A 56291-nucleotide genomic window follows, 5' to 3' on the forward strand; every position below is an offset into this window, starting at 1 on the left:
TTTGGTTAGCGGGTCGTAGGTGCTCTAACACCTGCGGCCCGCGCTTCTTACCGCTTACGAGCGATGGATGTTTGCCGACACGTGACATGAAACAGCAAACAACGCGAGCACGGTAGCAAATTACGTGTGTGCTTGCCTATGGAAGGATTCTCAAAAGTGCCGCGCTTTTTTTCGCGCGATTACACGTTATCGATGACCTGGCCCGCTGCGCGGGGTCGCGCGCAAGCGCGCTCCTACAAGAGGCGGGATGCAATAACCGGATGCATCGCTGTGGGCACCGGCCTGCGCCGGTGCGACGAAGTGCTTCGTCGTTCCGGTGCAGGCCGGAAGCCACCGCCTTGGTTTGCCAGCCATGCGACGACGCTGCATCGGCTTTTACGTAGGTACCGCATTCGCGACAATCTATCGCATCGCGCTGGGTTCCAGCGTTCGCTGGAACGACGTGGGGCGCGATCGGACGGTGACGATGATCTGGCCCACTGCGCGGGGTCGCGCGCAAGCGCGCTCCTACAAAGGGCGGGATGCGATATCCGGATGCGTCGCCGTGGGCACCGGCCTGCGCCGGTGCGACGGGTGTGGTGTGGCGGAGTGAGTTTTACATGCGCTCTGGGACGCGGATGCCCAGCAGGTCGAGGGCGTGGGCCAGCACATGGCGGGTCAGTGCTACCAGCGAGAGGCGGGAAGCGCGTACCTCGGCCGAATCCGCCGCCAGCACCGGGCATTCCGCATAGAAGCGGCTGAAGGCCTGGGCGAGGTCGTAGGCGTAGTCGGCCAGATCGTTCGGTGCGTAGCGACGTGCGGCGGATTGCACGGCTTCGGGGAAGCGCGAGCACAGCAGCACGAGCGTGCGTTCGGCCGGCTCCACGACATCGATGGCGCCCATCGCGAATCCTTCCACCTTGGCCTTCGCCAAGATCGAGGTCACACGCACGCAGGCGTATTGCATGTAGGGGCCGGTGCGACCTTCCGTGGCGACCATGCGCTCGGCGTCGAAGACATAACCGGAGGTGCGGTACGTGGAGAGGTCCGCGAACTTCACCGCCGCTACGCCAATGGCGTGGGCCAATTCGTCGCGGTCGGCGCGATCGTCGAGGCGACCGGCAGCGCGCTCAATGGCTTCGTCGAGCAGTTCGTGCAACTTGGCGACGCCGCCTTCGCGGGTCTTGTACGGCTTGCCATCGCGGCCGTTGACGGTGCCGAAGCCGACGTGGATCAGTTCGATGCCGTCGGCGTAACCGGCGTGGCGCGCCGCGCGGAACACTTGCTGGAAATGCAGCGCCTGGCGCTGGTCCACCACGTAGACGATGCGCTGCGGATGCAGGCGGTCGCGACGTTCGAGGATGGTGGCGAGGTCGGTGGTGGCATAGAGCGCGGCGCCATCGGACTTTTCGAGCAGCAGCGGCGGCATCGGCGAATCGTCGCTTTCTTCGGCGACTTCGACGATAAGCGCGCCTTCGCTACGCTTGGCGACGCCGCGCTGGGCGAGGTCCTCGACCATGCCCGGGATCAGCGGCTGCACCAGGCTTTCGCCGTTGAGTTCGTCGAAATGCGCGTCGAGCGTGCCGAAGTCCGCCGTCTGCGCATCGAGCGACACCCGACGGATGGTTTCCCACAGGCGCATGGCATCCGCGTCACCGGACTGGAGACGGGCCGTTGCGGCGCGAGCCACGGCCATGCGTTCGGCATCGGCCTTGCAGTCGGTGGCCACGCGCGGATAGATCGTTTGCAGGTCGCCCATGTCGAACGGCGGGTTCACCGTCCACTCGCCATCGGCAGCCAACTCGGGCCACTGGCGCGGCAGCTCGGAAATCAGCATGCCCATCTGCAGGCCCCAGTCGCCCAGGTGCACGTCGCCGATGACGCGATGGCCCTGCGCCAGCAGGATGCGGCGCAGGCTTTCGCCGAGCACAAGGGAGCGCAGGTGACCGACATGTAGCGGCTTGGCGACATTGGGGCCACCGAAGTCGATGACGATGGTTTCCTGGGCTTCGGTAGCGATGCCCGCCTGCGGGTCGGCCAACTGGCGGGTGGCCTGCGCGGCGAGCAGCGCCGGCGACAGGCGCATATTGATGAAGCCCGGCCCCGCGATGTCGACGCTCGCGAATTCCGCATGGGCGCGCAGCAGAGCCGCCACGGCGTCGGCGATCGCGCGCGGCGGGCGCTTCGCCGCACCGGCCAGGGCCATCGCGGCATTGCATTGCAGGTCGGCCAGGTCCGGTCGCTGCGCCGGCACGGCTCGCACCCCTCGGCCTTCCAGGCCAACGGCCTCGAAAGCGGCGACGAGCAGGTGCTCGACATGGGCGGCAAGGGTGTCGCTGGACCGGATCTGCATGGGTTCTCCCTGGATAGTCAAAACCGCCGTAACGACGGCGACCCGGGGATCATAGGGAAAACCTCTCACTCCATGAAGATCGATACGTTTTATGCAGGTCTGGCAATCGCCGCACCCCACCCCCATAATTGAGTGGACACTCACTTTACTGAGCCCTTCCGTGGCCCGCCCCCTCAGCCCCGAAAAACGCCTGGCCCTGCTCCAGTCCGCGGTGAACGCCGTGGCGGATCTGGGCGTGCTCGCCAGCACGGCAAGCATCGCGCGCGGCGCCGGCGTGGCCGAGGGCACGCTGTTCACGTATTTCGAGACCAAGGAAAACCTGCTCCAGGCGCTATACCTGCACCTGAAGCAAGGGCTCGCGGACACGATGACGCCCGACTATCCGCGCGAGGCGGATTACCAGGAACGCGCCCGGCACGTGTTCCAGCGCTACGTCGATTGGGGCCTGTCGCACGGCACGGAACGCACCGCGCTTGCCCGGCTTACGGCCTCGGGATTGATCCTCGAAGCGACCCGCCTCCAAGGGATGGAAGCCTTCGCGGACGTCGCGGGCATGATCCAACAGGCCATCGACGACGGCGTGTTCATCGACGCGCCTCTGGGCCTGCTTTCCTCGGTAATCGAGGACATCGCCGGCCGCACCATCGAATACGTCGAGCGCTTCCCCGCCGAGGCCGAGCGCCATCGCGAGCTGGGTTTCCGCATGGTCTGGGCGGCGGTAAAAGCCTGACACCACTCCGTGCATGCTTGAAACAGCGGGCCTGATTCCATCAAGACCGGCACGCTGTACCCGGCTAGATTCGCCCCCGGCTGGTTCCACCATATTGCAGTGATTGCTGGGGGTCACATGTTCGTTCGGCGTTTGGGACAGGCGATGGCCTGGGGCGTGGTGGGCATGGGTGCCCAGGCGGCGATGGCCGCCGTGCCGCATGCCGAGGGCGGCGATATCGCCGGCCATGTGGTGCTGGTGCCCAATCCGGGCCAGAGCGTCGCGCCGGGCGAGTTGGTCGACACCGTCGTTTACTTCGTACCCAAGGCCGGCATCCCGCATGTGAAGCCCGGCACCTATAACGTCAACTCGGTCGACATGGATTTCCGCCCCGGTGCCATGGCGGTGCCGGCGGGCAGCAAGATCACCTTCGCCAACCTCGACCAGGTGCTGCACAACGTCTATTCGTCCACACCCGGCTCGGTGTTCGACTACCAGTTCCAGAAGGTCGGCGACGTGGTCGAGCGGCGCTTCACCACGCCGGGTACGGTGCTGGTGAGCTGCAACGTGCACCATTTCATGGAATTCGACCTGCTCGTGCTGCCCACGCCTTACGTGGCCTCGGTGGCGGCCGATGGCAGTTTCACGATGCATCACGTGCCCGCCGGCGCAGGCACGCTTTACTTCTGGAATCCACGCGCCGTGCTCAAGAGCCAGGTGGTGGCGGCGCCCGCGCATGACATCACGCAACGACTCGTCGCGATCAAGCCCCGCGTGACCACCGAACTTCACCTGGGAGAGCAGCCGTGAAGCCTTCAACCGCCGCGTTGTTCAAGGGTTCGATCCTGATCGTCGCCTGCATGGTGCTCGCCGCGGCGGGCGTGGGCTGGACGGCGGACCATGCAGCACGCGCACGGGCACGCTTCGGCCTCAAGGCATCCAGTGAAGTGGTGCGGGACTTCTCGGAGCAATCGTGGGAGCTGCTGGACCTGCGCGGCCAACTGCTGGCAAACGATCAGGCCTTCGTCGATTACGTCAGCCAGTCGCTGGTGCCCGACGCCAAGCTCGGCGGCAGCGTGGACAAGTTGTCGATCAGTCGCCTGCTCACCGATCGCCGCCAGGGTGACGACATCCTCGCGCTGCTCGATCCGGAAGGCATGGAGGTGACCTCCGTAGGCGTCATCGGCAAGACAGCCGACGCGGTCCAGCACGATCCGCTCGTCGTCGCCGCGATCAGCCAGGGCAAGGTGATTCGGGGCATCTGGCTGGACAATGGCCGTATGTCCTGGGTGGTGATCCATCCGCTCATGCGTGGCCGCACGCCGCAGGGTTACCTGCTGACCGTGTCGCAGGTGACCGACACGTCGCTGACCAAGCTAGCCCGACTCGCACGTGGCGATGTCGCACTGGTCTCCGACATCGCGCCACGCACGCCGCTGTTCTACGCCAATGGTCTGGACGCTCGCTACGTCAATCTCGTCGGCAAGGCACGTGGCCGCCTGCTCGACATCAAGACGACGAACGGCCGTCCGGTGATCCTGCGCGACGAAAGCCTCGTGCTCCACGCATGGGTCACGCCCATCAATGCAGGCCAGGGACAGGCCGCATGGGTGGTGATGGATCCGCGCGCCAAGCTCGGACGAACCGTGGACGCCGAGACTTATCGCATTCTCTACGGCATCGCGGCGTTCGGTCTGTTCGGACTGCTCTGCGTCGTCTTTCAGTGGCATCGCACATGGCGACCGCTTGACCAGCTGACCGATGCCTTCGATCGTGGCCGGGGCGACATCGGCCGGGTACGCGGCGGCCCGCTGATGCGTGATGTGCGCGACCGCCTGGACCTGGCGAGCCGAAACCGCCGCTGACGCGCGTCAGCCCAGTGGCAACGGACGCGGCGGCACAACTTCCTTCATCACCAGCGTCGAGGTCAGGCGCAACACGCCGGGCAGCGTCGCCAGGCGACGATCCCACAGTGCCTGGAACGACGGCAGGTCGTGGGTGACCACATGCATCAAATAGTCCGGCTCGCCGAACAGCCGCTGCGCATGGACCACCTCGTCCACCTCGACCAGGGCTTCCTCGAAGGCACGCACGGTGCCTTCGCTCGTTTCCTTCAAGGTAACGAAGATCACCGCATAGAAACGAAGGCCCACGGCCACCGGATCCAGGTCGGCGCGGTAGCCACGGATCACGCCGTCGTCTTCCAGCGCCCGCAGGCGCCGATGGCACGGCGACAGGCTCAAGCCGACCCGTTCGGCCAGTTCGGTGACCGTCAGCCGGCCGTCCGATTGAAGCTCCGAAAGAATCTTCCTGTCGAACTTATCCATGCGCAAGAACCTCCCCGAACTGGGCGGATTGGCTATCAATAATAGGTAAATACTACCCGGCGCGGCGGCATAAGCTAGTCCTCACGAACCGGAGGTACGCCACCTCCAGCGCCCCTCCACCGGCCCCGGCCGACAGCCCCTGGCATCCCTCATGACGACCACCGCACTCATGGCCTTCTGGGCCGTGGCGATCCTTCTCATCCTCACGCCGGGCGCCGACTGGGCCTACGCCATCGCGGCGGGCATTCGCGGGCGCGGCATCATGATGTCCGTGACCGGCCTGGTGCTGGGCCACCTCACCATGATGACCGTCGTAGCCATCGGTGCCGGCGCGATGCTCACCGCGCATCCCTCGACCATGGCCGCCATCACCTATGCCGGCGCGTTCTATCTCATGGTGATCGGCGTAAAGATCGCCCGGCATCCGCCCGTCCCCGCCGCCGAAGACGACACAAGCGAAACGACGGCCGGCCGCTGGATCGTCGGGGGCTGGGGCGTCAGCGCGCTCAACCCCAAGGTCTTTCTGCTTTTCCTCGCCCTGCTCCCGCAGTTCGTCACCCCCGGCAGCCGACTCGGCCCAGGCATGCAAATGATGGTGCTGGGGCTGTTGGAGGTGGCGACCTGCATGGTCGTCTATATCGCAGTGGGCTACGGCGCGAAGGCGATCCTCGGTTCACGCCCTGCGGCCGCGCGACGGATCGGAAGAGTGTCGGGGGTGTTGATGGTGATGATCGGGGTGATGCTGGTCGCACACCAGACGGGGCATATGGGCTGACGGAAGCCCTGGCTCAACGCCCCTCCAGCGGCTTGACTTGGAGGTCTCAGAGGCGCATAAGGTCTAATAATCTACCCCTTAAACCACTTAAGGGCCATTTTATGAGACCTTATTTATGCGCACCGCCGTGACGGACATCCTCCCTCCCCGGGTACGACGCGCCCTTGCCAAGCTCGGCAAGGACCTCAAGGACGCCCGGCGCAAACGCAGCCTGACCGTGGACATGATGACCGAGCGCGTCGGCGTGTCCAAGGCAACCTATCTCAAGGTCGAAAAGGGCGATCCCAGCGTGTCGATGGGCGTCTATGCGATGACGCTGTTCACCCTGGGGTTTTCCGGCGCCCTGGCGGAAATCGCCGATAGCCGAAACGATGACACCGGGTTATTGATGGACAGTAGTCGCTTGCCGCAGCGAGTACGCACCAAGAAAGCGACGTCGCTATGAAACGCGTACTCGACGTATTCCTTGGTGAAAGCAGGCGCCAGGTCGGCACGCTCAGATTCGAGGCCCAAGGCGCACGCCAGAGCGCAGGCTTCGAATATCACCCCGACTGGCTGGCGGCCGACGATCGCTTCGCGCTGGAACCCGGGCTACCTCTCGTCGCAGGCATGCAATATCACCAGCAAGCGCGTGATGGTTCGCTGTTCCATGGAGCGATCGCGGATACCGAACCCGATGGCTGGGGGCGCAAGGTCATCCTTCGCGACCATGCCAAACAACGCCAACAAGCCCGTCAGGGCGGTGAAGCCGTTGAAACGCGCGCACTGAACCACCTGGATTTTCTTCTCGCCGTCGATGATGACAGTCGCATCGGAGCACTGCGCTTTCGTGACGAAGAAGGCCGATTCCAACGGGCAGCGGAACCTGAGCGACGCACTACCCCGCCCCTGGTCGAACTAGGCCTGCTGCTTTCCGCATCGAAAGCGGTAGAACTACATACCGAAACCGAACACGATCTGGCCTATCTGCGAGGCCGAGGCACGACCCTGGGCGGCCTGCGACCGAAGTGCACCGTAATCGATGAGCAAAGGCACCTGTCCATCGGCAAGTTTCCGAGCGTGCAGGACGACAGAGCGGTCACCAAGGGTGAGGTACTGGCACTGCTGCTGGCACGAAACAGCGGCATCGATGCGGCTCAAGCAAGCCTCGTGGATAGCGATGGCAGCCCAGTCGCCCTGATACGCCGATTCGATCGCCCGGACGACGGCGGTCGTCTCATGTACATTTCCGCCGCGACCATGCTCGGCGTAGATACCGGCGATGGCAGCGAGCATAGCTATACCGAAATCGTCGATGCCCTGCGACAGTACGGTGCACGCGCGCAGAGCGACATCGAGGAACTATGGCGCCGCATCGCCTTCTCCATCCTCATCACCAATGTGGATGATCATCTGCACAACCATGGATTCCTGCATCACCAACGGGGACAGTGGGTATTGGCACCGGCTTTCGATGTGAATCCATTCCCTGAACGTGCACGCGAACTCAAGACCTGGATATCGGAAGATACCGGTCCTGAAGCGTCCATCGATGCATTGATGTCGGCTGCTTCCTACTTCCGGATCGATCGGAACACCGCCGTGAGAATCCTTTCCGAGGTGGAGCAGGCAACCGGCCGATGGCGCGACGTCGGCCGTACCATCGGCATGAATCCCCGTGAACTCGATCAGTTCGCCGATGCGTTCGAGCACCACGAACGCGAACGAGTGCGCAGCATCATCCGCTGACTACCGCCAGCGGACTGGAAGCGAACATCACTCGATGTTCTGCACCTGCTCGCGCATCTGCTCGATCAACACCTTCAACTCCACGGCGGCATTCGTCGTACGCGAATCCACCGACTTCGAGCCCAGCGTGTTCGCCTCGCGGTTGAATTCCTGCATGAGGAAGTCGAGGCGGCGGCCGATGGGTTCCTTCAGGGCCAGCACGCGGCGGGCTTCGGAGATGTGGGTGGCGAGGCGGTCGAGTTCTTCGTCCACGTCGATACGGGTGATCTGGAGCACCAGTTCCTGTTCCAGGCGGCCCGGTTCCACCGGCTGGCGGATGTCGGCGAGGCGGTTTTCGAGGCGGGCGCGCAGGGCGGTGCGGATCTCGGGGAGCCAGCCGCGCACGTCGGCCACGATCTTGTCGATGCCGTCGAGGCGTTCCTTGAGGATGTCCCCCAGCTTCGACCCTTCGCGGCCGCGGGTGTCGGCCAGGGCGTCGAGAGCGCGGTCGAGCACGTCGATCAGCGCGGCCTGGAGGGCGTCGGCGTCGGATTCGGGCTGCTGGAGCACACCGGGGAAGCGGAGCAGCTCGGTGAACTCGATGGACATGCGCGGGAAGCGCTGTTCCAAGTCCAGGGCCAGCTCGGACAGGCGCGAGAGCATCGTGCCGTTGATCCGCAGGCCGTCGCTATTGCCGGATTCGCTGCGCAGGCGGACGGTCACGTCCACCTTGCCGCGCGACAGGCGGGTGGCGATGCGCTCGCGCAGGGCGCTTTCGAAATTACGCAGATCTTCCGGCAGGCGCGGGCTGATCTCGAGGTAGCGGTGGTTGACCGTGCGCAGTTCGCAGGTCAGCGTGCCGGACGGGCCCGCGCTTTCGGCGGAAGCGTAGGCGGTCATGCTACGGATCATGGGAGGCGTCTCACGCGCGGGGATAGGGGGCGCAATGGTAAACTGACCCACCGCCCGTGCCCAAATCAGGCCCATCCATGACCTTTTCCCGTCCGAGCGGCCGCGCCGCCGACCAGCTGCGCGCCGTCAGCATCGAACGCCACTTCACCCGCCACGCCGAGGGCTCCGTGCTCGTGAGCTACGGCGACACCCGGGTGCTCTGCACCGCCTCGATCGAAGAGCGCGTGCCGCCGTGGCTTCGTGGCAAGGGCGAGGGTTGGGTCACCGCCGAGTACGGCATGCTGCCGCGCGCCACCACCGACCGCACCCAGCGCGAAGCCGCGCGTGGCGGCCAGGGTGGCCGCACGATGGAGATCCAGCGCCTGATCGGCCGCTCGCTGCGCGCCTGCGTGGATCGCGGCGCCCTGGGCGAGCGCGTGATCACGCTGGACTGCGACGTGCTCCAGGCCGACGGCGGCACCCGCACGGCCGCCATCACCGGCGCCTATGTGGCGCTGGTCGACGCCGTGTCCACCCTCACCCGCCGCAACGCGATCAAGCGCAACCCGATCATGGGCGCCGTGGCCGCCGTGTCGGTGGGCATCTACCAGGGCGTGCCGGTGCTGGACCTCGACTACGCCGAGGACTCCAACTGCGACACCGACATGAACGTCGTGATGAACGACGGCGGCGGCCTCATCGAGGTGCAGGGCACCGCCGAGGGCCACGCCTTCCGCCGCGAAGAGATGAACGCCATGCTTGATTTGGCCGCCAAGGGCGTCGCCGAGCTGGTGGCCGCCCAGCGGGCCGCGCTGGAGGCCACCCCGTGACCGACGTGCGCGCGGCCACGGCCGCCGACCTCGACGCCATCGTGGCGCTGCATCACGCGGCCTTTGGCCGTCCGGCCGAGGGCGACCTGGTGCGCCGCCTCGTCGACGGCGGCAAGGCCAGCATCTCGCTGGTCGCCGTGGATGACGACGACACCGTACTCGGCCATGTCCTGTTCTCGCCGGTCACCGTGGAAAGCGGCGACGACGGCAAGGCCCTGGGCATGGCGCCGGTTGCGGTGCACCCCGAGCACCAGCGCCAGGGCATCGGCCGCGAGCTGATCGAGGAAGGCATCGGCGCCTGCTTCGTCGCGGACGCCCGCGCGGTGTTCGTATTGGGCTCGCCGGCCTATTACAACGGTTTCGGCTTCATCAAGGCCTCGGCGCACGGCCTGCACGACGCCTTCGAGGGCGGCAACGCCTTCCAGGTGTTGCCGCTGACCATCGACGGCCTCGCCGGCTACGGCGGTCGCGTCGACTACGCCAGCGAATTCTCTGAGGGCCTGTGATGCGCATCGTGCTCGCCTCCGGCAATGCCGGGAAGGTCGTGGAACTGGAGCAACTGCTCGCGGGCAGCGGCGTCGAGCTGGTGCCGCAGACCGCGCTCGGTGTCAGCGACGCCGACGAGACCGGCCTCACCTTTGTCGAGAACGCGCTGATCAAGGCCCGCCACGCCGCGCGTGCCACGGGTCTGCCGGCGCTGGCCGACGATTCGGGCATCTGCGTGGACGCTTTGAACGGCGCGCCGGGCCTGTACGCCGTGCGCTACTCGGGCGTGCACGGCGACAGCCCCGCCAACAACGCGAAGCTGCTTCGCGAACTCACGGGCGTGCCGATGGAGAAACGCACCGCATACTTCATCGCCGTGCTGGTGCTGCTGCGCCATGCCGACGATCCGGCACCGCTGATCGCCGAAGGCCGCTGGCACGGTCGCATCCTCGAAGCCCCGCGCGGCGAGGGTGGCTTCGGTTACGACCCGCTGTTCCTGCCCGACGGTTCCGACCTCGGTGCGGCCGAGATCGAGCCGGCGCTGAAGAACCGCATGAGCCATCGCGGCCAGGCACTGGCCGTGCTCAAGGCACGTTTCGCCGAACTGGCATGACGCTCGTCCCGCCGCCGCTGTCGCTTTACGTCCACATGCCGTGGTGCGTGCGCAAATGCCCGTACTGCGACTTCAACTCGCACGGCGTGCGCGGCACGCCCGAGTACGCGACCTATGTGGACGTGCTGCTCGCCGATCTCGACGCCGACCTGCGCGACTTCGGCGACGCCATCGGCGGTCGCAAGATCGAGACGGTGTTCTTCGGTGGCGGCACGCCCAGCCTGTTCATGCCGGACCTGATCGGGTGCTTCCTCGACGGCGCGCGCGAGCGCCTGCCCTTTGCGCGCGGCGCGGAGATCACGCTGGAGACAAACCCCGGCACGGTGGAGCACGGTCGTTTCGACGGCTACCTCGCGGCCGGTGTGAACCGTATCTCGTTCGGCGTGCAGAGTTTCGACAACGACAAGCTGCACCGCCTCGGCCGCATCCACTCCGCGAACGAGGCGGCCGACGCCGTGCGCCAGGCGCAGGACGCCGGCATCGACAACATCAACATCGACCTGATGTACGCGCTGCCGCAGCAGGACCTGGCCGGCGCGCTGCACGACGTGGATCGCGCCGTGGCGCTGCAACCCACGCATATCTCGCACTACCAGCTCACGCTGGAGCCGAACACCGCCTTCGCCGCCAATCCGCCGCCACTACCGGACGACGACGCGGCCTGGGGCATCCAGGAAGCCTGCCAGGAGCGGCTGGCCGCAGCAGGTTACGGGCAGTACGAGGTGTCGGCCTATGCGCAGGCCGGTCGGCGTTGCGCGCACAACCTCAATTACTGGCGCTTCGGTGACTACCTGGGCATCGGCGCGGGCGCGCACGGCAAGATCAGCGACGCCACCTCGGTGCGCCGCCGCTGGAAGACCCGGCTGCCGGCCGCCTATCTCGCGGCCGCCGGCGATGCGAAACGGATCGGCGGCGATTCGGTGGTGGATGGCGACGACCTACCGTTCGAGTACATGCTCAACGCACTGCGCCTGATCGACGGCGTACCGATGGCCGATTTCACCGAGCGGACGGGCCTGCCCCACGCCACCATCGAGCCGGCCCTCGCGCAATGCCTGCGCAAGGGCTGGATCGACGGCGACGCGGCGGTGCTTCGCACCACCGCGCTCGGTCAGCGTTTCCTCAACGATGTCATCGAGGCGTTCATGGAGATCGGCCCGACGGCCGAGTGACGCTCAGGCGCTGCGTCGCGCCTTGCGCCCTCCGTTGGCCCATTCCTCGAACAAGGCCAGGATATCGGCGTGCTCGCCGCGCTCGGCATCCTGCACGGGCGAATTGCCCCAGCGATCCACGCGATCGTGGTGGCCACCGTTCTGCAGGATGTAGCGCACCGATTCCAGCTTGCCTTCCGACGCAGCCAGGTGCAGCGCGGTACGGCCGTCGTAGTCGGCGCCGTTGATGTCCACGCCGCTGGCAACCAGGCGCTGCATGGCCTTGATGTCCCCGTGGGCCGCGGCCCAGCAGAGATCGACGTGGCGCGCGTTGTCCAGCGATACATTGCGACGGGTCGGGTCGATCCGCTCGCTGCCGTCGTGGCCGGTGACGATGTCGAAATTGTGGAACGAGAACATCGAGGTAAGGCCCTTGCAGAACTCGATGCCGCGCACGCTGTTGCCGTTCTCGTCCAGCGGCGGCGACCACACGCAGAAGCCGAGCTTTTCGGGCACCACCACCATGATGCCGCCACCCACACCCGACTTTGCGGGCACACCGATGAGGAAGGCGAACTCCCCCGAGAAGTCGTACATGCCGCAGGAATGCATCAGCGACAGGCAATGCTTCACCGTGCCGGAGGAGAACACGCGCTCGTTCGTAAGCGGGTTCACGCCGCCGTTGGCGAGCGTCGCAGCCACCACGGACATCGAATCGCAGTTCATCTCGATGGAACAGCACTGGAAGTAGAAATCCAGCGTCGCCGAGACGTTGGTCTCCTTGGAGAACGCGCCGTTCTCGCGCAGGAAATACGCCAGCGCGAAATTGCGATCCGCCGAGTCGCGCTCGGACAGGAACACCGTGTTGTTGAACGACACCGCGCCGTTACCGGCCAGCCGCTTCCAGGTGTCGAACACGTGCGAGAAACGCGCCGAGGCGGAGTCCTGCGGACGGATGAGCGAGCAGCTGACGATGGCGCCCGCATTGATCATCGGGTTGTGCGGACGACGACGCGAGTCGAGCGTGATGGCATTGAACGAATGGCCGCTGGGTTCGCGACCAATGCGTTCGTGCAGCTTCTCGTTGCCCGATTCCTCCAGCGCGATGCAGTAGCTGATCGTCTTGGAGATCGACTGGATACTGAACATCTCATGCGCATCGCCATAATGGGCGCGCTGGCCGTCGATGCTGCACATGCTCAGGCCATAGCGGTCGGCGGGTACGCGGGCCAGCTCGGGAATATAGGCCGCAACTTTGCCGCCGTTGTTGGAGCGACGCTCGTTGAAGATCTTACCGACGGAGCGCGCGAAATCGCTCCAGTCGGGCACGATCATCGAGTCTTCCGCGATCCGCATGAACAGGCTCGGGTTCATCGCGAAGACCACGGCGAATTCCGTGACCGACAGGCTGGTCTCGTTGCGCTGGCGTGCCTTGTCCAGGTACTCGTAGATGGACGCCGCGCGCGGATCGTCGGCGAGGATGCCGGAGCGACGGAAATGCTCGCGCAACTGCTCGGGCGACAGGCTGGTCTGGCCCGGCTCCATCAGCAGGTTGTAGAGGCGTGCCTCGTCGGGCACGAGCTGGATCACCGACGAACGCTCGTCAGCCGGCAGGGGGGAGTGACGCTTCGACATGGGGCGTGCTCGACAGGGGGGACACGCGGCTTCCGGCCATTACGCAGCCACGTCCACCTCGACTGCATGGCCAAACTAGCATTGGCCATCCGCGGCAATCTTGGACGCAAACCCGACATGCGTGCCGAGAATGTGCAGCGGTTCACATCGCAAAAACAGGCGATTGGCGCGCGTGAAACAGCAAACGCCAAACAGATATCCACGCTTCGTCCGCCCTGGCCGAATGTGTGCAGTTGGCCCTTCCAGCCCGCGCGTACGCTGGCCCCACACTCGCAGCAGGGGCGAGGGAGGACCTGTCATCGATGAGTCCAGCGACATCGCAGCCAGCCCATTCGACGGCCCACCGGGCCGCCCCGGTCTCACCGCGCGTGGAGCGCGAAGTGCAGCAGGGCCTGTCGCTCTGTCTGACCTGGCTGGATGGTCCCCTGCGTGAAGCCTTGCGCGACGCCGACCGCCGCCTTTTCGCCATCGCCGAAAGTAGTCGCAACCACCTCGAACAGCAGGATTGCTTCGAAAGCCGGACGATCCTGGAACGTGAAGGGCCAGCCTTCCGCAACCGCTTCGCCGCCGCCGTCACGGAGCGATTTCGCCGTCTCGGCGAACCGCTGGACGCGACGGAGCATCACGAGGATCACCCGGCGCTGAGCCTGCTGGACCCCGACGAGCAGGAACAGGCCAGTGCCCTGGCCAGCATGGCCGCCCGGGCGGAGTCACGTAGCGCGGGCAGCCTGTTCGAGCTGGGTTATCGCATGGCGGTCATCGCGGGGTCCGCACCCCTGGAAGGCCTGGCGCTGCCGGTCGGCCCTCGCGCGCTGGTCGCGGCGCTGGATGCAGGAGCGCGTGCCCTCCCGTTGTCGCAGGCGCATCGGCTCGTCCTTTACCAGGCCATCGACGCGCAGGTGCTCGCCCATGGTGAATCCTTCTACGACGCGCTGAACGGGCATTACCTCGCGCACGGCATCCTGCCGGGTTTCCGCGTCTATCCCGCGGTGCGCACGCCCCATGCGCCCGTGCATCGGAGTGCGACGCCACACGACACCCATTCGACGGAAGGCCATATCGGCGTACTCGAAGGCCTGCGTACGCTGCTCGCCGATCGCGCGGAGCATGACCAGGCGACCAGCCATCGCACGCGACTCGCCTCGGGTACGGAATTGCAGACGGCGCTGCATGCGTTGCAAGGCCATGTGAACGACATCACCGATGCCGCCTGTCGCGAAATCCGCAGCGCCCGCGCATTGCACGACGAATTGCTCGCCCAGCTGGATCGCACCCGCCCCGCCGGTTCACCGAGCGCCACGCTCAGCCCGGAGCAGGAAGACACGGTGACACTCACCGCCCTGTTGTTCGAAAGCCTCGCGCGCGAGCTGCCCCGGCAAGGGCCGGCTGCATCCGTGCTTGGCGGCCTGCAATGGCCGGTGCTGCGCTCGGCGATGAGCGACCGGCGCTTCTTCGAGGAAGATTCGCACCCGGCCCGCCAGTTGCTGGATACGGTGGGCAAGGCATCCCAGCAATGGCTCGATCCCGATGAAGGCGAGCCAGACGGCACCCTGCTCGACCGCCTGGAACGCATCGTCCGCGAAGCGGGCGAAGCACAAGCCATCGATCCCACGTGGCGGGAGGATATCGAGCGTCAGCTTGCCCAGTTGTCACGCAAGGCGCATGTCGCCGAGCGGCGGCAGATCGAAGCGATGGAAGGTCGCGACCGCCTCGATCGCGCGCGCCAGCGCGCCGCCGAACTGATGGCCGAGCGCATGGAAGATCGCGACGCGCCGCGCGGCGTGCTGCGCATCCTGCTGGAACGCACATGGACCGACGTGCTGGCGTTGCACCTTATGCGCAGTGGCGAGACGGGCGACTCCTTCCTGCACTGCCTCAACGTCACCGACCAGTTGCTCACCCAGCAGGGCGACACGCAGCGACTGCGTCACGATATCGAACGCGGCCTGGAACACCTGGGCATGCATGCGTCCGAGGCGGCGCAGGTGGTGGCAGGTGTCTTCGACACGCCGGGCGACGATTCGCCCACGCAGGTCGATATCGCCATGCGGCTGAAAAGACGCCCTCGCCTGGGCGAGGGCACCGCGCATGGCGAACCGCTGGTCCCCGTCGAACCGATACCCCTGAGCGACGCGGCGCAAGTCATCCATGATGGTTTTGCGCAGATGCGTTTCGGCACGTGGTTCGCGTTCCGCCAGCCGGATGGACGCATGCTACGGCGCAAGCTCGCCTGGTTTTCGCCAGGTACCGGACGCTGCCTGTTCGTGGATGCGCGTGGCGCACGCACCGGGGACATGGATCTCACCCGCCTCGCCGACCTCATGGCTCGTGGCGAGGCGCGCGAATGGAACGAGCGACGTGCGTCATTGGTCGATCGCGCATGGCGGGCCGTCGCACGGCATCTGCGCCGTGACGAAGCCCACGTGACGGATCACGCATGACGCACCTCGCCGAACAACGACGATCGCCGCGCAAGCGCGTGACCGGGCCTATCCCCGTCATCGATGCCATGAGCGGCGACGTTCTGGGCCAGCTGTGCAATCTCTCCGTGGGCGGACTCATGTTGCTGGGCGCCGGTGCGCCAGCGACCGGCGTGGTACGCCAGGTGCGCTTTCCGCTACCGGACCTGCGCCAGCGCGACCGCGAGATCGTCGTCGGGATTCATGAATTGTGGCGCGAACAGGCCTCCACCGCCGGCCAGTACTGGTCGGGCCACCGCATCGTCGCTGTGGTGGACGAACACCTGCGACTGATCGAGGAATGGGTCGGTCCGCAGCCCGACTGAACGAAAACCGCGATACGTGCTTTACGCGGCCGGGCGCGGAGGCCACCATCACCCCATGAGCGATCCCACCACCATTCTTGTCGACCCGCAGGTCGAACGCGACGATGCCGACGCGGCCGCCATGGCCCTGTACCTTCAGCTCTTCGGCGACGGCACCATCGGTCCGCATCTTTTCGGCACCGGCGAACCGCGTTTTCGCGTGCACGACGCGATGCTGCGCGAACGCGGCATCCTGGCGCTGGGCCTGCACGCCTCCGGGCATCGCTGGGTCGCCGACGACGAAGGTGCGCATCTGGTGGACGGCGGCCCGGAAAACGGGATCTTCAGCCCCTATAACGGCAGCTTCCGCATCCGCTGCCCGGACTGCCGGGAAATGCTGGCCCCGGGTGAGGACGGCAGCGAGTCCCTGGAGGAAGCGCTTGCCGTGTGGTGCGAGGCGCCCAATTCGGCCTACGTGGTCTGCCCGTCCTGTGCCAGCTGGACACCGCTGGTCGACTGGCGCTCGCCCGGCCACGACTTCGCCGTGGGCCACTTCGCCATCACCTTGTACGGCGCCCACCTACGCGGACTGGCCGGCGGCAGGGACCACGCGGATACCGCCCTGCGCCATCGATTGGGCGACCTCGCGAGCGACTTCGTACTGGTGTTCGCGCGCGCCTGAGCCGGCCGCCGGGGTTGGCGTATCCCGGCCATGAGCGCACCATTGGCGTTTTCCCCGCCCCATCGATCCTTGGAGAACCCCGATGAACGACGCGCTGGCAGCGCTTTATCCCCAGCACCTCGCCACCCTGCGCGAACGTACGGACACGGCGCTTGCCCGAGGCGGTTTCGACCACCTCGTGGTCCCGGCCGGAAAGCCGATCACGAAGTTCCTCGACGACCAGGACTACCCGTTCGTGGTCAACCCGCATTTCAAGCACTGGTTGCCGCTCGTGGATGCCCCGGGCAGCTGGCTGGTGTACACGCCGGGGCACAAGCCCAAGCTGGTCTTCCTGCAGCCGCGCGACTACTGGCACGTGGTGCCCGAGGCGCCCACCGGTTACTGGGTGGAGCATTTCGACATCGTGGTGGTGCGCAAGCCCGCCGACGCCCTGGCCGAGCTGCCGGCCATGCAGTCGCGCTGCGCCATCATCGGTGACTGCACGCTGGAGTCGATCAACCCGAACAACCCGACCACGGTAATCGACCACCTGCATTACCACCGCTCGTTCAAGACCCCGTACGAGCTGGAACTGATGCGCGAAGCCAGCCGTCGCGGCGTGCGCGGTCATCTCGCCGCCGAACGCGCCTTCCGTGAAGGCCAGAGCGAGATCGGGATCCACCAGGCGTATCTCGCCGCCGTGGGCCAGATCGACGCCGAACTGCCCTATTCCAGCATTGTCTGCCTCAACGACCACGGCGCGGTGCTGCACTACACGCACTTCGATCGCAGCGCACCGGCCGAACATCGGTCGTTCCTGATCGATGCGGGCGCGAGCGCGTCGGGCTATGCCAGCGATATCACACGTACCTATGCGGGCAAGGGCGCGGGCGAGTTCCAGGAGCTGATCGACGCGATGGACGCCGCCGAGCGTTCGTTCGTGGCGAAGGTGCGCGCGGGCCAGAGCTATCCGGAACTGCACGTGCATGCGCACCATGTCATCGCGGGTGTGCTGCGCGAGCATGGCTTCATCCGCATGAGCGCCGAGAGCGCGATGGAATCGGGCGTGTCGTCCGCGTTCTTCCCGCACGGCCTGGGCCATGGCATCGGCCTGCAGGTGCACGATGTGGCGGGCTTCCAGGCAGCGGAAACCGGCGGCACCATCGCGAAGCCGGACGGTCACCCGTACCTGCGCCTCACGCGCCAGCTCGAAGCGGGCATGGTGGTGACGATCGAGCCGGGCCTGTACTTCATCGACATGCTGCTGGCCGAACTGAAGGACAAGCCGGTCGCCAGCGACATCGACTGGGCGAAGGTGGATCGTTTCCGCAAGTACGGCGGCATTCGCATCGAGGACGACGTGGTGTGCACCACGGGCGAGCCGGAAAACCTGACGCGGGATGCGTTCGGTTCGTTGAACTGACCGATGTGCCCCGGTCGCCTTGCTGGATGACCGGGGCGCTGGGTTCCTGTTTTCACAGGAACGACGAACTGGCGAACCGTCGTTCCAGCGAACGCTGGAACCCAGCGCGGGGCGATCGGTTATCGCGTCGCGGTCTCCTACGCAAAGCCGATGCAACGCCCTCGCCATGCTGGCGAACCGGGGCGCTGGGTTCCTGTTTTCACAGGAACGACGAGCTCGCAATCCGTCGTTCCTGCGAACGCTGGAACCTAGCGCGGGGCGATCGGTTTTCGCCTCGCGGCTTCCTACGCAAAAGCCGATGTGGCGCCCTCGCGGTGCTGGCAAACCGAGGCGCTGGGTTCCTGTTTTCACAGGAACGACGAGCTGGCGATCCGTCGTTCCAGCGAACGCTGGAACCCAGCGCGGGGCAATCGGTTTTCGCCTCGCGGCTTCCTACGCAAAGGCCGATGCGACGCTCTCGCCATGCTGGCAAACCGAGGCGCTGGGTTCCTGTTTTCACAGGAACGACGATCTGGCAATCCGTCGTTCCAGCGAACGCTGGAACCCAGCGCGGGGCGATTGGTTATCGCGTCGCGGCCTCATACGCAAAGGCCGATGTGGCGCCCTTGCCCTGCTGGCGAACCGAGGCGCTGGGTTCCTGTTTTCACAGGAACGACGAGCGGGGAAATCACACCTTGAGGTAGATTCTCCGCTTGTCCATCCAACGCACTACCAGCCACCACACCGTCACGAAGGCCACGCCCCAGGCGGCCGATGGCACGTAAGGCCCGAGCAGCGGCGTCATCCACGATGCGAAGGCCCATTGATACAAGGGCGCGGTGACGCCCAACGCGATCAGCAGGTAGACCATCAACCCGGAGCCGGCATAAGCGGCGATGGCATTCACGCCAAAGGCGCGGCCCGGCAGGCGCCAGCCGCGACGGTCCACCAACACATGCGCAGCCACCAGCAGCAGGAACGACCAACCGGCCGCCCACAAGGCGTAGCTCGGCGTCCACAGGTTCTTGTTCAGCGGCCACAACCCCTGCGCCAGCCAACCCAGCACCAGCAAGACCACCCCGGCCGCGAGCAGCCGGCGGACATCCCCGCGAACCAACCACGCCCCCGCCCGCATCCCCAGCAGGGTCGACGCCAGCGCAGGCAAGGTGGCAAGCAGCCCCTCGGGATCATGCCCACGCCCCGTCGCCGGGTCCGTCATATAGACGAAGGGCCCGAACAAGGCGGTATCCGCCCGGCTGACCCCGTTCGTCCACGGTTCCATGCCGCCCACCAGCAGCAACGCCCCGTACCCCACCAGCAAGAGCGCGACCAGCGCGTCCCGCATCCATGCGCTGGCGTGGATCGCCAGTAGCGAGGCCGCGGCGAAACAGATGCCGATCCGCTGCAACACACCGGGGATTCGCAGGTGGGCATCGGGTATCGCCAACCACGCCACGATGTTCAAAAGCAGCCCCAATCCGGCAATCCGCAGCGCGCGACGTAACGCCGCATGCCGAATAGGTGCCTTCGCCACGCCGACTTCGACACGCGGCACGATGGCCAGCGACACCGACACGCCGACGATGAAAAGGAACAGGGGAAAGACCAGGTCGGTCGGCGTGAATCCATTCCACTGCGCGTGCTCCAGAGGCCACCAGACATGGCCCCAATCGCCCGGATCGTTTACGAGGAGCATGGCCGCGACGGTGATTCCGCGAAGTACATCGACTGAGGCGTAACGCACTTTACTCTGGGTCATCGAAGCGTATGCTGGAGGCGGCAGGGGAAAGCGAAGGATACGCGGTCAGCCCGTTGCGACAATCGGCCATGGCTCGCGTCGGAACCGTCAGGCTTACGATGCCTGCGGATGTTCAAGGGACTTGCTGGAGTCGCACCCATGGTTGTCGACATTCCGACCAAAGGCCGCCGATGGCGTGACAAACCACTCAAGAGACTCGTTTTCGAGCTCTCCGTGATTGTCGTCGCCAAACTCGCCGTGCTCATGCTCATCTGGTACGTGGCCATACGCCCGCTGCCGCGAGCCGATGTCTCGCCCGCCGGCGTCAGCCGCGCACTCGCCCCCGCTTCCGCCTCCACCCAGGGAAACCAGCCATGATCGTCGACCCCGATGTCGTCGGTTTATCGCGCCTGCAATTCGCGCTGACCGCTCTTTATCACTTCCTCTTCGTCCCGCTCACGCTGGGCCTGGCGTTCATGCTTGCCATCATGGAAAGCGTGTATGTCATGACCCGACGCGAAGTGTGGAAACGCATGACCCAGTTCTGGGGCGTGCTGTTCGGCATCAACTTCGCCATGGGCGTCGCTACCGGCGTCACCATGGAATTCCAGTTCGGCACGAACTGGGCGTACTACTCGCACTACGTGGGCGACATCTTCGGCGCCCCGCTCGCCATCGAAGGCATGATGGCGTTCTTCCTCGAAGGCACGCTGGTGGGCCTGTTCTTCTTCGGCTGGGATCGCATCTCGCCGCTGAAGCACATGCTGGTCACCTGGTTCCTCGCCCTGGCGACCAGCCTCTCGGCGCTGTGGATCCTCATCGCCAATGCCTGGATGCAGAACCCGGTGGGCGCTGCGTTCAACCCGCAGACGATGCGCATGGAGGTGACCTCGTTCAAGGAGGTGATCTTCAACCCCGTCGCCCAGTCGAAGTTCGTGCACACGGTAAGCGCCGGCTACACGATGGGTGCGATGTTCGTGCTGTCGATCAGCGCCTGGTACCTATTGCGCGGACGCAACATCGACTTCGCCAAGCGCTCCATGACGGTGGCCGCCAGCTTCGGCCTTGCCGCCGCGCTTTCGGTGGTGGTGCTGGGCGACGAGTCGGGCTATGCCGTCTCGGAAAACCAGAAGATGAAGATGGCCGCCATCGAGGCCATGTGGGAAACCGAACCGGCACCCGCCTCGTTCACGCTGTTCGGCCTGCCGGACGTGAAAGCTAAGGAGACCCATGCGGCGGTGCGCATCCCCTGGGTGATGGGACTGATGGGCACGCGCTCGATCGACGAGCCCATCCTCGGCATCGCCGACCTCGTGGACGACGCCAAGGTACGTATCGCCGACGGCATCAAGGCCTACGACGCGATGCTAGTGCTGCGCGAGAACAAGAACGACGCGCAGGCCAAGGCGATCCTCGCCGCGCACGACAAGGACATGGGCTATGCCCTGCTGCTGAAGCGTTTCATGGACGATCCGCGCAAGGCCTCGCCGGAAGACATCCAGAAGGCCGCCGACAGCACCATCCCGAACGTGCCGGTGCTGTTCTGGTCGTTCCGCATCATGGTCGCCTGCGGCCTGTGGTTCATCGTGCTGTTCGGCTATGCCTTCTGGCGCGCCAGCAAGCGTCGCCTGGAAGGCCGTCGCTTCCTCCGCGTAGCACTGTGGAGCCTACCGTTGCCGTGGGTGGCCGCGGAACTGGGCTGGATCGTCGCCGAGTACGGTCGCCAGCCGTGGGCCATCGAAGGCGTGTTGCCGACGGCGCTCGGTGCCTCGTCGCTCACCTCTGGTCAGGTGTGGATCTCGCTGGGTGGCTTCGTTCTGTTCTACACGGCCCTGGCCGTGATCGACGGCTACCTGATGGTGAAGTTCGCGCGCAAGGGACCGGACGGCCTCGGCATGTGGCCGAAGAAGCCCGACGCGATCCCGACCACGGCGCAGACGGCGTAAAGGAGAACGACATGTTCGATTACGAAACCCTGCGCATCATCTGGTGGGCCCTGATCGGCATCCTGCTGATCGGCTTCGCCATCATGGACGGCTTCGACTTCGGCGTGGCCGCCCTGCTCCGCGTGCTCGGCAAGGACGAACACGAGCGCGTGGTGCTGCTGGAAACCATCGAGCCCACCTGGGAAGGCAACCAGGTGTGGTTCATCCTTGGCGGCGGCGCGGTGTTCGCCGCATGGCCGCTGCTTTACGCCGCCTCGTTCTCGGGGCTGTACGTGGCGATGTTCGTGCTGCTGGTGGCTTTCATCATTCGCCCGGTGGGCTTCAACTTCCGCGAGAAGGTGCACCACGCCACCTGGAAGGCCGTGTGGGATTACTGCCTGGTGGCCTCGGGCGTGATCGTGATGCTGGTCTGCGGCGTGGCCTTCGGCAACCTGTTCCTGGGTCTGCCGTTCCATTTCGACGGCGACCTGCGCATGACCTGGGACGGCACGTTCTTCCAGTTGTTCCGCCCGTTCGCGCTGCTGAGCGGCCTGGTGAGCCTGAGCATGTTGCTCGCCCATGGTGCCGCCTGGGCTGCGATGAAGGCGGACCACACCATCGCCGTGCGTGCCGTGAAGGTCTCGCGTATCGCGTCGCTGGTGTATGTGGTGCTGTTCGTGCTGGCCGGCATCTGGCTTGCCTATGGTATCCCGGGTTACGCCATCGCTGGACCGGTGGTGACTGACGCCGCCTCGAATCCGCTCGGCAAGGACGTCGCGGTGGGAGGTACCTGGTTCGCCGGCTACCTCACGCATCCGATGTTCTGGGGCGCGCCGGTGCTGGCCTTCGTCGGTGCGCTGGGCTTGCAGCTGTTCATCGGCCGTCGCGGTTTCCTGGGTTTCTTCTGCAGCAGCCTCGCGGTGGCCGGCACGATCCTCTCGGCAGGGTTCGCACTGTTCCCGTTCCTGATGCCATCGGCCAGCAGCCCGTCGTCGAGCCTCACGGTGTGGGACGCATCGTCCAGCCAGGGCACGCTGCTATTGATGCTCGGCGTCACCGTGGTGTTCCTGCCGATCATCCTGCTCTACACCGGCTGGGTCTTCCGCGTAATGCGCGGCCGGGTCACCCTTGATCATGTGCGCAAGTCGCACGGCATGTACTGAAGGAGCGACGCCATGTGGTATTTCGCCTGGATCCTCGGCCTTGGCCTCGCCTGCGCCTTCGGCATCCTCAACGCAATGTGGTACGAGGTGCACTCGGACGATGAAGCGCATCGAAGGAAGGATGTGATGCCCAAGCACGAGGGACCGTGATCGAAAAGGCCGCCGTAAGGCGGCCTTTTCGTAGGAAAGTGATCGCGACAATCGATTGCATCGCGCTGGGTTCCTGCGTGCGCAGGAACGACGGTTACCTCACCCTCGTCGTTCCTGTGAAAACAGGAACCCAGCGCCTCTGTCTACCAGCACCGCGAGCGAGTCGCATCGCCTCTACCGTTGCAGCGCGTCGGGCGCCTTCGGCACCATCGCCGTCATCACGTCCGCCGCACCCTTGGTAACGATCAGGTCATCCTCGATGCGGATGCCGATGCCGCGCCAGCGCTCGGGCACCGCGCGGTCGTTCGGTGGCACGTAGATGCCCGGCTCCACCGTGAGCACCATGCCTTCCTCCAGCACGCGCGGCTCGCCATCGATGCGGTAGTCGCCCACGTCGTGCACGTCCAGGCCGAGCCAGTGGCCTGTCTTGCTGGGGAAATACGTTTTGTACGCGCCGTCGGCGATCGCGCGCTCCACGCCGCCCTTGATGAAGCCCAGCGCACACAGCCCGGTGGCGATCACGCGCACGGCGGCGTCATGCGAATCGGCGAAGGAACGCCCCGGACGGACGGCATCGATCGCGGCCAGCTGCGCATCGTGCACGATGTCGTAGAGCGCGCGCTGTTCCTTCGTGAAACTACCGCCCACCGGGAAGGTTCGGGTGATGTCGGAGGCGTAGCAATCCACTTCCGCACCCGCGTCGATCAGCAGCAGGTCGCCATCCTTCAAGGTGGCCCGGTTCTGCTGGTAATGCATGATGCAAGCGTTCGCGCCACCGGCCACCGTGGGCGGAAAGGCGGGAACCGCACCGCGCCCGCGAATCGTGCGGAGGATCTCGCCTTCGATCTCGTACTCGGCCACGCCGGGGCGAGCCATCGCCATGGCGGCCAGGTGCGCGGCGCCCGCCACCTCGGCGGAGCGGCGCATCAGCGCCAGCTCGTCGCGCGACTTGAACAGGCGCATGTCGTGCAGCAGGTGACCCAGCGCGACCAGGTCCTTCGGCACCACGCCACCACCACGCGCCGTGCGCAGGCGACGCATCCAGCCCAGCAGGCGGGCGTCGAAATCCGGCTCCAGGCCGAAATGGCAATAGACCCGCGAGCGGCCCTCGATCATCCCGGGCAGGATGTCGTCGATATCGTCGATGGGAAAGGCATCGTCGAGCTTCAGTTCGCGCGCGGCGCGATCGGTGCCCATGCGCTCGCCATCCCAGCGTTCACGCTCGGCATCGCGCTCGCGGCAGAACAGCACCGTCTCACCGTGCGCGCGACCGGGCAACAGGGCCAGCACGGCCTCGGGCTCGCCAAAGCCGGTGAGGTAATGGAAATCGGAATCCTGCCGGTACGGCCACGGCGCGTCGGCATTGCGCATCCGCTCGGGAGCGGCGGCGAGGATTAGTACCGCATCCTCGCCGACCATGCGCATCAGCTCCCGGCGCCGCCGGGCGTATTCGGCCGCCGCGATCAATGCAGCGTATCGCTCGCCGGCTGCGGGCCGGTGGCGAGTTCGGCGTGCAGGAGCATGGCACCCGCGCGGACGAATTCTTCCAGCTCGATCAGGCTCTCGTCGTTCACGTCGTCATCGGCGTCGAACTCGAATTCCGTGGCGGCGATGGCGGCCATGTCCTTCAGAATCTCCTTCGCATCGTCGCTCATGGCCTGGTTGCGCATGACCGAGCCGCCCAGGCCCAGGCCGCCCAGGAAGCCGCGGATCCAGTCCGTCAGGCCATCCGCGCGCTCGGCGATGGGGGCGTCGTCGTCCGGCAGCCAGGGCGAGAAGGTCAGTTCGGGATCGGCCAGCCATTCCTGGGTCTGCTGGCGCAGGCGGCCCAGCATCGCAACCTCGTCGGCGCTGGGCGCGGGGTCGGGTTCGAGCTGGAGGGCGCCGAGCACCGAATGTCCGGGGAAGATGCCACCGGAACTGATGAAGCCGACCAGGGAGCCGTGGAATTCGCTCACATTGGTGGCCAGCTTGCAGCGCCCGATCAGCTCGGCGATGTCTTCGGGATCGACGGTCAGGTTGGCCGACATGACGGGGGGACTCCTGGAGGATACGGTCGTGGATTCTAATCCACCCGCCCGCGCGCCGGACCTGCCGCCCCTGTTATAGTCCGCCTCATGACGAACCCGGACGCCTTCAAGACCGAATTCGAAGCCTTGAGCGCCACGCTCGACCGGCTCGTCGACACCGTTCGCCGCCTCACCGAGGAAAACCGCAGCCTGCGGCACAGCCAGGAACAACTGGCCAGCGAACGGGCCAGTCTCATGGCGCGCAACGAACAGGCGCGCAGCCGTGTGGAAGCGATGATCCAGCGCCTCAAGGCGCTTGAGAACACAGGCTGAAATTTCAAGCATGAACGCCATGACCAGCGAACCGGTGGCCCTGCGCCTGCTCGATCGCGAGATCCATATCGCCTGCTCCCCCGACGAGCGGGCCGGCCTCGTCGCCGCCGCGCAATTCCTCGACGGCAAGATGCGCGAGCTGAAGTCCAACGCGAAGGTGCCCGGCTTCGACCGGATCGCCGTGCTGGCAGCGGTGAGCATCGCTCATGAATTGCTCACGCTGCGCAAGGATCAGGCCTCTCAGGAACAGGTGCTGACCGACGGAATCGCCGCTTTGCGTCGAAAGCTTGATGCTCTCGTGGACGGCTCGATAAAATAACCCCCGGGCGTTCTCTGCGCTGTTCGCCAGTGCACTTTACATTTGCCTTGTTCCTACATACGACCCCGGGTCGACCGTACGTGATGGTTGCGCATGTCCGCCGAGTGCGGAAAGCCTTGAAGTTGCGTGGTTCTCCCACCTGATCCTTTGGATCAAGGTCGTTTGGTGTACAGCGGCAGGGCGGAGGACGCCTCCTTATTCTTCGCCGGCCGGTCCACGCGACCGGTCAGCGTTCCCCCCGCGGCACCGGGGGGAGCGGCTCGACGGCAACCCCGCCTGTGCCGTTCGGCTGAACCACCCATGTCAAAGCTCCCCGAGAGACGTGAACTGCGCGCGGACCTCGTCCAGCGGCGCCGTGAGCTGAAACCCGCCGAGCGCGTCGCCGCGGCCCAGGGCCTGCGTGCCTCGCTGGAACAGCTCCCCGAATTCCTCACCGACAAGCACGTGGCCGGCTACTGGGCCACGGGTGGCGAGCTGCCGCTGAACCTCGCCATCGCGCCGCTGGCCGAACGCGGGCAGACGTTCTACCTGCCCATCGTGACCAAGGTGGGCGGCAAGCGCCGTCTGCGCTTCGCGCCGTGGACCACGGGCGAGGATGTCGAGGCCAACGAACTGGGCATCCCCGAGCCGAAGGCCTCGGAGCACATCATCGAAGCCGACAAGCTCGAACTGGTCCTCGTGCCGCTGCTCGGATTCGACCGTCGCGGCAACCGCCTGGGCTTCGGCGGCGGCTACTACGACCGCAGCTTCGAATTCCTGCGCGACCGCGAGCGCCCGGCCCAGCCGCTACTGGTGGGCGTGGGCTACTCATTCCAGGAAGTTCCCACGCTGGAGACGGCGGAATGGGACATCGCCCTCGACTACGTGGCGACCGAGAAGGAACTGATCGACTGCACGGGCGTGAAGGCATGAAGTATTGGCTCATGAAGTCCGAGCCGGACGCCTTCTCCATCGACGACCTGCAACGCAAGGGCACTGAGCCCTGGGACGGCGTTCGCAACTACCAGGCGCGCAACTTCATGCGCGATGGCATGAAGGTTGGCGACAAGATCTTCTTCTACCACTCCAACACCGACGTGCCGGGCATCGTCGGCATCGCCACGGTGGCCTCCACGGCCTATCCGGACGAGAGCCAGTTCAACCCGAAGTCGAAGTATTACGACGAGAAGAGCAAGCGCGAGGAACCGCGCTGGTTCCTGGTCGACGTGAAGTTCGATCGCAAGCTCAAGCGCACCATCTCGCTCGAAGAGCTGAAAGGCCACGACGCGCTGGAGGACATGCCGCTGGTACGCAAGGGCAATCGCCTCTCCGTGATGCCGGTCGCCAAGGGCGACTGGGATTTCATCCTCACGCTGGAAAAACCATGAGCCAGGACAACGAGAAGCGACTTGCCGCGGAAACCGCCGCGCTCAAGTACGTCGGCAACGGCGCGTTCAAGGGCGGCATCATCGGCGTGGGCACCGGCTCGACGGTGAATTTCTTCATCGACGAGCTGCCCCAGTACCGCGACAAGATCAAGGCCGCGGTTTCCAGCTCGGAGGCCTCCAGCGAACGCCTGCGCAAGCTCGGCTTCGACGTGATCGACCTCAACGCGGCGGGCCGCCTCGACCTCTACGTCGATGGCGCCGACGAGTGCGATCCGCACAAGAACCTGATCAAGGGCGGCGGCGCCGCGCTCACGCGCGAGAAGATCGTCGCGGCAGCGTCGGAGAAGTTCGTCTGCATCGTGGACGCCACCAAGCAGGTGGAGGTTCTCGGCAAGTTCCCGCTGCCCATCGAGGTCATCCCGATGGCGCGTAGCCTTGTGGCGCGAGAGATCGTCGCCATGGGCGGCCAGCCGGTGTGGCGCGACGGCGTCACCACGGACAACGGCAACTGGATCATCGATGTCCACGGCTGGCGCATCGCCGACCCCGTGGGGCTGGAAGCCAAGCTCAACCAGATCGTCGGCGTGGTGTGCGTGGGCCTGTTCGCCAAACGCCCGGCCGACGTGGTGATCGTGGGCAATCGCGAGATCTGAAGCGACACCTGTAGGAGCGCGCTTGCGCGCGATCGCGCGCAAGCGCGCTCCTACAAAACGGGTAACCTTGCGGCATGACGCTCGAATCCATCCTCCTTATTGTCCTCCTCGTTATCGCCCTGGCCTGCCTGGGCCTGCTGGTCGTGTTGCTGTCGCGCCGTCGCGACGACAACGGTGCCGCCCGCTTCGATGCCCTGCGTGACGACTCCCGCCGATTGGAAGCCGTGCTGCGCGAGGAACAGCGCGCCGGTCGTGGCGAACTGGGCGACAGCTTCGGCCAGTTCCGTGGGCACGTTCAGGAGCAGCTCCAGGCCGCTTCCACGCTCCAACAGGAGCGCATCGAAGGCTTCGGCCGCCGCCTCGACCAGCTGACCGAACGCACCGACAACGGCCTGCAATCGCTGCGCATGGGCCTCGCGGACGACTCCCGCAAGACCCGCGAGGAATCCGCCCTCACGCTGAAGCATTTCGGCGAAAGCATCGACCAGCGCCTCGCCAATCTCACCGCCGACAACGAGAAGCGCCTCGCGGAGGTGCGCGGCACGCTGGAGACCCGCCTCGCCGCGATCCAGCAGGACAACGCCGCCAAGCTGGAACAGATGCGCGCCACGGTCGACGAAAAGTTGCAGTCCACGCTCGAAACCCGCCTGGGCCAGTCGTTCCAGCTCGTCTCCGAACGCCTGGAGGCCGTGCAGCGTGGCCTGGGCGAGATGCAGGCCCTGGCCGCCGGCGTCGGCGACCTCAAGCGCGTGCTCACCAACGTGAAGACGCGCGGCACCTTCGGCGAAGTGCAGTTGGGCGCCCTGCTCGAACAGATCCTCATCGCGGAGCAGTACGCCGCCAACGTCGCCACCGTGCCGGGCTCCGCCGAGCGGGTGGAATACGCGATCCGCCTGCCGGGCACCGACGACGGCGAGCCGGTCTGGCTGCCGATCGACGCCAAGTACCCGGTGGAGGACTACCAGCGCCTGCTCGACGCCCAGGACGCCGCCGACACCGACGGCATCGTCAGTGCTGGCAAGGCCCTGGAGGTGCGCGTGCGCGAGGAAGCCAAGCGCATCCGCAGCAAGTATGTCTCGCCACCGCATACCACCGATTTCGCGATCCTGTTCCTGCCCACCGAAGGCCTGTATGCCGAGGTGATCCGGCGCCCGGGTCTGTCCGACCAGCTCCAGCGCGAGCATCGGGTCACTGTGGCGGGGCCGACCACCCTCACTGCCCTGCTGAACAGCCTGCAGATGGGCTTCCGTACCCTGGCCATCGAAAAACGCTCGTCCGAGGTCTGGCAGGTGTTGGGCGCGGTGAAGAACGAGTTCGGCAAGTTCGGCGTCGTGCTGGAAAAGACCCGCAAGCAGCTGGACACGGTGCGCAACAGCATCGACAACGCCGGCGTCCGCACCCGCGCCATCGAGCGCAAGCTGCGTGGCGTGGAGACGTTGGGCGGGGAAGAAACCCAACGCTTGCTCGACCTGGCCCCGGATGACGAGCCGGGCGAGGACGAGGCCGAAGCCCCCTGACCGTCGTTCCAGCGAACGCTGGAACCTAGCGCGAGGCAATCGGTTGTCGCCTCGCAGACCCCTACGCAAAAGCCGATGCGGCGCCCTCGCCGTGCTGGTGATCCGGGGCGCTGGGTTCCTGTTTTCACAGGAACGACGAGCTGGCGATCCGTCGTTCCAGCGAACGCTGGAACCCAGCGCGGGGCGACCGGTTGTTGCGTCGCGGCCTCCTACGCAAAAGCCGATGCGACGCCCTCGCCGTGCTGGTGATCCGGGGCGCTGGGTTCCTGTTTTCACAGGAACGACGAGCTGGCGATCCGTCGTTCCAGCGAACGCTGGAACCCAGCGCGGGGCGACCGGTTGTCGCGTCGAGGTCCCCTACGCAAAGGCCGATGTAGCGCCCTCGCCGTGCTGGCGAACCGGGGCGCTAGGTTCCTGTTTTCACAGGAACGACGAGGCTGGTAGTCCGTCGTTCCAGCGAACGCTGGAACCCAGCGCGGGGCGACCGGTTGTTGCGTCGCGGCCTCCTACGCAAAAGCCGATGCGATGCCCTCGCCGTGCTGGCGAACCGGGGCGCTAGGTTCCTGTTTTCACAGGAACGACGAGCTAGTGCCCCGTGCAGGGACCCCACCACCCCCTCCCCCCGCGCTACAATGCGCGATTGCCTTCAGTAAGGAACCCGCCCCGATGAGCGACGAGTCCAAGTCCCGTCCGGTCACCCGCGAACAGGCCGAGGAGGCCGTGCGCACGCTGCTCTTGTGGGCCGGCGAGGATCCGAAGCGGGAAGGCCTGCTCGACACCCCCAAGCGGGTGGTCAAGGCCTATGGCGACTGGTTCCGGGGTTACGACGAGGATCCGGCCGAGTACCTGCGCCGCACCTTCGAGGAAGTGGCCGGCTACGACGAGATGATCGTCCTGCGCGACATCGAGTTCGAAAGCCACTGCGAGCACCACATGGCCCCGATCATCGGTCGTGCCCATGTCGGCTACGTGCCCACCGACCGTGTCGTCGGCATCAGCAAGCTGGCCCGCGTGGTCGACGGCTTCGCCCGTCGCTTCCAGGTGCAGGAGAAGCTCACCGCGCAGATCGCCCACTGCATCGAAGACACCCTGCGCCCGCGCGGCGTCGGCGTGGTGATCGACGCAAGCCACGAGTGCATGACCACCCGCGGCGTGCACAAGCGCGGCGTGTCCATGGTCACCAGCCAGATGCTGGGCAGCTTCCGGGAAGATCCGCGCACACGCAGCGAATTCCTCCGGTTCGTCGGCGTCGATCGCCGCTGAACTTGAACGGACCCGCCGACACCCACGTCCACGACGAACGCCTCCAGGATATCTTCCGCGACGGCGTCGTCGCCGAAGACGTCCCCGAATTCTTTCCCCTCCTGCGCGGCCGTCCGCTGCTGCGCACCTTCTCGGCGCTGTTCCACGGCACCGAGGAACAGGTGCTTCTGCGCCTGCTGGTGCTGCGCACGCTGGGCAACCGGCCCAACGCGCCCGACTGGGCCCCGCAGGAGATCCGCGACCAGTTCGCCTACGTCGAGCCCGTGAAGCTCGAAACCGTCGTGCAGCGCCTCAAGGACCACGAGCTCATCGCGTGGGAAAACGAGACGATGCGCTATCGGGTCAGCACGATCGGCCGCAAGGCGCTTGCCGCGCTGACGACGATGCTGGAGTTCGAGAACGGCGACGACGATGGCCTGGGCTATCTCACCGCCCAGCTCGCCGCCGGACAGGCCGTGGGCCGCATCTCCACCGACGAGCTGGGCCACCTGCTCTCGCGCCTCACCGAGCTGAAGGACGACTTCGATCGCGCCGTGCTGTCCGGCTCCGAACACCGCATCCGTCGCGCCGCCGAGCGCCTGGAATCGGTGTGGACCTGGGTTGAGAAGGGCACCGAAGTGGTGGCCGCGATCACCGAAGGCGACGAACTGGAGCCGATGGCGCATCGCCTCGCCCAGGCCGTGGGCCGCGCGCAGAGCGCCCTGCTCCGCCAAGCCGGCACCTTTCAGCGCGAACTGAACAAGATCGACCAGCACCGCGTGCACCTGGGCCGCACCGGCCTGTCGTCGTCCGACCTGGTCGGCTGGCTGCGCGCGCAGGATGCCGAGACGCTGGCTTCCTTCGAAGACGGCGAACTGCTGCTGCCGCTGCCCGCACCGTTCATCCACGACCAGATCGCGCTCGACGTCGCGGAATTCGAACTGCTCGAACGCGAACGCCTCGCCACCGAGGTGACGACGCTGCCGGGCGCGGAAGAACCACTGGACACGGCCGACCTACCCATGGGCGAGGAAGACCTTCGCCACCTCGAGGACTGGCACGCGGAACTGGCGGCCATCGCCGCGCCGCGCGAACTGGCGCAGACGCTGATCGGCGACGACTACGCGCTCTCGGCATATCGCCTGTCCCTGCTCGGCCTGCTCGGCGACCCCGAGTCGGCGGCGCTGGAAGGCGGCACCGCCGACCTCGCCCGCCTGCCGCTCGCGCTGGAAATCGAGCCTGTGCTGATCGACCCCGAATTGCCCCAGATCGCGCTGATCAGCGTCGGACGCCTGCGTCCGCGCGACGGCGCGAAGGACACCACCGATGCATGACGATACCGCCAGCCTGGTCACCCGGCTGCTCGCCCAACGCTGGCTGCCGCGCGACGACGTCCAGGCGCGCAAGGCCCTGCTCGATCCGGCCTTCCGTGACGAACTCGACCGCCGCCTGGATGCCGTGGGTTTGGTGCTGCGCGAACACCCCTACGCCGCGTACATCGGCCTCGCCGTCGCCCGCAAGAGCGAGCGCGCTGTGTTCGGCGGCAGCGACAGCTGGATCTCCAACACGCTGCAACTCGATCGCGACGGCGTCGCGCTGCTGGTGGTGATCTGGGCGCTGATCGTGCTGCCCAAGCGCCAGCGCCAGGTCGAACGCCAGGACGCCGACGCGGCCGCTTCGCAGAGCCAGATGTTCGCGGAGGAGAAGCCCATTCCGCGCGATCCCACGTTGTCCCCGGTGATCGCCGAGCGCACGCTCATCGCCGACTTCGCCGAGAAGCTCGGCGGCAAGACGCGCGTGAACTTCAACCTGGGCACGCTCAACCGCCTGGGCTTCATCGTGCGTCGCAAGGGCGAGGTGGCCGAAGGTCCGCTACTCGACCTCGCCTTCGACTACGAACGCACCGCCCGCCGCATCCTCGATGGCGCCCTCGGCGACCTGCTGGCCGACGCCGCCTCGCGCGCCGCGTCCGCACCCCCGGTCGACGACGTGGACGACGAACCGCAGGACGAGAACGACGCGGAGGAGAACACCGATGTTTGATTTCCGCAGCCTCGAAGTTGTCCATTGGGATTACTGGCAGCGCTTCAGCCTGCCGCTGGACACCAACATCGTCACCGTCGTGGGCCCGAACGGCTCCGGCAAGACCACGCTGCTGGATGCCTTGCGCACGCTGCTCACGATCGACTGCGCCGGCAACCGCGACTACAAGAGCTACCTGCGCCACAACGGCAAGCCGTTCGCCTGGCTGCGTGCCCGCGTGGGCAACATCCCCGGCCCCAACGGCGAACGCCCGTTCTTCCCGATCATGGACCGCGAGGTCACCCTCGCCTGCCGCATCCAGAAGAAGGGCGGCGAGTGGACGCGCCAGTACGCCGTGCTCGGCGGCGACGTGAGCGTGGAAGATATCGAGGCGCGCAACGATTTCATGGGTCTGCGCGACTATCGCGTACGCCTGGAAGGCGCCGGCCTGTCACAGGCGATCCGCCGCGTGCTCACGCTGGAACAGGGTGCCACCGACAAGCTCTGCCAGCTGCCGCCGAAGGCCCTGCTCGACCTCGTGTTCGACGTGTTCGGCGACAAGGTGGTGCTCGACGACTACCAACGCGCCCGCAACGAACAGATCGAGGCCGACCGCGAACAGCACGGCCTGGAACACCAGCTCTCGCTGATCGGCGTGAGCCTGCAGGAGGCCGAGGCCCGTGCGCGTTCGTTCCAGGAATGGAACGCGCTCAAGAGCGAACGCGTGTCGCTGGTCGCCGACATCCTGCCCCGTACCGAACTGGCCGACCTCGGCGCCAGCGTGCGCGGCGCGCGTCCGCAGCTCAATGGCGTGAAACGCCGCGTGGGCGAGCTGGAACGTCGCGACGTGGAACTCACCCGCCAGTTGGCCGACCTCGATGCCACCGGCGAAGCGCTGCGCGGCGAACAGCACGAGGCAGACATCGCTCGCCAGGCCACGCAGAAGAGCCTCGACGCCGCGCGTGCCGAGCTGGCACAGAATGACCTGCTGATCCGCCAGGAAACCCGCCTGCGCGACATGATCGCCGCGCAAGGTGGTGCCGACCACGAACGCCTGGCCGACCTTGCCCGCGAGGCGCGCGCGAAGGTCGCCGCCCTGCAGACCGAAGAAGGCAGCCTGCGCCAGTCGTTGACGACGCTCACCACGCAGCTGTCCGCGTGGCGTAGCGGTCGCCGCTACACGCCCGATTTCGAAGCCTCGTTCCGCCGCGCGCTCGACGAGGCTGGCATCCGCCACAGCATGCTGAGCGAGATCGTCGAGATCGTCGAACCGCGCTGGCAGCCCGCCGTGGAAGCCGTGCTGGCGGATTATCGCCACGTCGTGCTGCTCGACGATCCACGCGACCGCGAGAAGGCCTGGAAGCTCGGCGAGCAGCTGCGCTACAAGCACTTCGTGGTGGCGGACCGCGCCCCCGCCGATGCCGCCACGCGCGGTTCGCTGCTGGAGGTGGTGGAATTCTCCGCCGCCGCGCCGGACTGGCTGCTGCGCAACCTCGACCGCATCCGCCGTGTCGACGATATCGCCGAAGGTTCGAAGTTCGGTCGCGAGCAGGACTGGATCACGCCGCAGGGTTACTTCCGCGAACGTCGCGGCGGTCGCCATCTCGGCGTGGACGACATGTATTTCGGCGCAGCCGCGCGCGAGCGCCAGCTGCGCGACGGCGAGGCGAAGCTGCGCCAGGTCGAGACCCGCCTGCGCGAGATCGCCGACGAACGCAAGCAGGCCATGGCCCAGGCCAGCGACGCGGAAGGCGTGCTGCGTGGCGCCAGCGCCAGCAGCCAGCTCGCCGATCGCGCCGACGAATTCAACGAGGCCCGCGAACAGCAGCCGCGTTTGCAGGAAGACGTGTAGCGCACGGCCGACAGCCATGTCGCGGCCGAACAACATTACGAGGAAGTGCGCGAGAAGCGCCTGAAGACGTCGAACGCGCGCGACAACGCCGCGCGCGAGCAGCGCTCCGTGCAAGGCCAGCTCGCGGACGCCGTGCGCCAGTATCACCAGTTGCGCGGCGAACAGGTCGATCGTCTCAAGGCCTTCCGCGCCAAGCGTGTCCATGTGCCGCTGTCGCAACGCACGCGCACCGCCACGGCGGAATTGCGCGAGCGTTTCGAGTCGCCTTCGGCCGTGCGCCGCGAGATCGACCGTATCGAGCGTCGTCTCGAAGAAGGCCATTGGGAACAGGATCCGAGCGTCGTCGCCCTGCGCGAGAAGCTCTGGGCCGACCATGAAGGCCTGAAGCTCGACCTCGACAAGCGCCGCCTCCATCTGGAGCGCGCCGGCAAGATCACCCACGAAGCGCGCGGCGCCTATATCCAGGTGCTGCGCAACACCGTGCGCCGCTACGCGAAGAACCTGAAGGTGCTCGCGGAACTGGCTGGCATCGGCGTGGACGTCGACTTGCCCGAACTCAGCAACGACGATCTCGCCTTGGCCTCGGCCGCGCTCAATGTGCGCTTCGAGTTCGACAAGAAGGGCTGGATCGGCATGGATGACGGCGAGGCGTCGGGTGGCCAGCAGGTCATGAAGTCGCTGCTGTTGCTCGTGGCGCTGATGCGCGACGAGGATCGTCCCGGCGGCTTCGTGTTCATCGACGAACCGTTCGCGCACCTGGACATCTTCAACATCGATAAGGTGGGCGCGTTCCTCAAGTCCACCCGCGCGCAGTACATCCTTACCACCCCGGCGACGCACAACGTCAACGTGTTCCAGCCATCGGAACTGACCCTGGTCACCAGCAAGCGCCGCCCCGGCGCCACCTGGGCCCAGCCGCTCGCCGTGCTACGGCGTCGGGCCGAGGTGGCCTGAGGATCAGTAAGCGCCTCTGGCGGGGACAGGATTGTCTTCGCCCGAGCCGTCGAGCGCGTTGCCCGAGGCGTCGGTCGGACGCTGGCGGGTGGGGTCGTGTTCGTCGTAGAGGTCGTGAGCGGCAGCGCGACGACGTGCCAGCAACCAGGCGGCGGTGAGCGCCGCGACACCGAGTCCGGCGCCGATGGCGATGCCTGCACGGGGATGAAGGCGCACCTGCGTTACCGCTCGGCTGGCCACGACGCCGGCATGACCGGTGTACTGGCGCGTGGCGCCAACGAGTTCACGCTTACGGTCGTGGGTAACGGCGCCGACGAGGCGCTGCGCGCGGCCGGTCAGTTCGCGGGCCAGGCTTTTGCGGAAGAGGGTCATGTGGGGGTCTCCGTGATGCACGATGACCACCATGACGGCCGGTTCGTGATGGGAATGCGTTGGAGACGTTCCCCCGATGTCACGATTCATCGAACGTTTTATGTAGGAGCGCGCTTGCGTGCGATGCCAGGTCGCCGCAAGACCCATCGCGTGCAAGCACGCTCCTACAGAGCTACCGCCGTTCCCGACGCGCCGGGCCGATGTAGGAGCGCGCTTGCGCGCGATGCCAGGTCGTCGCAAGACCCATCGCGCGCAAGCGCGCTCCTACAGGACGTTAGGGGAGGCTGGCGAGCCAGTCGTCGTCGGAGCCTTCGTTCACGCCTTCGAAGAGGAAGGTGGAGAGATAGCGCTCGCCCGTGTCCGGGAGCATGGCGAGGATCACGCTGCCTTCCTCCGCGGTTTTCGCGAACGCCAGCGCGGCGGCCACGGTGGCACCGGCCGAGATGCCCACGAAAAGGCCTTCCTCGGCAGCCAGGCGGCGGGCCGTGTCGCGCGCGACCACTTCATCCACCGGCAGGTCGATATCGAACACCGTGCGATTGAGCACGCCGGGGACGAAATCCGGGGTCCAGCCCTGGATCTTGTGCGGGGACCATTCCTTGCCGTCCAGCATCGACGCGGCCGCCGGCTCGGCGACGACGATCTTCACCTCCGGGCGCGCGACCTTCAGCACCTCGCCCACGCCGGTCAGCGTGCCGCCCGTGCCCCAGCCCGTGACGAAGGCGTCGAGACGACGGCCCGCGAAGTCCTGGAGGATTTCGGCGGCGGTGGTGCTGCGGTGGTAGGCCGGGTTCGCCGGGTTCTCGAACTGGCTCGGCAGGAACCAGCCATGCTTCTCGGCCAGCTCCTTCGCGCGACGGACCATGCCCGTGCCGCGCTCGGCGGCGGGCGTCAGGATGACCTTGGCTCCGTACGCACGCATGAGCTTGCGCCGCTCCACGGAGAAGGTCTCGGCCATCGTCGCCACGAACTTGTAGCCTTTCGCCGTGCAGACCATCGCGAGGGCGACGCCCGTATTGCCCGAGGTGGCCTCGATCACGGTGTCGCCGGGTTTCAGGAGGCCCTTGCGTTCGGCATCGAGTATCACGGCGATGGCGAGGCGGTCCTTGACCGAACCGCCGGGATTGAACGATTCGACCTTTGCGTAGAGCGAGACGTGCGACGGAGCGACACGATGCAGGCGTACGATGGGGGTTCGGCCAATCGTGTCGAGGATGCTTTCATGGATCATGGGCGTGTCCCGTGATGGGTAAAGGCAAGGCCTCAAAGGTACTCCCACCGTGGCGCGCACGACAAATACCCATTCGATGTATCCATATGAATAGACGTCCATACGTGATGACCATCGCCCTGCTGCTGACCGCCCCGGTCATGGCGCAGGATTTTCCGCGCACGCCTGCCGAGTACCTGGCCCGGATGGACACCAACGGCGATGGCAAGGTCGACGAGGCCGAGTACGTGCGCTACATGAGCCAGGGCTTCCTGCGCATGGACATCAACGGCGACGGCGTGATCGACGCCAACGACGGGCCGATGCCGCCGGGACGCAAGCCGGTGAAGCTGGAAACGTTCCAGCACGATCTGATCATGCAGTTCCATCGGCTGGACCTGAACCATGACGGGTATCTGGATGCGAAGGAGCTGGCCCGCCCTCCTCGCTGATACACCCCGACTGTTGTAGGAGCGCGCTTGCGCGCGATGGGGGGTGCCGCGAGCACCCATCGCGCGCAAGCGCGCTCCTACAACGGCATGAGCGAGGCGCGGGGTCATCGGTTCGGCTACGCTTGCCACTCCCTGGGGAGGGCCGATGAACACGACGGAACTGTTCCTGATCGCCATGACGATCATCCTGGGCGCGCCGTACCTGGTGTGGCGCGTGTTACGGACCGATTACTGGGCACCGTTGGTGGTGGTGCAGATCCTCGCCGGCATCGCGCTGGGGCCGGGCGTGCTCGGCCGGATGTTTCCGGATTATTACGCCACGGTGTTCGCGCCCCCTGTCGTTGCCGCGCTGAACGGTATCGCGTGGTGGGCCGTGATGGTCTTCGTGTGGATCGCTGGCATCGAACTCGACCTGCGCGAGGTATGGCGACAGCGCCGCGAGTGCGGCACCACCGCCGCGCTCGCGCTCGGTGCGCCGCTGGTCACCGGCTGTCTCGCCGCACTGGGCCTGCTGGCCTGGCGCGACGGCTGGATGGGCGAGACCGCCGCCACCTGGCAGTTCGTGCTGGGCATCGGCATGGCCTGCGCGGTGACGGCGCTGCCGATCCTGATCCTGCTGCTGGAGAAACTCGGCATCCTCCGCGAGCCCCTGGGCCAGCGGGTGCTGCGCTACGCCAGCCTCGACGACCTGGCCATCTGGGCCGTACTCGCGGTGATCCTGCTCGACTGGAAGCGCGTGGGTCACCAGGTCGCATTCCTTGCCGTGTTTGCGCTGGCGGCGGTGGTGTTCCGCCGGATAATGGTGCGGTTGCGCGAATCGGATCGTTACCTCACGGGATTGGTCTGGCTCGCCGCCTGCGGCTACGGCGCGGACTGGTGCGGCCTGCATTTCATGGTCGGCGCCTTCCTGGCCGGCGCGGTGATGGATCGCGACTGGTTCCGGCTGGAAGGCCTGGATGCGCTCCGCCACAACGTGCTGCTGACGGTGATGCCGGTGTATTTCCTGTCGACCGGGCTGCGCACCAACTGGGCGCTGGGCGGCGCGGCGGTGTTCATCGCCGCCGGCGTGCTGCTGGTGGCGTCGGTCGCGGGCAAGCTCGCGGGGGTCGGCCTCGCGGGACGCCTGCTCGGTTGGAAACCGGGCGACGCCTGGACGATCGGCTGGCTGCTGCAGACCAAGGCGTTGATCATGATCATCTTCGTCAACGTGTTGCTCGACCGCCACCTGATCACCAGCGAGACCTTCACCGCCCTGCTGCTGATGGCCGTGGCGAGCACGATGCTGACGGTGCCGATCGTGGCACCGCGACTGAAACGACCCTGACAGGAACGACGGCTCCCATGGACACCCCGCTGCCACGCGCCGCCCGCCCCGCCGCGGTGATCTTCATCTTCGTCACCATCCTGATCGATATCCTCGCCTTCGGGATCATCATTCCCGTGCTGCCGCACCTCATCGAGACCATGACGGGGGGCGGCATATCCAACGCGGCCTGGTGGGTCGGCGTATTCGCCACGGTGTTCGCGGCGATCCAGTTCATCTGCGCGCCAATCCAGGGCGCGCTGTCGGACCGCTTCGGCCGCCGGCCGGTCATCCTGTTGTCGAACCTCGGCCTCGGGCTCGACTTCGTCTTCATGGCGCTGGCGCCGTCGATCTGGCTACTGATGCTCGGGCGCGTGATCTCCGGTATCACCTCCGCGAGCTACACCACCGCCAACGCCTACATCGCCGACACCACGCCGCCCGAAAAGCGCGCAGGCGTCTTCGGCCTGATGGGCGGCGCGTTCGCCATCGGTTTCATCGTGGGGCCGGCCCTGGGCGGCCTGCTCGGCAGCATCGACCTGCGCCTGCCGTTCTGGATAGCCGCCGCGCTGGCCTTGCTCAACTTCCTGTACGGCCTGTTCATCCTTCCCGAGTCGCTACCGCCGGAGAAGCGGGCGAAACGTTTCGAGCCGCATAGCGCCCATCCCATCGGGGCCCTGAAGATACTTCGGCGCCATCGGGAGGTCTCCGGCCTGGCCGTGGTCATCCTGTTGTTCTATCTGGCTCACTACGTGCTGCAGACCGTCTTCGTCCTGTACGCGGACTTCCGCTACGCCTGGGGGCCACAGGCGGTCGGACTCATCCTCGGGCTGGTCGGCCTCAGCGATGGCGTCGTGCAGGCGCTGCTGGCCGGTCGACTGACCGCACGATTCGGCGAGCGCCGCCTGCTGCTGGCCGGGATGGGCTTCGGGGTGATCGCCTTCCTCGTCTTCGGACTGGCTCCCTACGGCTGGATGTTCCTCATCGGCATCCCGATCATGTCGCTCTGGGGGCTCGCCGGCCCGCCGATCCAGGCGCTGATGACTCGCCATGTCGCCCACGACGAGCAGGGCAAGCTCCAGGGCGCCATCGCCAGCATGGGGAGTTTCGCCGGCATCTTCGGCCCCTACCTGTTCGCGCAGATCTTCGCCTATTGCATCGCCCCTGAGCGTACGGTCCACCTTCCCGGATTTCCCTTCCTGGTGGCCGCCGTGCTCATCGCGGTTGGCGTCGCGGTCGCCGCCCGGGCAACCCGAGGCGACATCGCGCCGTTGCAAACGACCGAGCCAAATCCCCCGTCTTCGGCGTAAGATGTGCCGGATTTCGGCATAGCAACGCGACGGTGTTGGGGCGTGCGTTTGGACAACCAGCAGTGGGAAAGCAAGTATGTCGAGGCTGTCGAGCGGTTACGCCGTGAGGAAGCCCAATGGCGCGATGCCGAGACGCTGCTTCGCCAGTTGGTCGGCTGCCTGTCGCGCGTGGCGCTGGGTGCCAACGATGGTATCGATCCGCATATCGAACGCCTGAGTGGCGCGATGCAGGGACCACCCGAGTCCCTGGAACCGCTGGTTCGCGAACTCACCGACGCCATCGACAACCTCGGCGCCCATCGCGACGGCGTGCACGAGGCGCCGCCGATCCCGATCACCCGCCCGCAGCGCACCGAGCACGGCTCGTCCGTGCAGTCGTCCCTGAGCCGCCTGGTGGATCGCATCGTGGTGCTGCCCAAGCTGGCCGACCGCGCGAACGACCTGCGCCACGACGTGGCCGACGCGGGCGACCTCGTGGCACTGGCCGCCTGCGGCGATCGCCTCGCCGACCTCGTCAACGAGCAGCGCATCGGCCTGCAACGCGAACTGGACGCGCTTCAGGCCGTGCTGCGCCATGTCACCGGCCGCCTCGACGAGATGACCCAGTACATGTCGCGCGAGCTGACCGACCAGTCCACCGGCGAGGCCAACGGCCAGGCGCTCGACGCCTCCGTGGCCCACGAAATGCGCCTGCTGGGCAAGGCGACGCTCGAGCTGGACGACATGCACGAGCTGCGCGAGCAGGTGAACCACAGCCTCGAGACCATCGCCGAGTGCTTCCACGAGTTCCGCGACCGCGAGGGCACGCGACTCACCGCCTACCGCGAGCGCGCGGAGGCAATGCGCCTGCGCGTGGAGCAGCTGGAAACCGAGCGCACCGCCCTGCAACGTTCCCTGGAGCGCGAGCACGAGCTGTCGCAGACCGACACGATGATCGGCATGCCCAATCGGCTGGCCTACGAGAAGCGCATCGAGTCGATCTACGATAACTGGCTCGTCACGGGCCGGCCGCTAAGCATCGCGGCCATCGACATCGACCATTTCAAGAGCATCAACGACACCTACGGCCACACGGCCGGCGACGCGGTGCTGCGGATCATCGGCCAGGCGCTGGTGAAGTACGTGCGCCCGGTGGACTTCGTGGCGCGCTACGGCGGCGAGGAGTTCATCGTGATCTTCGACGGTGCCGACGAGACCGAATCCCTGCAGGTGTGCGAACGCCTGCGCGGCAAGGTGCAACACCTGAACTTCCACGCCGCGCGCCAGCCGGTGCGGGTGACCGCATCGATCGGCCTGGCGCAGTTCCGCACTGGCGACACGCCGCGCTCGGTGTTCGACCGCGCGGACCTTGCGCTATACACGGCGAAGAACGGCGGCCGTAATCGCTGCGTCATCGGCTAACACCGGCCGCTGTAGGAGCGCGCTTGCGCGCGATCCCGCGTAGCGGGCCAGGTTGCCGCTGCCGCGGATCGCGCGCAAGCGCGCTCCTACACAGTCGTTTGCTAGGCTGAGACGCCGAAGATGCGGCCGACCAGGGCGGTGAGCGCCATCGCGCCCGCGCCCCAGAAGACGATGCGCATGACGGAGCGAAGCACACTGCCGCCGCCCATACGCGCCGAGGCGGCGCCGAGGATCGCCAGCGCGACCAGCGAGACGCCCACGATCGCGACCGTGACGTGATCGCGCGGCGCCAGCGCAGCGGCGGCGATCGGCAGCACCGCACCGCTGGCGAAGCTCACCGCCGAGGCGGCCGCCGCCTGCACGGGACGCGCGGCGGTTTCTTCCGACATACCCAGTTCGTCGCGCATGTGCGCGCCCAGGGCGTCATGCGCCATCAGCTGCGTGGCGACCTCGCGTGCAAGTTCGCGATCTAGGCCACGGTGCACGTAGATCTCCGTCAGTTCCTTGAGTTCGCCCTTGGGATCCTCGCGCAGCTCGCGCGTCTCCAACGCCCGCTCCGCATGCTCACTGTCGGCTTGCGAACTCACGGACACGTACTCGCCGGCCGCCATCGACATGGCCCCGGCGACGAGGCCCGCCACGCCCGCAACCATGACGCTGCCCGCGGAGGCTTCCGCCGAAGCGACACCCACCACGAGGCTCGCCGTGGACAGGATGCCGTCGTTGGCGCCGAGCACGGCGGCACGCAGCCACCCCAGCCGACCAACCCGGTGTACCTCGCCATGTCGTGCCGTCATGCCTGTTCCTCTTCCTTCCGTTCCACCCGTTCTTCGAGACGGGACACCAGCCAACCGATGGCTAGCGCGCACAAGGTACCGAACAACACCTCACCCAGTCGCCACGCGGCCATTTCCCAGCGCGGACCCTCCGCCGGCACCAGCAGCACGATGGCCGAGGTGATACCGCCCACACGCGCCGCCGCGCCGGCACCCGCCAGCCAACAGGCCACGGTGACCAGGCATAGCGCGAGCGAGAACGAGAACAGGTCACCCGTGCCGCCCGCCCACAGGCCGACCAGGCCCGCGATGGCACCGAACAACGTGCCCACGACGCGATCGTGGCCCGCGCCTCGGGTGTCGCCGAAGTGGGGCTGGGTGACGGCGATGGCACTGATCGCCGCCCAGTAGGCCTGCCCGGGATGGGCCAACCAGCCCACGCCATAAGCCAGGCAGGCGGAGGCCATGGTCTTGAAGGCCATGAACAGGCCAATACGGGCGCGCCGCCGCAGCGGCAGGTCGCGGAACAGGTGGTCGAGCAGACGCTGTGCGCGACGCAGTCGCAGGATGCGGATGGCGTCGGAACGCGGCGACTTCGGATCGGCGGGGCTCATGCCCTCATCCTACCGTCGGAAGCCGTCGACGGACCGCCAACAAGCCCCCACAATACGCGGCATCGCGGCCACGCCGGCCGCTCCTACGCAGAGAGTCACACCATGTCCGTCTCGATGTACCAGGCCTCGGTCCCCGTCCTCGTCCGCGCGCTCACCAACCTGTCCGCCGTGCTGAAGAAGGGCGAGGAGCATGCCAAGACTCGCAACATCGCCGAGGAAGTGCTGCTGAACACCCGCATCACCCCCGACATGTTCCCGCTGGCCCGCCAGGTGCAGATCGCCACCGACATGGCCAAGGGCGCCGCTTATCGTCTCTCCGGTGAGCAGCCGCCGGCCATGGCCGACGACGAGACCACCTTCGAGCAGCTCCAGCAGCGCATCGCCAAGGTCATCGGCATGCTCGAGGCGTTCAAGCCGGAGCAGATCGACGGCAGCGAAGAGCGCGCCATCGTGCTGAAGGGCCGCACGGGCGACCGTCACTTCACTGGCCGCCCCTACCTGTTCGAATACGTGATGCCGAACGTGTACTTCCACTGCACCACGGCCTACGCGATCCTGCGCGGCGCCGGCGTGGTGGTGGGCAAGTCGGACTTCCTGGGCCACTGATCCCTTGTAGGAGCGCGCTTGCGCGTGCTCCTACGGTCAGGCCTTGAGTTTCCAGCCGGTGCGGAAGATCCACCAGACGATGCCCAGGCAGATCAGCAGGAAGCCCACCGTGGCGCCGGCGCTGACCACGACGTTCACGTCGGCCTTGCCGTAGAAGCTCCAACGGAACCCGTTCACCAGGTACACCACCGGGTTGAACAGCGTGATCTTCTGCCACACGGGCGGAAGCATCGAGATGGAATAGAAGCTGCCGCCCAGGAAGGTGAGCGGCGTGATCACCATCAGCGGCACCACCTGCAGTTTCTGGAAGTCGTCCGCCCACAGGCCAATGATGAAACCGAACAGGCTGAAGGTGATCGCCGTGAGCAGCAGGAAGCCCACCATCCAGAACGGATGCATGATCTCGTAAGACACGAACAGCCGCGACGTGCCGAGGATCAGCAGGCCCAGGATCACCGACTTGGTGGCCGCCGCTCCTACGTAGCCGATCACCACCTCCACGTACGACACGGGCGCCGAGAGAAGCTCGTAGATCGTGCCCGCCCACTTCGGCATGTAGATGCCGAACGCGGCATTGGAAATGCTCTCGTTGAGCAACGACAGCATGATCAGGCCGGGGATGATGAAGGCGCCGTAGCTCACGCCGCCCACGTTGCCCATGCGCGAGCCGATGGCCGCGCCGAACACCACGAAGTAGAGCGAGGTGGACAGCACCGGCGAGGCGATGCTCTGCATCAGCGTGCGGAAGGTGCGGGCCATCTCGAAGCGGTAGATGGCGCGGATCGCGTGGATGTTCATGCGCGTCCCCTGACGATGCTGACGAAGATTTCCTCGAGCGAGCTTTCGCTCGACCGCAGGTCCTTGAAATCCACGCCCAGCTCGCCGAGCTTGCGCAGCAGTTCGGCGATGCCCGTGTCCTCGCCTTGCGTGTCGAAGGTGTAGGTGAGGGTCTGGCCGTTGTCCGACAGCTCCAACGGCCAGCTTTCCAGCCCCGGTGGGATGGCCGACAGCGGCGCCTGCAATTGCAGCGAGAGCTGCTTCTTGCCCAGCTTGCGCATCAGGCTGTGTTTCTCTTCCACCAGCATCAGCTCGCCGCTGGTGATGACGCCAATGCGATCGGCCATCTCCTCGGCTTCCTCGATGTAGTGCGTGGTGAGGATGATGGTGACGCCCGACTTGCGCAGGCGATGCACCATCTGCCACATGTCGTGGCGCAATTCCACGTCGACGCCGGCGGTGGGCTCGTCGAGGAAGAGCACGCGCGGTTCGTGGGCAAGCGCCTTGGCGATCAACACGCGGCGCTTCATGCCGCCGGAGAGCGTCATGATCTTCGCGTCGCGCTTCTCCCACAGCGACAGCTCGCGCAGGATCCGCTCCAGGTACACCGGGTTGGGTGCCTTGCCGAACAAGCCGCGGCTGAACTTCACCGTGGCCCACACGCTTTCGAAGGCATCGGTGGACAGCTCCTGCGGCACCAGGCCGATCAGGCCGCGCGCCGCACGGTAGTCGCGGACGATGTCGTGGCCGTCGACCGTGACGCTGCCTTCGCTGCCGTTGACGATGCCGCAGATGATGCTGATCAGCGTGGTCTTGCCCGCGCCATTGGGGCCGAGCAGCGCGAAGATCTCGCCGCGACGGATGTCGAGGTCCACGCGCTTGAGCGCCTGGAAACCACTCTTGTACGTCTTGGAAAGGCCACGCACCGAGACGATGGCGTCGGCTATCGATTCGCTCGAGGTCATAGGATTCGGATGGACGGGAAGAAGGGGGCCGATGGTAGTGTGGGGAGTCCGTCGAGGAAAACCAATGCACCACGACACACCGATCACCCGCTGCCCCTGGGGCGACGCCGACGACCTCATGCGCGACTACCACGACCGCGAATGGGGCGTACCCGAGCGGGATGGCCGCAAGCTGTGGGAGAAGCTGGTGCTGGACGGTTTCCAGGCCGGATTGTCGTGGCGCACCATCCTCGCCCGGCGCGATGGGTTCCGGCGCGCCTTCGAGGGCTTCGAGCCGGACATCGTCGCCGCTTACGGCGACCGGGAGGTCGAGCGCCTGCTCGCGGACCCCGGCATCATCCGCTCGCGCAGCAAGATCGGCGCGGCCATCGGCAATGCCCGGGCCTATGTCGCCATGCGCGAGGCCGACGAGGACTTCGCCGACTTCTGCTGGGCCTTCGTGGGCGGGGAACCGCTGGCCTGGGAAGGCCCCGTGCCGCCGAACAGCCCGCTGTCCACCCAGGTCTCCAAGGCCTTGCGCAAGCGCGGCTTCACCTTCGTGGGCCCCACCATCGTCTTTGCCTGGATGGAGGCCACGGGCCTGCTGAACACCCACGCCTCGGACTGCTTCCGGCGCCGGCAAGTGAATAGCAAGTTACTGAAAAAGAAGAATTAACGGGTTTTTTAGCCCGGCAGGCGCAGGATCATGGACAGGGGCTGCACCATGCGGCCTTCCTTGTCAGCGCACCCAACCGTCAGCGAGGGTCCCATGGCTTCCAGTTCCGCCCAACTGTTCATTCCCTACAGCGAATCGACACAGGGACCGTGGATCGTCCGCCGCGCTTCCCTTCCCCTTGGCCGCTACGCCTCGCAGGCGGCGGCGATTGCCGCCGCCGAGCAACTGGCGCCCGGCCTCTCCGACAGCCTCGGCCTGCCCGTGGAAATCCACGTGCAGCAGGCGGACGGCACGTGGGAGGAACACACCTTCGTCGTGGCCGGCCTCGTCAGCGGCGCGATGCCGCGCAGCGGCATGGGCCACCACGCCTGAGTGCCACGGGCTGAGACGGCGATAAGGTAACCTTGCAAGGTTGCCTTTAGATGTTTTCGTATCCGCCCGATGCTCACCGATGACACCAAAGCCGCGATCCGCGCCGCCTATGCGCGGCTGAAGGACGGACTCACGGGCTTTCGCGGGCGCGCCTCGCAGCTGAAGATGATCGCCGAAGTCGCCAAGGCGCTCGCCGAGACGACCGGCGCCGCCGTGATCGAGGCGCCCACCGGTACCGGCAAGTCCATGGCCTACCTGATCGCCGGCCTGGAAGTGGCGCGCGCGCAGAAAAAGAAGCTGGTGATCGCCACGGCGACCGTGGCGTTGCAGGAGCAGTTGGTCCAGCGCGATATCCCGCAGTACATGACGTTGTGCGGCGTGGAGGCGAAAGTTGCCCTGGCCAAGGGCCGCGCCCGATACCTGTGCCCGCGCAACTTGCGCATGGCCAGTTCGGAGCCGGCGGCGCAGACCGGGTTCGACTTCGACGCCGACCTGGCGCTGTGGTCGCGACCGCCCGCCGAGCGGGACACCAAGGCCATCGAAATCCTGGGCAAGGCCTTCGAGGGAAAAACCTGGAACGGCGACATCGACACCAGCCCCGAGCCGCTGTCCGACCTCGTACGCGGCATGGTCACCACCAGTGCCGGCGGCTGCACGGGCCGCAAGTGCGGCGCGTTCGCCGTGTGTCCGTTCTTCGTGGCACGCCGCGCGATCGGCGAGGCGGACATCGTGGTGGCCAACCAGGACCTGGTGCTCGCCGACCTCACGATGCCGCGCGACGAAGACACCTTCGGCGGCGTGATCCTGCCCAAGCCCGAGGACACGCTGTACATTTTCGACGAGGCGCACCACGTGCCCGGCAAGGCCATCGACCGTGGCGCCGCCGACGTGCACCTCGCCACCGCGACGCGACGCATGGGCCGCTTGCAGAACCAGATCCACGCCGCCTACTCGCTCACCGACAAGGAAACCATCGGCAATCTCTCGCTGGAAGCCGGCGACGAGAAGATGCAGGAGCTGTCGAACGCGCTGGAAGAGATCGAGCGCGAGATCCGCATGGGCTGGACACCGTCGTCCAGCGAAACCGAGCCCGTGTTCCGCGCCTCGCTGGGTCAGCTTCCGGACAACTGGAAAAGGCACGCGGAGCACCTGCACCTGCTCACCCGCGACATCCAGCGCTGGATCCGCACCGTGCGCCGCACCGTCGTGGAGATGGAGGCCGGCGGCCCCACCCAGGACGCGCTGTCGCGCGAACTGGGCGTGGCGCTGGAACGTCTCGATCGCCAGGTGCGCACCTGGTACGCATGGTCGACGGAGGATCGCGAGAACGCCCCGCCGCTGGCGCGCTGGGTCAGCATGACGCCGGAGCAGCAACTGGTCTGCCATGCCTCGGCGGTGTCGGCTGGCGGCCTGCTACGCAGCGTGCTCTGGGACAACGCCTCCGCCGTGGTGATGACCTCGGCGACGCTGAGCGCGGGTGGTAACTTCCGCGGGTTCGCCGACTCGGTCGGCCTGCCGGACGAGGCGGTGACGATCAGCCTGCCCTCGCCGTTCGACCTGGAGAAACAGGCGACGCTCGCGGTGCCCGCCTTACGCACCATGCCGGACGACCGCGAGGGCCATGCGCGCGAGGTCTCCGAATGGCTGGCGAAGCATCTGGACTGGGACGCGGGCAACCTCGTGCTGTTCACCTCGCGGGCAAAGCTGGATCGCGTGTTGCAGATCCTGCCCATCGAATACGTGCGCAAGGTCCGCGCGCAGGGCTCGCTGTCGAAGGCGCAGCTCATAGCCGAGCATTGCGCCGACATCGAGGCCGGCAAGGGCAGCACGCTGTTCGGCCTGGCCTCCTTCGGTGAAGGCCTCGACTTGCCGGGCAAGCTCTGCGAGACCGTCGTGGTGACCCAGCTCCCGTTCGCGGTGCCCACCGACCCGGTCGGCGCCACCTACGCGGAATGGCTGGAAGCGCGCGGCCGTAACCCCTTCATCGAGGTGAGCGTGCCGGATGCCACGCGCATCCTCACGCAGTACTGCGGACGCCTCATCCGCACCGAAACCGATACCGGACGCATCGTGCTGCTGGACCGTCGCGTGGTCACCAAGCGCTATGGCACCGGCATGCTCCGCGCCCTTCCTCCCTTCGCACGAGAGATCGAGCGCGTCGCATGAAGATCGTTCCGTTCAACGAACTGAAGGCCGTGCCGTGGAAGAACGGCCTCGGCATCACGCGCGAAATCGCGGTGTCGCCGGAAGGCGCCGGGATGGACGAATTTCTCTGGCGCGTGAGCATCGCCGATGTGGATACGGCGTCGCCATTTTCAACGTTTTCCGGGATCGACCGTACCATCGTACTGCTGGAAGGCGACGGTTTCACGATGACGCTGGATGGGGATCGCGAGCATGCGCTGACCGTTCCATGCGAGCCCTTCGCCTTTCCGGGCGAGGCAAAGGTGGATGTGACGCTCGCTGGTGGCGCCACGCGGGATTTCAATCTGATGGTGCGGCGTGGGAAAGCACGCGGTGAGGTGCGGGTACTGCGTGGCAAGGTCGATGTGAATCAGGCTGCGCTCGTTCATCTGGTACGCGGAGCAGGCTTCGCCGATGGAATGCCTTTGCAGGCGGGCGATACCGTGTTTGGCGCGACGTCCATTGCCTTGGAATCCTACGCCATCGCCCTCGCCGTCATCCTGTAGGAGCGCGCTTGCGCGCGATCGCGCGCAAGCGCGCTCCTACAAACGATTCCATAGATCTACCGAGGTCAGCTGGTACGGCACCGACGGCACCGCGTCCTGCCAGCGCTCCACGCCCGGAAAAAGATCGCGCAGATCCAACACCAAGGTCGCGAAACTCTTATCGGTTTCCGATACGACCAGTACGTCCCCATCGTCCAGATGAAAGAACAGGAACACTGTGTCGTAAGACGCATCGTCGCGGTTCCCCGCCTCCACCCGTCGTACCGTGGACAGCGCGACATGGCGCACGCTTAGGGGTCCGTTCACATGCACGATGGTCTGTTCCACACCATCGAAACGGACGCTAGGCCGCGTCGTCAGCCGCTCGCGCAGCCGCCCGACCAGTCCGTGAGGATCGTTTCGCTGCATATGTCCTGTGCCCCCCAGCACGAAAACGGCGACGGTTCAAACGAGGTTCACGCCTGAGCCGCATCGTAGGCGGTCGCCTGACAGGAATCCAGCCATGCGCGATATCCATGCCACCCTGCTTCACGCCATGGCCGCCGCCCCGGTCGCCAGCGCGCCCGTCACTGCCGTCGCCGACCTCGATCTGGCACGTTATGCGGGCACCTGGCACGAGATCGCGCGCCTGCCCATGTATTTTCAGCGCAAGTGCACCGGCGCGGTGACCGTGACCTATACGGCACGCCCCGACGAAACCGTCGCGGTGGAGAACCGCTGCGATTCCGCCGAAGGCCCCATGGTCGCGCGCGGCATCGCGCGCCGCCCCGAATCCTTCTCACGCGGCAAGCTCGAAGTCACCTTCGCGCCGGCCTGGCTGCACTGGTTGCCGATGGTATGGGCCGATTACTGGGTCATCGCGCTCGATGACGATTACCACTGGGCAATGATCGGTCAGCCGGGACGGAAGTACCTGTGGATCCTGTCGCGCGAACCGTCCCTTGACACCACGATTTTCGAATCACTCAAGGAGCAGGCACATTCGATGGGTTACAACCTCGATGGGTTGATCGTCGCGAATGAACAAACCGACGAGTAGGTCCAGCCTCGGACATCTTCATCATTGCCCCATCGATGTCACCCTTGGTATACCGATTGTTCTTGAGTGTGCCGACATTGATCACACCATAACGCCCCCTTTTAGACAGGATGTCATTCGTAACCATGGACGGTAACAAAGCCCTCTTTCCAATGATCTTCACCCAATCCGTAGAATCCGAAAGAAAATCCATCCTGATGATCGCAAAAACCCGGCTTGGCCTTGAGGAAATCGATAGCTCTGATGGCATCAGCTTCCGAGTGAAATATCCCGATCATCCGAACATGATCCACTTCTTCCGGAAACTCGTACTCGTGGTGCACGATAAACACAGGATCACCCAGTTCACCCGAGGTATCGATCAGGCGGCATGAAATGCTTTGCTGTCTGTTCTCATCGAAGCCTGTAGACCATGCGGCCACTCCCACAGGTAGTTCATGGATGGTAAATCCTTCCGGACTCTCCAAAAACCCAGGGAGCATCCTGGCTCGACCCATAGCCAGCACTGCTGCCTCCTGGGAGGGGTATATGCCGATAAGCTTTGTATCTACCCCCTCCTCATCCATCAGATGGCCATGCAACAACACGTATGCCGACCTACCCATCTATAGCAATCCTCAGGGGCCCTTGGAATTTCGATCACCTCTCCTGATGGAAGTGCGCATCATCGACTCCTCAATGATTGGCTCAATACGTCCTTCGCTTAGCGTCACAGATCTATCCCCGATCGAAGGTAAACCTGCTGGTATCCCGTCCACCCCGAGCACCCATAGTTGTTGCACGCCCTGACGCGATACCTCACGTAGCCCATCGCGAAGACGACGCTCTTCCAGGACGTGGCGTTCACGCCATATGTGTTTACCGTCTCATCCGGTGTCATTTCTTCCAGTTCATAGCGGGTAGCCAGCGCCGTCACGTTCCACATCGCTGTCACCGTCGGCTTTGAGGTCGCTCCACCCGCTGCCACGGCAAAACCGATCGGGGTGTACGGCAGGAGAACCACGTTCACCGCGACCTCGTTACTCCAACTCGTGCAACCACTGCTGTTGCAACCCTGGACCATGTAGCGATAGCTACCTTCCGGACGCCCCGCCGTCGACCACGATTGTGAGGCAGCGTTCTGGACTTCCGTCCAGTTGGCTCCATTGACACTTTCGACCACCCTGTAGGTTGTTGCCTGGGGCGACGCCGTCCAACTGAGACCGTAAGTGCCGTTGTTGCTTGCGCCGCCTCCGGACAAGGTCGGCGCACCCGTCGGCGGAACGACCACAACGACATAGCTACTGCTAACGTAGCCGCTGCACCCATGGGCATTACACGCCCTGACCCGGTAGTACCAGTTGCTCGACACCGTCTCGGTGATAGTCGCCGAGGTCGCCGTACCGTTGTACACCTGCGTCCAGTTGCCGTCGTAGCTGTGTTCCACCTGATAGGAGGTCGCGGTGGCTGTCGAAGGCCAGCTGATGGTAACGGTTCCCGACGAGCTTCCAGGTACGTTGATACCCGCCGGCGCGGAAGGTGGCAGGAGCACATCGACATTCCACGTTGATCCAAAGGGTGCGCAGCCGCCGGCTGCACACGCCTGTACCTGATACCCGTACGTACCGGTGCCCTTGCCCGTACCGGACCATGACGTCGCCTGCGAACTAGACACCGTTACCCAACTGCCACCGTTGACGCTTTCTCGCAAGTTGTAGGCGGTCGCTCCGGCTATCGCCTGCCATCCCACCGACAGGGTGCCGTCACTACTACCGGTACTACCGCTGAGCGTTACGTAGGGGCCGGCAACCAGGGGTGCTATACCGAAATCCCGGAACCAGTGCAGACCTTCCTGCACCAATTCGAACTGAACGCGACGATTGCTACCGAGCAATTGGGACGCCGGTGTAGCGATGGTGACCGCGGCATGCTGGCCTGGTGCGATCTCTGGAATGGCCTGGCGCGCCACGTCGTTCGCCACCATATTGCCCGCGGCATCGATCAGATGATTGCCCAGGTTGATCGGATGCGGCCCGATCGATGCCAATGTCACCGAGCCTCGGTTGGCAATGTCAATCGTGGTCAGCACGTTCTGTCCGTCCGTTGACAGCGTCGGACCGGCGATAATCGTCAGCAGGGGATTGACCTGCTCCCGGGTCACGCCGGTCACGTTGTTGCACAGATTACCGGTGCCCGCCGTGGGGCAGGCCGAGTAAGGCCCTATGTCTACCGTTGTATTGTTCGGCCAGTCCTTGAACCAGCCGACCCGAGCCTGGACGAGGGAAAAACGCACCAACTTGCCTGTGCCGAGTACGGCCGCAGCGGCCACATGCATGGTAACGGAGCCATGGCCGCCTACCGGGATATCTGAAGGAATATCCACACCGTAAGGAATTTCCGTCTCGTTACCCGACGCATCGACCAAGTGATACGCCATGTACACCGGGTAATTGCTATGGGCGGTTAGCGCTCGGGTACCTCGGTTGAGGATATCCAACGTCACGTCGATCGTCGTGCCATCGGTAGACAACTGGGGAATCCCAATGACACCGAGTGCCGTACTTACCTGGGAGGGTTGGAGAATGTCGATGTTTTCGCTGGATTTAGCGATTAGCTTTTTACCAAGATACACATACTTACTGCCCATGTGCGTTGTTGGATCCAGCTCCCACATCAACTGCCCGGCCGCGTTATACGCGTAGTATGTCGTGCCCTGCGACGTCACCTTCTTCACCCGGCGACCCGCCGCATCATAGGTGTAGCTTCCCTTGCCCGGAATCGATGTCAGGCGGTTCGCCAGGTCGAAGTTCAGCGTCTGGCTATCCTTGACCGTCGTGTTTCCGCGCACGTCGTAGTTGAAGCTGTGTAGCACCGACGCACCGTTGTCGATCGAGCGCAGCAGGTTCGATCCGTCGTAGTTGTACGTGTTCGTACCGCTGCCGTTGGTCAGTGTGCGGATGTTGTTGAGCGTGTCGTAGGTGTAGCTCTCCGTGCCCCACAGCTGGCCCGCCGTCGCCGAGACCAGGCGGTTAAGGCCGTCGTAGCTCATCGCCTTGCTGCGCTGGTTGGTCCCCGACACGTCGGTGATCTGGCTCACGTTGCCGTTGGCGTCATAGGCGAAGTCCTCGCTGACGTTCGGCGTGCCGTTCTTGCCATAGGTGAAGTTGCGCAGCAACTGGCGGGCGTTCTTGTCCGCTGCGTAGAGCGCGCCGCTACCGAGCGTATACGACTTCACGTCGCCATCCGGAAAGTAGCTGACACCCGATGCATAAGCGCTCGCCTGGGATGGCTGCCCCAATGCGTTCGGGGCGTAATCCACAAACACGCCATCGGGATACAGCACCGCGCGGAGGCGACCTGTCGGCGTGTAGTCATAGCCCAAGCCCCAGCGCCAACCGTCGATGGACAACACTTCGGCCGTCAGCAGACCCATCTTGTTACGACCGAAGGTCCAGCTAGCCATGCCCGCCGTCGCCGTCGCCGGGTTGCCACGCGCATCGTAGGTGAAGCTACTCGGCTCGGTGCCGGCCGGATAGACCACCGAGGTCACCCGGTTCATCGCGTCGTAGCCGCGTACCGTCTTCAACGCATCCGCCACCTGCTCCTGGCCGCAGCCGGTACCGTTGAATGACGCGCCAGAAACGCTCCATGCCAGGTTATCGGCACCGTCATAGGCCATGATCTCGCTGCCGGATTCCGGCTCCCACGTGCGGCACAGCCGGTGCTCGCCGTCGTAGGTCATCGTCTTGGTCAGCGACAGCCCCTGCCCGCCCTGCGTGATCGACAGGGGATTGCCGTAGATGTCGCGCTGGATCGTCTGGCTGATCCCTTCGGGCGCCTCCACCGCGATCACGCTGTTATACGAGGGCTGGTCCAGCATCTGGTAGCGCGTCGTCGTGACGTTGCCCTTGGGATCGGTCACCCGGCGTGCACCGCCGGCCAGGTACTCCGTGCTCGTCAGCAGGTCGCCCAACTCGGTGTGCTGGAACAACTGGATGGGGCGGCCGAGCACGTCGTAGCGGGTCACCGTGCCCAGCGCCATGCCGGCCAGATCGGGCGCGCCATCGACGGTATAGGACTGGAAGGTCTTGCGGCCCGCCCAGTCGTAGTCGGTACGGGACGAGCGATAGCCGATACCAGTATTGGCCTCCGCCTCACCATAGGCCACCGGACGCAACATCGCGTCGTAGTCCATCCGCTGGCTCCAGTTACCCTGGGTCACCATGCGCATCCAGTGCGCGCCGCCGACGCCTCGCGCGGCGCCGATGTAGCCATACCAGAAGGTCTTCGGGGCCCAGGCCACGCTGTCGCCCGCCGGATAGTCGATGCGCGCCAGGCGCCCGATCGCATCGTAGCTGTACGAGGTCAGCGCACCGGTCTGGTCGGCAATCGCCGTGATCTGACCCAGGTCATCCACGGCCACGGTCTGCGCCGTGCCATCCGGATAGCGAATGATCCGCGGAATGCCGCGGTAGTAGTTTTCCAGCCCTGTTGTATGGCCGTTACCGTCGGTGAAACTCGCCAGCTGGCCTTGGGCGTCGAAGGTGTAGCCCATCACCTTGCGACCGAAGCGATAGCGCTCGGACAGGGTCAGGCTGTTAGGATCGTAGACGTTGCGACTGAGCTCTTCATTGCTGCCGACGTTCACTGAACGCGAGGGCAAACCCAGCACCCAGCGACTCGTCTGGTTGACCACCTCGTCGATCTGGTCCAGTACGGGCTGTCCGACCATGGTATTCGAACGAGTCGACCGCAAGGGATGAGCGAATGCATCGAACGCCGTGACATTCCATGTGTAGGTGACGCCATCCTGCACGATATCGCGTCGTTGCAACGGCCGCTGCTGCGATGTCTTGTCGTAGTTGTCGATCGACATCATGTTGGTTCCCGCCCGGGCAGGCCAGGGACCACCATTCGGTTCGGCGTAGGTGTGGGTCTCCAGCCTGCGCATCGTACCCTGCGCATCGTCGGTCTGGACGGAAAGCAACTGGCCTTCCGTACCGTCGTAGCGATTACTGAACGTGTAATGATCGCGCTTGCCGTCCGGAGCAATCACGTCGGTCCAGGTCGTCGTCGGGCAATTACCCGTGCAATCGCTCCAACTCGCGTTGGGCGGCGAGTAGCGGTAGTTCCAGGTCGAATCCACACCGGCACCCGAGAGGCGCTTGCTGTATAGACCGGCGGTGACCCACCCGAACGGAATATCGACGGCAAAGGTCTTCGGATCGCAGATTTTCCTCGTGAACGATCGCCCGCGCGCTAGGAAGCCGAGATTGAAGGTGCCGGTAAGCCCGGAAGGATGCGTGATGCTGACCGTCTGCGTGGGCCTGAATCCGCCAGGCACGCTCGGCGGCGTGCTGCAGTCACCCGCCTCGTACATGTCGGACAGGCGAATATCACGCAGACCAGCAAGGTCGAAGGTCCATCGGGATCCATCGGGAAGCACTACCGCATCCAAGGGCCCACCCAACGCTGTGCCGTTCGCACGATACTGATAACGCCACGTACGGGCATTGGCACTACCTGGCTGCACGGTAATCGACTGGACGCGCGAAGAGCTTCCCACATAGTCGAATCCGACTTGCCTTCCATCGGACGCCACGATCCGTGCGAGCCGGTTACCGCTATATTGGTAGTCGACGGCATTGCCAAATCGGTCTTCGACTCGCGTCACCAACATCGATGCCTGGTCGCGCACCAGGAAATCGCCTTCGATGATCGCGCTCGGTCGCATGAGCGTCCCGGCCCGCAGGGAGACATCGGACGCGCTGGGCTTGACGATTTGTGGCGCAAAGCCGTAAACGAGCTGGTTAAACCAGTAGCGAGTACCGTCTGGCGCCGTCGCCAGGAAGGCCTCGCCCTTTTCACCGTTTGCGGTACCCGGTAGACAACCGACCACCCAATGATCCAGCGTGACGATCTTGCTCGTCGAGCCATCGGGCACGAGTGGATTTCCAGCGTCACGATAAAGCAGATCCTGACTGCCGCCACCGGGAAGCACCAGTTGATAGCCGTTCCACCATTTCTTGGGATCCCACGGCGACATGGTGCTGTCATGGGGCGGCGGAAGCACCGTCGGTGGGGGTGAGAACTGCGAGCACCGGTTGAGCGACCCAGTGAACGCACCATTCGGTGAAACGACCCAGCCACGGACATTCTGCTGGTCGGCGACGATCGTGGTGATCCTGGGCAGCGAAAACTCCCAATCGGCAAACGATCCACTCTGATAGCCCGATGTCGCAT

At 65.6% G+C, this 56291-nt stretch carries 55 protein-coding genes and 1 other RNA gene (1 of these 56 running past the window's edge); 40 read left to right on the forward strand and 16 right to left on the reverse strand.

Annotated elements, in window-relative coordinates:
* Nucleotides 1-595 precede the first annotated feature (595 nt).
* Nucleotides 596-2332, reverse strand: coding sequence for an arginine--tRNA ligase (gene argS / locus GAK28_RS09895; RefSeq protein WP_291777928.1), 1737 nt, complete (start codon nt 2330-2332; stop codon nt 596-598).
* Between the two features lie 160 nt (nt 2333-2492).
* Between argS and GAK28_RS09900 the strand changes: the two genes are divergently transcribed.
* The 3 genes from GAK28_RS09900 (at nt 2493) to GAK28_RS09910 (ending at nt 4906) form a co-directional block, all read left to right on the forward strand.
* Nucleotides 2493-3062 (forward strand): TetR/AcrR family transcriptional regulator, encoded by a 570-nt coding sequence (locus GAK28_RS09900; protein WP_291777930.1) that lies wholly within the window; start codon nt 2493-2495, stop codon nt 3060-3062.
* Between the two features lie 117 nt (nt 3063-3179).
* Nucleotides 3180-3851, forward strand: coding sequence for a plastocyanin/azurin family copper-binding protein (locus GAK28_RS09905; protein WP_291777933.1), 672 nt, complete (start codon nt 3180-3182; stop codon nt 3849-3851).
* Nucleotides 3848-4906, forward strand: a complete 1059-nt coding sequence (locus GAK28_RS09910) for a hypothetical protein (RefSeq protein WP_291777935.1) — start codon at nt 3848-3850, stop codon at nt 4904-4906. Before GAK28_RS09905 ends, GAK28_RS09910 begins: the two co-directional genes overlap by 4 nt.
* A 6-nt stretch (nt 4907-4912) precedes the next feature.
* On the opposite strand, the gene GAK28_RS09915 is transcribed toward GAK28_RS09910, so the two are convergent.
* On the reverse strand, nt 4913-5368 hold the full coding sequence (locus GAK28_RS09915; RefSeq protein WP_291777938.1) for an Lrp/AsnC family transcriptional regulator: 456 nt from the start codon (nt 5366-5368) through the stop codon (nt 4913-4915).
* A gap of 151 nt (nt 5369-5519) precedes the next feature.
* Here GAK28_RS09915 and GAK28_RS09920 point away from each other — a divergent pair, with 151 nt between their 5' ends.
* The 3 genes from GAK28_RS09920 to GAK28_RS09930 all read left to right on the forward strand — a co-directional run bounded on the left by GAK28_RS09920 (nt 5520) and on the right by GAK28_RS09930 (nt 7871).
* Nucleotides 5520-6143, forward strand: a complete 624-nt coding sequence (locus GAK28_RS09920) for a LysE family translocator (protein WP_291777942.1) — start codon at nt 5520-5522, stop codon at nt 6141-6143.
* Nucleotides 6144-6258: 115 nt separating this feature from the next.
* Nucleotides 6259-6588: a helix-turn-helix domain-containing protein gene (locus tag GAK28_RS09925; protein ID WP_291777945.1), complete on the forward strand. Its 330-nt coding sequence runs from the start codon at nt 6259-6261 to the stop codon at nt 6586-6588.
* A complete protein-coding gene (locus GAK28_RS09930) occupies nt 6585-7871 on the forward strand; it encodes a type II toxin-antitoxin system HipA family toxin (RefSeq protein ID WP_291777948.1) in 1287 nt (428 codons plus the stop codon). Before GAK28_RS09925 ends, GAK28_RS09930 begins: the two co-directional genes overlap by 4 nt.
* 27 nt (nt 7872-7898) lie before the next feature.
* Here the strand turns inward: GAK28_RS09930 and GAK28_RS09935 are convergent, their stop codons facing one another.
* Entirely contained in the window at nt 7899-8762 is an 864-nt protein-coding gene (locus GAK28_RS09935; protein WP_291777950.1) for a YicC/YloC family endoribonuclease, read from the reverse strand.
* 77 nt (nt 8763-8839) lie between these two features.
* On the opposite strand from GAK28_RS09935, the gene rph reads away from it, so the two are divergent.
* Genes rph through hemW form a run of 4 tightly spaced genes read left to right on the forward strand, consistent with a single transcriptional unit; the run spans nt 8840 to nt 11842 of the window.
* A complete protein-coding gene (gene rph, locus GAK28_RS09940; RefSeq protein WP_291777953.1) occupies nt 8840-9571 on the forward strand; it encodes a ribonuclease PH in 732 nt (243 codons plus the stop codon).
* Nucleotides 9568-10077, forward strand: coding sequence for an N-acetyltransferase (locus GAK28_RS09945; protein WP_291777956.1), 510 nt, complete (start codon nt 9568-9570; stop codon nt 10075-10077). Before rph ends, GAK28_RS09945 begins: the two co-directional genes overlap by 4 nt.
* Entirely contained in the window at nt 10077-10670 is a 594-nt protein-coding gene (gene rdgB, locus GAK28_RS09950; RefSeq protein WP_291777959.1) for an RdgB/HAM1 family non-canonical purine NTP pyrophosphatase, read from the forward strand. The genes GAK28_RS09945 and rdgB overlap by 1 nt, the downstream gene beginning before the upstream one ends.
* A complete protein-coding gene (gene hemW / locus GAK28_RS09955) occupies nt 10667-11842 on the forward strand; it encodes a radical SAM family heme chaperone HemW (RefSeq protein WP_291777963.1) in 1176 nt (391 codons plus the stop codon). Before rdgB ends, hemW begins: the two co-directional genes overlap by 4 nt.
* A 3-nt stretch (nt 11843-11845) precedes the next feature.
* Here hemW and glsA read toward each other — a convergent pair whose 3' ends face one another.
* The gene (gene glsA / locus GAK28_RS09960) at nt 11846-13456 is read right to left on the reverse strand and encodes a glutaminase A (protein WP_291777966.1); all 1611 of its coding nucleotides are present in this window, start codon (nt 13454-13456) and stop codon (nt 11846-11848) included.
* A gap of 302 nt (nt 13457-13758) precedes the next feature.
* On the opposite strand from glsA, the gene GAK28_RS09965 reads away from it, so the two are divergent.
* From GAK28_RS09965 to pepQ, 4 genes are all read left to right on the forward strand, one after another.
* Nucleotides 13759-15897, forward strand: coding sequence for a DUF1631 family protein (locus GAK28_RS09965; protein ID WP_291777968.1), 2139 nt, complete (start codon nt 13759-13761; stop codon nt 15895-15897).
* Nucleotides 15894-16241 (forward strand): PilZ domain-containing protein, encoded by a 348-nt coding sequence (locus GAK28_RS09970; protein ID WP_291777971.1) that lies wholly within the window; start codon nt 15894-15896, stop codon nt 16239-16241. Before GAK28_RS09965 ends, GAK28_RS09970 begins: the two co-directional genes overlap by 4 nt.
* Nucleotides 16242-16296: 55 nt before the next feature.
* Complete coding sequence (locus GAK28_RS09975; protein WP_291777974.1) at nt 16297-16902, forward strand: hypothetical protein; 606 nt, start codon at nt 16297-16299, stop codon at nt 16900-16902.
* 82 nt (nt 16903-16984) lie between these two features.
* A complete protein-coding gene (gene pepQ / locus GAK28_RS09980; RefSeq protein ID WP_291777977.1) occupies nt 16985-18304 on the forward strand; it encodes a Xaa-Pro dipeptidase in 1320 nt (439 codons plus the stop codon).
* Nucleotides 18305-18971: 667 nt separating this feature from the next.
* On the opposite strand, the gene GAK28_RS09985 is transcribed toward pepQ, so the two are convergent.
* On the reverse strand, nt 18972-20042 hold the full coding sequence (locus GAK28_RS09985; protein WP_291777979.1) for a heparan-alpha-glucosaminide N-acetyltransferase domain-containing protein: 1071 nt from the start codon (nt 20040-20042) through the stop codon (nt 18972-18974).
* Between the two features lie 138 nt (nt 20043-20180).
* Between GAK28_RS09985 and cydP the strand changes: the two genes are divergently transcribed.
* From cydP to cydX, 4 genes are read left to right on the forward strand one after another with little or no spacing between them, the layout of a single operon-like run.
* Nucleotides 20181-20399, forward strand: a complete 219-nt coding sequence (gene cydP, locus GAK28_RS09990; RefSeq protein ID WP_291777982.1) for a cytochrome oxidase putative small subunit CydP — start codon at nt 20181-20183, stop codon at nt 20397-20399.
* Complete coding sequence (locus tag GAK28_RS09995) at nt 20396-21967, forward strand: cytochrome ubiquinol oxidase subunit I (protein WP_291777985.1); 1572 nt, start codon at nt 20396-20398, stop codon at nt 21965-21967. The genes cydP and GAK28_RS09995 overlap by 4 nt, the downstream gene beginning before the upstream one ends.
* 11 nt (nt 21968-21978) lie before the next feature.
* Complete coding sequence (cydB, locus tag GAK28_RS10000) at nt 21979-23109, forward strand: cytochrome d ubiquinol oxidase subunit II (protein ID WP_291777988.1); 1131 nt, start codon at nt 21979-21981, stop codon at nt 23107-23109.
* Nucleotides 23110-23121: 12 nt separating this feature from the next.
* Nucleotides 23122-23259, forward strand: coding sequence for a cytochrome bd-I oxidase subunit CydX (gene cydX / locus GAK28_RS10005; RefSeq protein ID WP_291777992.1), 138 nt, complete (start codon nt 23122-23124; stop codon nt 23257-23259).
* A gap of 174 nt (nt 23260-23433) precedes the next feature.
* Here cydX and GAK28_RS10010 read toward each other — a convergent pair whose 3' ends face one another.
* Together GAK28_RS10010 and GAK28_RS10015 are read right to left on the reverse strand one after the other, a co-directional pair.
* A complete protein-coding gene (locus tag GAK28_RS10010; protein WP_291777994.1) occupies nt 23434-24726 on the reverse strand; it encodes an aminopeptidase P N-terminal domain-containing protein in 1293 nt (430 codons plus the stop codon).
* On the reverse strand, nt 24723-25289 hold the full coding sequence (locus tag GAK28_RS10015) for a UPF0149 family protein (RefSeq protein ID WP_291777998.1): 567 nt from the start codon (nt 25287-25289) through the stop codon (nt 24723-24725). Before GAK28_RS10015 ends, GAK28_RS10010 begins: the two co-directional genes overlap by 4 nt.
* Nucleotides 25290-25376: 87 nt before the next feature.
* Between GAK28_RS10015 and GAK28_RS10020 the strand changes: the two genes are divergently transcribed.
* From GAK28_RS10020 to GAK28_RS10075, 12 genes are all read left to right on the forward strand, one after another.
* Complete coding sequence (locus GAK28_RS10020) at nt 25377-25601, forward strand: TIGR02449 family protein (RefSeq protein ID WP_291778001.1); 225 nt, start codon at nt 25377-25379, stop codon at nt 25599-25601.
* Between the two features lie 10 nt (nt 25602-25611).
* Nucleotides 25612-25920, forward strand: coding sequence for a cell division protein ZapA (locus GAK28_RS10025; RefSeq protein ID WP_291778004.1), 309 nt, complete (start codon nt 25612-25614; stop codon nt 25918-25920).
* A gap of 8 nt (nt 25921-25928) precedes the next feature.
* Nucleotides 25929-26111, forward strand: a non-coding RNA gene (gene ssrS, locus GAK28_RS10030) — 6S RNA.
* Between the two features lie 109 nt (nt 26112-26220).
* Nucleotides 26221-26832, forward strand: coding sequence for a 5-formyltetrahydrofolate cyclo-ligase (locus GAK28_RS10035; protein WP_291778007.1), 612 nt, complete (start codon nt 26221-26223; stop codon nt 26830-26832).
* Entirely contained in the window at nt 26829-27287 is a 459-nt protein-coding gene (locus tag GAK28_RS10040; RefSeq protein ID WP_291778047.1) for an EVE domain-containing protein, read from the forward strand. Before GAK28_RS10035 ends, GAK28_RS10040 begins: the two co-directional genes overlap by 4 nt.
* Nucleotides 27284-27940, forward strand: a complete 657-nt coding sequence (gene rpiA, locus GAK28_RS10045) for a ribose-5-phosphate isomerase RpiA (protein WP_291778050.1) — start codon at nt 27284-27286, stop codon at nt 27938-27940. Before GAK28_RS10040 ends, rpiA begins: the two co-directional genes overlap by 4 nt.
* A 74-nt stretch (nt 27941-28014) precedes the next feature.
* On the forward strand, nt 28015-29457 hold the full coding sequence (gene rmuC / locus GAK28_RS10050; protein WP_291778052.1) for a DNA recombination protein RmuC: 1443 nt from the start codon (nt 28015-28017) through the stop codon (nt 29455-29457).
* Nucleotides 29458-30123: 666 nt separating this feature from the next.
* Complete coding sequence (gene folE, locus GAK28_RS10055; RefSeq protein WP_291778055.1) at nt 30124-30720, forward strand: GTP cyclohydrolase I FolE; 597 nt, start codon at nt 30124-30126, stop codon at nt 30718-30720.
* 2 nt (nt 30721-30722) lie between these two features.
* Nucleotides 30723-32033 carry a hypothetical protein gene (locus tag GAK28_RS10060; protein WP_291778060.1) on the forward strand — a complete coding sequence of 437 codons (1311 nt, stop codon included), beginning with the start codon at nt 30723-30725 and terminating at the stop codon, nt 32031-32033.
* Nucleotides 32026-32742, forward strand: coding sequence for a hypothetical protein (locus GAK28_RS10065; protein WP_291778062.1), 717 nt, complete (start codon nt 32026-32028; stop codon nt 32740-32742). The genes GAK28_RS10060 and GAK28_RS10065 overlap by 8 nt, the downstream gene beginning before the upstream one ends.
* Nucleotides 32735-34573 carry an ATP-binding protein gene (locus GAK28_RS10070; RefSeq protein WP_291778065.1) on the forward strand — a complete coding sequence of 613 codons (1839 nt, stop codon included), beginning with the start codon at nt 32735-32737 and terminating at the stop codon, nt 34571-34573. The genes GAK28_RS10065 and GAK28_RS10070 overlap by 8 nt, the downstream gene beginning before the upstream one ends.
* A gap of 45 nt (nt 34574-34618) precedes the next feature.
* Nucleotides 34619-35527, forward strand: coding sequence for a hypothetical protein (locus GAK28_RS10075; RefSeq protein ID WP_291778068.1), 909 nt, complete (start codon nt 34619-34621; stop codon nt 35525-35527).
* 3 nt (nt 35528-35530) lie between these two features.
* Here GAK28_RS10075 and GAK28_RS10080 read toward each other — a convergent pair whose 3' ends face one another.
* On the reverse strand, nt 35531-35899 hold the full coding sequence (locus tag GAK28_RS10080; protein WP_291778071.1) for a hypothetical protein: 369 nt from the start codon (nt 35897-35899) through the stop codon (nt 35531-35533).
* 274 nt (nt 35900-36173) lie between these two features.
* Nucleotides 36174-37130, reverse strand: coding sequence for a cysteine synthase A (cysK, locus tag GAK28_RS10085; protein WP_291778073.1), 957 nt, complete (start codon nt 37128-37130; stop codon nt 36174-36176).
* Between the two features lie 86 nt (nt 37131-37216).
* On the opposite strand from cysK, the gene GAK28_RS10090 reads away from it, so the two are divergent.
* The 4 genes from GAK28_RS10090 (at nt 37217) to GAK28_RS10105 (ending at nt 41575) form a co-directional block, all read left to right on the forward strand.
* Nucleotides 37217-37561 carry an EF-hand domain-containing protein gene (locus GAK28_RS10090; protein ID WP_291778074.1) on the forward strand — a complete coding sequence of 115 codons (345 nt, stop codon included), beginning with the start codon at nt 37217-37219 and terminating at the stop codon, nt 37559-37561.
* A gap of 145 nt (nt 37562-37706) precedes the next feature.
* Nucleotides 37707-38885, forward strand: coding sequence for a cation:proton antiporter (locus tag GAK28_RS10095; RefSeq protein ID WP_291778077.1), 1179 nt, complete (start codon nt 37707-37709; stop codon nt 38883-38885).
* 17 nt (nt 38886-38902) lie between these two features.
* Nucleotides 38903-40174 carry a TCR/Tet family MFS transporter gene (locus tag GAK28_RS10100; protein WP_291778080.1) on the forward strand — a complete coding sequence of 424 codons (1272 nt, stop codon included), beginning with the start codon at nt 38903-38905 and terminating at the stop codon, nt 40172-40174.
* Nucleotides 40175-40216: 42 nt separating this feature from the next.
* The gene (locus GAK28_RS10105) at nt 40217-41575 is read left to right on the forward strand and encodes a GGDEF domain-containing protein (protein WP_291778083.1); all 1359 of its coding nucleotides are present in this window, start codon (nt 40217-40219) and stop codon (nt 41573-41575) included.
* Nucleotides 41576-41676: 101 nt separating this feature from the next.
* Here the strand turns inward: GAK28_RS10105 and GAK28_RS10110 are convergent, their stop codons facing one another.
* Complete coding sequence (locus GAK28_RS10110; RefSeq protein WP_291778085.1) at nt 41677-42372, reverse strand: VIT family protein; 696 nt, start codon at nt 42370-42372, stop codon at nt 41677-41679.
* Nucleotides 42369-42965 (reverse strand): FUSC family protein, encoded by a 597-nt coding sequence (locus GAK28_RS10115; RefSeq protein WP_291778087.1) that lies wholly within the window; start codon nt 42963-42965, stop codon nt 42369-42371. The genes GAK28_RS10110 and GAK28_RS10115 overlap by 4 nt, the downstream gene beginning before the upstream one ends.
* Nucleotides 42966-43067: 102 nt before the next feature.
* Between GAK28_RS10115 and GAK28_RS10120 the strand changes: the two genes are divergently transcribed.
* The gene (locus tag GAK28_RS10120; RefSeq protein ID WP_291778088.1) at nt 43068-43571 is read left to right on the forward strand and encodes a DUF1993 domain-containing protein; all 504 of its coding nucleotides are present in this window, start codon (nt 43068-43070) and stop codon (nt 43569-43571) included.
* A 36-nt stretch (nt 43572-43607) separates the two neighbouring features.
* Here the strand turns inward: GAK28_RS10120 and GAK28_RS10125 are convergent, their stop codons facing one another.
* Together GAK28_RS10125 and GAK28_RS10130 are read right to left on the reverse strand one after the other, a co-directional pair.
* The gene (locus tag GAK28_RS10125) at nt 43608-44369 is read right to left on the reverse strand and encodes an ABC transporter permease (RefSeq protein WP_291778091.1); all 762 of its coding nucleotides are present in this window, start codon (nt 44367-44369) and stop codon (nt 43608-43610) included.
* Entirely contained in the window at nt 44366-45313 is a 948-nt protein-coding gene (locus GAK28_RS10130; protein WP_291778093.1) for an ABC transporter ATP-binding protein, read from the reverse strand. The genes GAK28_RS10125 and GAK28_RS10130 overlap by 4 nt, the downstream gene beginning before the upstream one ends.
* Nucleotides 45314-45377: 64 nt before the next feature.
* Here GAK28_RS10130 and GAK28_RS10135 point away from each other — a divergent pair, with 64 nt between their 5' ends.
* From GAK28_RS10135 to GAK28_RS10150, 4 genes are all read left to right on the forward strand, one after another.
* Nucleotides 45378-45968: a DNA-3-methyladenine glycosylase I gene (locus tag GAK28_RS10135; protein WP_291778097.1), complete on the forward strand. Its 591-nt coding sequence runs from the start codon at nt 45378-45380 to the stop codon at nt 45966-45968.
* Between the two features lie 93 nt (nt 45969-46061).
* Nucleotides 46062-46340: a DUF2188 domain-containing protein gene (locus GAK28_RS10140; protein ID WP_291778101.1), complete on the forward strand. Its 279-nt coding sequence runs from the start codon at nt 46062-46064 to the stop codon at nt 46338-46340.
* Nucleotides 46341-46409: 69 nt separating this feature from the next.
* Nucleotides 46410-48506: an ATP-dependent DNA helicase DinG gene (dinG, locus tag GAK28_RS10145; protein ID WP_291778104.1), complete on the forward strand. Its 2097-nt coding sequence runs from the start codon at nt 46410-46412 to the stop codon at nt 48504-48506.
* Nucleotides 48503-49030 carry a HutD family protein gene (locus GAK28_RS10150; RefSeq protein WP_291778107.1) on the forward strand — a complete coding sequence of 176 codons (528 nt, stop codon included), beginning with the start codon at nt 48503-48505 and terminating at the stop codon, nt 49028-49030. The genes dinG and GAK28_RS10150 overlap by 4 nt, the downstream gene beginning before the upstream one ends.
* Before the next feature lie 36 nt (nt 49031-49066).
* Here the strand turns inward: GAK28_RS10150 and GAK28_RS10155 are convergent, their stop codons facing one another.
* Nucleotides 49067-49438 carry a hypothetical protein gene (locus GAK28_RS10155; protein WP_291778109.1) on the reverse strand — a complete coding sequence of 124 codons (372 nt, stop codon included), beginning with the start codon at nt 49436-49438 and terminating at the stop codon, nt 49067-49069.
* 94 nt (nt 49439-49532) lie between these two features.
* On the opposite strand from GAK28_RS10155, the gene GAK28_RS10160 reads away from it, so the two are divergent.
* A complete protein-coding gene (locus tag GAK28_RS10160; protein WP_291778111.1) occupies nt 49533-50069 on the forward strand; it encodes a lipocalin family protein in 537 nt (178 codons plus the stop codon).
* A 113-nt stretch (nt 50070-50182) separates the two neighbouring features.
* Here GAK28_RS10160 and GAK28_RS10165 read toward each other — a convergent pair whose 3' ends face one another.
* Nucleotides 50183-50674, reverse strand: a complete 492-nt coding sequence (locus GAK28_RS10165; RefSeq protein ID WP_291778113.1) for a hypothetical protein — start codon at nt 50672-50674, stop codon at nt 50183-50185.
* Nucleotides 50675-50778: 104 nt separating this feature from the next.
* Nucleotides 50779-56291: the 3' portion of a hypothetical protein gene (locus GAK28_RS10170; RefSeq protein WP_291778114.1), read on the reverse strand. The gene runs 277 nt beyond the window's last position; 5513 of the gene's 5790 nt are visible here — the last part of the coding sequence; the start codon falls outside the window, past its right edge; the stop codon is at nt 50779-50781.

It is taken from the genome of Luteibacter sp. (assembly GCF_009912395.1).
GTDB lineage: Bacteria > Pseudomonadota > Gammaproteobacteria > Xanthomonadales > Rhodanobacteraceae > Luteibacter.

Coding starts and splice junctions, on each gene's coding strand:
- argS (WP_291777928.1), bottom strand. CDS start 2,332: ATGCAGATCCGGTCCAGCGACACCCTTGCCGCCCATGTCGAGCACCTG.
- GAK28_RS09905 (WP_291777933.1), top strand. CDS start 3,180: ATGTTCGTTCGGCGTTTGGGACAGGCGATGGCCTGGGGCGTGGTGGGC.
- GAK28_RS09915 (WP_291777938.1), bottom strand. CDS start 5,368: ATGGATAAGTTCGACAGGAAGATTCTTTCGGAGCTTCAATCGGACGGC.
- GAK28_RS09920 (WP_291777942.1), top strand. CDS start 5,520: ATGACGACCACCGCACTCATGGCCTTCTGGGCCGTGGCGATCCTTCTC.
- GAK28_RS09925 (WP_291777945.1), top strand. CDS start 6,259: ATGCGCACCGCCGTGACGGACATCCTCCCTCCCCGGGTACGACGCGCC.
- GAK28_RS09930 (WP_291777948.1), top strand. CDS start 6,585: ATGAAACGCGTACTCGACGTATTCCTTGGTGAAAGCAGGCGCCAGGTC.
- GAK28_RS09935 (WP_291777950.1), bottom strand. CDS start 8,762: ATGATCCGTAGCATGACCGCCTACGCTTCCGCCGAAAGCGCGGGCCCG.
- rph (WP_291777953.1), top strand. CDS start 8,840: ATGACCTTTTCCCGTCCGAGCGGCCGCGCCGCCGACCAGCTGCGCGCC.
- rdgB (WP_291777959.1), top strand. CDS start 10,077: ATGCGCATCGTGCTCGCCTCCGGCAATGCCGGGAAGGTCGTGGAACTG.
- hemW (WP_291777963.1), top strand. CDS start 10,667: ATGACGCTCGTCCCGCCGCCGCTGTCGCTTTACGTCCACATGCCGTGG.
- glsA (WP_291777966.1), bottom strand. CDS start 13,456: ATGTCGAAGCGTCACTCCCCCCTGCCGGCTGACGAGCGTTCGTCGGTG.
- GAK28_RS09965 (WP_291777968.1), top strand. CDS start 13,759: ATGAGTCCAGCGACATCGCAGCCAGCCCATTCGACGGCCCACCGGGCC.
- GAK28_RS09970 (WP_291777971.1), top strand. CDS start 15,894: ATGACGCACCTCGCCGAACAACGACGATCGCCGCGCAAGCGCGTGACC.
- GAK28_RS09975 (WP_291777974.1), top strand. CDS start 16,297: ATGAGCGATCCCACCACCATTCTTGTCGACCCGCAGGTCGAACGCGAC.
- pepQ (WP_291777977.1), top strand. CDS start 16,985: ATGAACGACGCGCTGGCAGCGCTTTATCCCCAGCACCTCGCCACCCTG.
- GAK28_RS09985 (WP_291777979.1), bottom strand. CDS start 20,042: ATGACCCAGAGTAAAGTGCGTTACGCCTCAGTCGATGTACTTCGCGGA.
- cydP (WP_291777982.1), top strand. CDS start 20,181: ATGGTTGTCGACATTCCGACCAAAGGCCGCCGATGGCGTGACAAACCA.
- GAK28_RS09995 (WP_291777985.1), top strand. CDS start 20,396: ATGATCGTCGACCCCGATGTCGTCGGTTTATCGCGCCTGCAATTCGCG.
- cydB (WP_291777988.1), top strand. CDS start 21,979: ATGTTCGATTACGAAACCCTGCGCATCATCTGGTGGGCCCTGATCGGC.
- cydX (WP_291777992.1), top strand. CDS start 23,122: ATGTGGTATTTCGCCTGGATCCTCGGCCTTGGCCTCGCCTGCGCCTTC.
- GAK28_RS10015 (WP_291777998.1), bottom strand. CDS start 25,289: ATGTCGGCCAACCTGACCGTCGATCCCGAAGACATCGCCGAGCTGATC.
- GAK28_RS10020 (WP_291778001.1), top strand. CDS start 25,377: ATGACGAACCCGGACGCCTTCAAGACCGAATTCGAAGCCTTGAGCGCC.
- GAK28_RS10025 (WP_291778004.1), top strand. CDS start 25,612: ATGAACGCCATGACCAGCGAACCGGTGGCCCTGCGCCTGCTCGATCGC.
- GAK28_RS10035 (WP_291778007.1), top strand. CDS start 26,221: ATGTCAAAGCTCCCCGAGAGACGTGAACTGCGCGCGGACCTCGTCCAG.
- GAK28_RS10040 (WP_291778047.1), top strand. CDS start 26,829: ATGAAGTATTGGCTCATGAAGTCCGAGCCGGACGCCTTCTCCATCGAC.
- rpiA (WP_291778050.1), top strand. CDS start 27,284: ATGAGCCAGGACAACGAGAAGCGACTTGCCGCGGAAACCGCCGCGCTC.
- rmuC (WP_291778052.1), top strand. CDS start 28,015: ATGACGCTCGAATCCATCCTCCTTATTGTCCTCCTCGTTATCGCCCTG.
- folE (WP_291778055.1), top strand. CDS start 30,124: ATGAGCGACGAGTCCAAGTCCCGTCCGGTCACCCGCGAACAGGCCGAG.
- GAK28_RS10065 (WP_291778062.1), top strand. CDS start 32,026: ATGCATGACGATACCGCCAGCCTGGTCACCCGGCTGCTCGCCCAACGC.
- GAK28_RS10070 (WP_291778065.1), top strand. CDS start 32,735: ATGTTTGATTTCCGCAGCCTCGAAGTTGTCCATTGGGATTACTGGCAG.
- GAK28_RS10080 (WP_291778071.1), bottom strand. CDS start 35,899: ATGACCCTCTTCCGCAAAAGCCTGGCCCGCGAACTGACCGGCCGCGCG.
- cysK (WP_291778073.1), bottom strand. CDS start 37,130: ATGATCCATGAAAGCATCCTCGACACGATTGGCCGAACCCCCATCGTA.
- GAK28_RS10090 (WP_291778074.1), top strand. CDS start 37,217: ATGAATAGACGTCCATACGTGATGACCATCGCCCTGCTGCTGACCGCC.
- GAK28_RS10095 (WP_291778077.1), top strand. CDS start 37,707: ATGAACACGACGGAACTGTTCCTGATCGCCATGACGATCATCCTGGGC.
- GAK28_RS10100 (WP_291778080.1), top strand. CDS start 38,903: ATGGACACCCCGCTGCCACGCGCCGCCCGCCCCGCCGCGGTGATCTTC.
- GAK28_RS10110 (WP_291778085.1), bottom strand. CDS start 42,372: ATGACGGCACGACATGGCGAGGTACACCGGGTTGGTCGGCTGGGGTGG.
- GAK28_RS10115 (WP_291778087.1), bottom strand. CDS start 42,965: ATGAGCCCCGCCGATCCGAAGTCGCCGCGTTCCGACGCCATCCGCATC.
- GAK28_RS10120 (WP_291778088.1), top strand. CDS start 43,068: ATGTCCGTCTCGATGTACCAGGCCTCGGTCCCCGTCCTCGTCCGCGCG.
- GAK28_RS10125 (WP_291778091.1), bottom strand. CDS start 44,369: ATGAACATCCACGCGATCCGCGCCATCTACCGCTTCGAGATGGCCCGC.
- GAK28_RS10130 (WP_291778093.1), bottom strand. CDS start 45,313: ATGACCTCGAGCGAATCGATAGCCGACGCCATCGTCTCGGTGCGTGGC.
- GAK28_RS10135 (WP_291778097.1), top strand. CDS start 45,378: ATGCACCACGACACACCGATCACCCGCTGCCCCTGGGGCGACGCCGAC.
- GAK28_RS10140 (WP_291778101.1), top strand. CDS start 46,062: ATGGCTTCCAGTTCCGCCCAACTGTTCATTCCCTACAGCGAATCGACA.
- dinG (WP_291778104.1), top strand. CDS start 46,410: ATGCTCACCGATGACACCAAAGCCGCGATCCGCGCCGCCTATGCGCGG.
- GAK28_RS10150 (WP_291778107.1), top strand. CDS start 48,503: ATGAAGATCGTTCCGTTCAACGAACTGAAGGCCGTGCCGTGGAAGAAC.
- GAK28_RS10155 (WP_291778109.1), bottom strand. CDS start 49,438: ATGCAGCGAAACGATCCTCACGGACTGGTCGGGCGGCTGCGCGAGCGG.
- GAK28_RS10160 (WP_291778111.1), top strand. CDS start 49,533: ATGCGCGATATCCATGCCACCCTGCTTCACGCCATGGCCGCCGCCCCG.
- GAK28_RS10165 (WP_291778113.1), bottom strand. CDS start 50,674: ATGGGTAGGTCGGCATACGTGTTGTTGCATGGCCATCTGATGGATGAG.